The organism is Snodgrassella sp. W8132, from assembly GCF_016100865.1.
GTDB lineage: Bacteria > Pseudomonadota > Gammaproteobacteria > Burkholderiales > Neisseriaceae > Snodgrassella > Snodgrassella alvi.
This window is the reverse complement of sequence record NZ_JACFRQ010000001.1, coordinates 242,055-298,972: the sequence shown is the minus strand read 5'-3', so window position 1 is coordinate 298,972 and position 56,918 is coordinate 242,055. Positions and strand designations below refer to the sequence as shown.

The following is a 56,918-nucleotide window of genomic DNA, read 5'->3' as shown; positions in this document are numbered from 1 at the left end:
CACTGTACCTACCGGACAGCCTAATTCCTGAGCGATTTCTTCATAGGTCAGACCATTTATCTCTGATAAAATAATCGGCTGACGCAGATTGGCCGGCAATTGATTAATTGCTTCATCAACAGCATCAATCAGCTCACGATTAAGTAATAAATCCTCCGGAGTCTGATAATCTGACAAATGTTCCAGTACATCAGTTTCATCTCCGTCCTCATCCATAATCTCAGTAATCATTTGCGGTTCACGTCCGTAAACAGCTGCCATAGACTTAGCCGTATTCATACCGATACAGCAAAGCCACGTATAAAACTGACTTCCGGCACGAAATTGCGGCATAGCTTTATAAGCTTTAAGAAATGTTTCCTGTACCACATCCAGCGTTGTTTGCTCATCATGAGTAAAACGACGCAGAAAGTGTTTTAAACGACGCTGATACTTTCTGACCAGCAAACTAAAAATCTGAGCATCACCCTGCTGAGCCCTTCGCACCAACACCTGCTCTTCCACCTGCCGGGTAGAATCATCATGCATTTTGTTATCCTCTAGTCATTATTGTTGTTGCATCAATCAGCAGCTGAATCTGCGATAAATCTAGTATCAGCCTTAAAGTTTTACAGCCTTAGAGGCAAGTCCTCCATAATTGGCATCCATCCGTCAGTTATACCTCTGTCAATACTAACAGCAACATTAATAACAGCGATACACTGATTGTCTGAGTCACATAAAACCGGCCAGACAGCACGCATAAAAGGAGGGATCTTCCTTTCTTGTAATAATTTTCTAACTTTTTTTCTCCCTCCTCTCAGAACAATAGTATCTTCATTATCTGCCTGACGCACTCTCCACGCAGCATCAGTTTCCGCCAAACCAAAAGGATGCCGGTTCCATTGCAGATAACGGGCAGTAACCAGTTTCTGACTGGACACCGGTAACAATCCATACCAGTGCCACTGCCCGCTTACATCATACTTATCAATCCATAATCTGGAATCATAATAGACCACACGCGCATGCGGTAAAGCCCATTGTGCTCCATTTTTGCTTTCCATCAACTGTCGTGCAAATTCTGTTAGAGCCGCAGACGTAGACATTCCCAAACAATGCTTTTGCGCAAATAAACGCAATTGCTGCCGACGGCGTGATTCACTTAAATTACGCCATAACGGTATTTGAAATCCTTTTTGCTGCGCATGCAGCATAGTCCAGTCAGCTTCAGCTATTTCATTTAATAAGGACAGTTCATCCTGTAAACGTTCTACAGCCGCTTCTATCTGGCTATCCAGATGTGGCAGATGTTTGCGCCAGTATGGCAAACCGTCCAGACGCAGCCAGTTGCGTAAATAGGCACAATTACTATTACTGTCATCTTCAATATGTCCAAGTCCTGCGGCATCTGCATATGCCTTGAGCTGTTGCCGGGAAAAATGCAATAGCGGACGCCAGATAACAGTATTTTCAGTTAATGAACGTATCGCCGGCATAGCTGAAAGCGAACGTAAACCGCCACCGCGCAGAGCCCCCAAAAAAAAGGTTTCAATTTGGTCATTTCTGTGATGCGCCAGTACTACCGCATCAGCTTCACTATCAGCATAAACCTGATAACGTGCTTTACGCGCAGCGGCTTCCAATCCCTCTCCGGCCGCACGCACATCTACCCTGACAAGTTGCAGCGGAACTGACCACAATGCGCATAATTGCTCACAAAATGCAGCCCACTCATCCGCATATCTGCTTAAACCATGATGCACATGAATTGCAGATATCTGTATCGGCAGACTATCACGCAACTGAGTCAGCGCGTGTAACAATACCACTGAATCCAACCCGCCGCTGAGACCTACTGCCAAAATACAACGGTCAGCCATAGAGGCTGACCATTGTTGTGCAATACTCTCACATAATTTACTTACCGCTGAACTGACCATAGCTCATCAGACGATCAAAACGCCGACTTAGCAATGTCGACAACTGTTTGCCTTTAGCATCTTGCAGCTGACGGGTTAGCACCGATTTTACCCGTTGCATAATTTCCGGATAATTACGATGTGCTCCTCCCAGAGGTTCCTCAATCACAGTATCAATTAATTTCAAATCATGCAGGCGTTTGGCAGTAATCCCCAGAGCCTGAGCAGCTTCTGGAGCTTTTTCAGCCGTTTTCCATAGAATAGATGCACAGCCTTCAGGTGAAATCACTGAATAAGTCGAAAACTGCAGCATATTGATGTAATCACCTACAGCGATTGCCAGAGCCCCGCCGGAACCGCCTTCACCAATCACTGTACAGATAACCGGTACACGCAGCCGTGCCAGCTCGTATAAATTACGGCCGATGGCTTCAGACTGTCCTCTTTCTTCCGCTCCGATGCCCGGATAAGCTCCCGGTGTATCAATAAAGGTTAGCAAAGGAATTTGAAATTTTTCTGCCAGCTTCATCAGACGCAGAGCTTTACGGTATCCTTCGGGCTTAGGCATCCCAAAATTACGGCGAATTTTTTCCTTGGTATCACGGCCTTTCTGATGACCAATAACCATTACGCTTTCACCATTAAAGCGTGCCAAACCGCCAACAATGGCGGCATCGTCAGCAAACGCACGATCCCCGTGCAATTCTTCAAAATCTGTACACAGAGCATCAATATAATCTAAGGTATACGGACGCTGTGCGTGACGGGATACCTGCGAAATTTGCACCGGCGTCAGTTTGGCAAAAAGATTTTTGGTTAAATCGTCGCTTTTCTTTTTCAGGCGCGCGATTTCTTCGGATATATCCACAGCTGATTCATCCTGTACAAAGCGCAATTCATCAATTTTCTGTACCAGTTCAGCTATAGGTTGTTCAAAATCCAAAAAAATCTGTTTCATTGTTAAAATATCCGCAAAAACATGTATCAGCTATGATACGCGAAGAAATGAAGCTATGCAGCCCTTATTAATAAAAACCTGATAGCACAAGTATAAATTATAATAATAACAATATGATTTATAAAATATAATTATAAAAAAACATCTCTACAGCCACTTGCGCATCCGAATCACATTTTAGCGTTTTCTATCAATTTAAACAGATATAGCAACAACTTAAACCACATGCCTCAGCAGCAATGCTAATTAAATAAACATTCGGTAACAAGCAGATTCGAAACACTATATACGCAACAAATATGCATTAACAGCTTGCCAAGACTAGGAATTACCCACTAAAATTAGCGATTTTCTGTTATCTTGGCAGAATAAAATTACTTCGATTTTTTCACTAAGGAATACACTATGGTAGTTATCCGTTTGGCTCGCGGTGGTTCTAAACACCGTCCTTTCTATAACATTGTCGTAGCAGACTCTCACAACCGTCGTGACGGCCGCTTTATCGAACGCGTTGGTTTTTACAATCCTGTTGCCAATGAGAAACAGGAACGCGTACGTCTGAGCGCAGACCGTCTGAACCACTGGATTGGTCAGGGCGCGCAATTAAGCGAAGCTGTTGCCAAGCTGGTTAAAGAACAAAAGGCTGCGGCCTGATTTAGCAGTAAAGCAAATGAATAGTACACAGCCACAATGGGTAGCAATGGGCTATATAAAAGGTGTGTTCGGAGTAAAAGGCTGGGTGAAAGTCCATTCTGATACTGAATATACCGATAGTCTGCTCGACTATCCGCAATGGCAGCTGAGTAAAGATGGCCAGATTAAAACTGTAAGCATAGCCGAAAGTAAAATCAGCGGCGATGAATTACAGGTAAGATTTGACGGCATAACCGATCGTGACAGCGCAGCATTACTGCGCGGCTTTACCATCGAAATAGACCGCGCCAGCTTTGCCGAAACCGATGACAATGAGTATTACTGGACAGACCTGATCGGAATGCAGGTACATAACCGTACACAGGAAAATCTGGGGACTGTCAGTTCATTAATGCAAACCGGTGCGCATGACGTACTGGTAGTAGATGGTGCTTTTGGCCGTAAACTGATTCCTTTTGTCTCACAGTACATTGATGAAGTTAACTTGCCTCAACAGCAAATTGTTGTTGACTGGGGCAGTGATTACTGATGCACATTCAGGCCATTACCCTGTTTCCGGAAATGTTTACCGCCCTTACCGGCAGTGGCGTAACCGGTCGTGCATTACAAAAAGGTATATGGGAATTTGCTACCATTAATCCGCGCCAGTTCGCTGATAACCCGTTGGGTTATATTGATGACCGGCCGTTTGGTGGTGGTCCGGGAATGATTATGATGGCTCCGCCCTTACAGGCAGCCATTGATACAGCCAGACAGACTTGTCCCGAAGGACGACTGATTTATATGAGTCCGCAGGGCAAGCCACTGAATCACGCACAGACAGCAAATCTGGCCAGAGAAAAAGCTTTGATTGTACTGTGCGGCCGCTATGAAGGTATTGATGAACGCATCCTGACCAGCAACGAAGTAACCGAAATCAGTATTGGTGATTTTGTGGTTTCCGGCGGTGAATTGCCGGCAATGATGTTAATGGATGCAGTAATCCGTTTGTTACCCGGCACACTTGGCGATACACGCTCAGCAGTAGAAGATTCTTTTGCCAATGGTTTACTTGATTGCCCACACTACACCCGTCCGGTAGAATTTCGTCAGCAGACAGTTCCCGACGTTCTACGTAGCGGTAATCATGCTTTAATCGCACAGTGGCGATTAACTCAGGCGCTCAGGCGCACACTGACACGCCGACCAGATTTACTGGCCGATCGTGAATTAACCCCAGAGGAATCCAGACTCTTGCAGACGATCAGACAAGAGGAACGGGATATCCCATTATAATAGGAAGCTTAATATGAACTTAATTCAACAATTAGAGCAAGAAGAAATCGCTCGCCTGAATAAAGAAATTCCGGCTTTTGCACCAGGTGATACCGTGGTTGTTTCTGTACGTGTTACTGAAGGTAGCCGTACCCGTTTACAGGCCTATGAAGGCATTGTAATCGCCCGTCGTAACCGTGGTCTGAACAGTAACTTCATCGTTCGTAAAATTTCCAGCGGTGAAGGTGTAGAACGTACATTCCAGTTATATTCTCCAGCCGTTGAAAAAATCGAAGTTAAACGTCGTGGTGATGTACGTCGTGCCAAACTGTACTACCTGCGTGGCTTAACCGGTAAAGCAGCCCGCATCCGTGAAAAACTGCCGGCTCGTAAAGCCTAAGCAGTATTTACAATTATTATTAGCTGCCTGCGGCAGAGCTAATACTCAGGCCGAATCATCAGATTCGGCCTTTTTCTTTATGCTTTCGGTCAAACCGGCAAAACAGAAAATGTCAGAGCTTTTAAATAGCATGAAATAATCAATATATACTTATTGAAATAGTGTTATATAAAAAATACTGAATAGATAATTGAATTTTTAAAAATTAATTTCTCTGGCAGAAATAATCCAAATCTGTGAATGCCAGCCACGCCTATCCTCTCCTCTGCTCACAAACTCTAATAATTTACACAGCGGCAAAAGGTGAAAAATGTTAAAATTATCCGGTTTTTGGTTTACTCCACCCTAATTTAACTTGCTTTGTCTTACCCAAAGGAAACACACCAAATGAGCCAGTCCCTGAGTTATCGTGATGCCGGTGTTGATATTAATGCTGGTGATTCTTTGGTTGAAAGAATTAAACCATTTGCTAAGCGTACCATGCGGCCTGAAGTATTAGGTGATTTGGGCGGATTTGGTGCTCTGGTTGAAATCAGCCAGAAATATCGCCACCCGGTACTGGTTTCTGGTACCGATGGTGTAGGTACCAAACTGAAACTGGCCTTTGAATGGGATCAGCACGACACCGTAGGCATTGATCTGGTAGCCATGAGTGTCAATGATATTCTGGTACAAGGGGCAGAACCATTATTCTTTCTGGATTATTTTGCCTGTGGCAAACTAGATGTTGAACGTGCCGCCGCTGTTATTAAAGGCATTGCAGCCGGTTGCGAACAGTCCGGATGTGCACTGATTGGTGGTGAAACTGCAGAAATGCCGGGCATGTATCCCGATGGCGAATATGATCTGGCCGGCTTTGCAGTTGGCGTTGTAGAAAAAGAACAGGTAATTAACGGACGCAGCATCGTTGCAGGTGATGTTGTATTAGGTCTGGCTTCAAACGGCATTCACTCCAATGGCTACTCACTGGTTCGTAAAATTATCGAACGTGCCCAGCCGGAGCTTGACGCTGAATTTAATCAGGGCAAGACATTGCGCCAGGCAATCATTACCCCTACCCGGCTTTATGTAAAACCTATTCTGGCGGCACTAAAACAATTTACCATCAAAGGTATGGCTCATATTACCGGTGGTGGTATCAGTGAAAATGTACCCCGCATTCTTCCTGAAAACACAGTAGCTGCCATTGATTCTCAATCATGGCCGTTACCCAAACTTTTTCAATGGCTGCAACAAGCTGGAAATGTAGAAATTCAGGAAATGTACCGCACTTTTAATTGCGGTATTGGTATGGTTTTGGTGGTGAATGCAGAAGATGCAGATGCGATACAGAAATTTTTGCAGCAACAAGGCGAAACTGTTTATCAGATTGGTCGTATTCGTTCTCGTCAAGGGGACGAACATCAAACCCAGATAAATTAAAGGATAATTTTGATAACTGATTTAAATTTATAAATTTTCAGGTTAAGAATATTTTTTTTAGTAATACTATAAACTTATAAACACAGGCAGCCACGTCTGGCTGCCTATTTACTATGTTATAATAAATATTATAAATGATATATTAACGCCTGCAAATTTTCTTAGAAGCGCTGTAACTGCCATCATTACATACAAATTTTGTACCGGCACAATGGGAAATACCCCCTTTTTTACCAGAACATGGTTCACGACCTCTGGCATTAGCTGGGTTAAATACACTAAACATAAAAATAGCAGCACTAAAAGCTAAAACCCAATTTTTCATTGCTTCTCCTGTTATTTATCTTTAATAAGTAAATTTATTATAATTAAATATTAAAATTAAATGCAATTTATGCATATATTAATATTTGATTTTAATCAAACATGTATATATTAAATATTAAAATCTATTTATGAAGATTGATTATTAAGAAAATAATAGAATCAGTTAGTTGAAATAATAATAGCTTATATTTTTTAAAAACTGTAATAATTAAATATAGCCTTTTGCCAACATCAGATAATTGCTGGCAAAAGGCATATCATCGTTTAATTCGTCAATAATGCCGGAAATAGCCTTTCAATCCATTGACGCAGTAAAATCAGTTTGCCATGAAAAAAATGGCCGGAACCGGGTACAACCAATACAGGCAAGTCCTGCCCTTCAGCCCAGTTCAGACTGTTCTGCAACGGTACCACTTCATCCTTTTCACCATGAATCAGTAATGTAGTAGCCGGATTATAGGCACTGGGTGCATCAATAGTGTACATACCTATAGCCGGACCCATCAGCAATAAGGCATCCGGTCTTGCAGTGAGCGCGCTGAACAAGGCCACATAGCCACCAAAAGAAAAACCGGATAATACCAGTTTACTAACTTCCGGATGCTGAGCACGGGCAAAGTCAACCACGGCAAGGCAGTCCGCCACTTCACCGCGACCATAATCATGCTCTCCTTCGCTATTACCCACGCCACGCAAATTAGGCAGATAACAGTGAAAACCCATTCCTGTAAGTGCTTTTGCTGCTGTCTGTACCACTTTATTGGTATTCAGCCCACCTTGTAAAGGATTGGGATGATTAATTACAGCCACACCACATGCGGTACCCTGCGCAGGTAAATAAATAGTTTCAAGCCGTCCTGCCGGCCCGTTAATCCAGATGTTCGGTTGTTGCTTCAGCATCAGATTTACTCATTACATTCAGGTTTATCCATTAACAATCGGGTAACAACACGATCGTTTGCCAGTTCTTCATCCAATATTTCCTGCAGGTCACTTTCGTCTACATAGGTATACCAGCGCCCCTGCGGATAAAGCACCATAACCGGCCCTTCATCACACCGGCCAAGACAGCCGGCACTACTGATACGCAGCTTACCTACTCCCATCAGCCCCATGGCCTTAGCATGGCCTTTGAGATAATCAACTGCATCAGCACCAACATCATCGTCTCCACAGCTCTGGCGACACGGATTATCTCGGCGATTGGTGCAGACAAAAAGATGTTTAGCATAATAACTCACGGGTTTTCCTTTATTCTTTGTTTCTGCTCACACCGGCAATAGTCATTTTGCCAGTATGAAATATTTAATCATTAAATGTCAGCACACGATTACTGTATGATTGCTGAGCTTTAATTGAAGCCAGCATAGCGGGCAAATCCAGATTAAATTCAATCGCACGCTGTGCAGCCCGTTTTTTCAGTTTATCCCAGTCACGTACTGAAGGCGGCTGCTGAAAGGCCAGTACGGCAATATTGCCATGAGTTTCAGCAGGCACCATTAGTACTCTGTTGTCAAATACACTACGCAACCGGCGTACAAAAGTCTGAAACCGTTTGTCACCCTGCCACCAGTTAGTAACAAAGATACCATGCTCACTCAGTGCCTGACGGCAATCCTCAAAAAAAGGTTCAGCAACCAGACTGTCAATAATCTGCTCACCATCAAAGCCATCAACCAGAATGATATCTGTATTTCCCCGTAATATCTTGATGTATTCGGCACCGTCGTCTTCAATAATTTCAAATTTTTCGCCCTCAAATGGCAGCTCAAACATACTGCGGGCAATACTGATAACCTGAGGGTTGATATCGACAGCAGTCTGACAGGTATCAGGCAGGTAAGCATCTATCCAGCGTGCAAATGAGCCACCTCCCAAACCTATCTGGGTAATATGCCGGGGTATACTGTCGGCAAACAATAACCATGCCATCATAGCCCGGCTATACGATAACACCAGTTCTGCCGGATCATCGACATTCATAGAACTCTGTATAGTAGATGTACCCAGATGGAGAGAGCGTATATTGCCTGATTCGGATATGCCTACTTCGGGTAACTCATAGCGCGCAGGACGTAAACGACGATAGGGATGTTGTGGCATAGTAATTTCCGTCATCAGATAACAATAAAGTAGCAATTGGCCGGATGGCTAATATGCAGTCTGATAATATTCAATATCAGATTAGCAGTAAACCGTTTAAAAATAATATTAGCCTCACTGATAAGACTGGAATAAACAGCAAATATAGTGAGGCCAGTTGGTTGTGTATTATATAGTTATAACAAATCTTATGTCTTATCTGGAATCAGCATCATTAATATGATTAATTTTAATAAATTTAATATTTCTTAAAATAAAAAGGTTTATATAAAACATCACCACAATTATTTAAATAAAACACATTATTCCAATTTTTGGATAGTGTTTTTTTATTTCCGGCGATAAAATAATTAGTGCTTAGATAAAAATTACCTACTCCCCAAGAATTAATATTTATCTTTTCAGGAATTTTAGCTTCTTCCACAAATGTCCCTATATCACTTTTAGTAGAATCTAAAATATAATTTTTACTGATCATTGACCATTCAGACTTACTTAAAATACTACAACAGTTATTACCATATATCTCAGCACCACTATTACTTTGAATTAAAATTAAATTTTCCAATTTAAAATCATCATTGATAAAATTCTGATCTAATGTTACATAGCTCTGTGCTTTATCAGTATTAATAAGTTCCTCAATTTTTTCCATGTAACTCTCTCCTTCTTCTACTTCTATATGTTTTTTAAGCTCCTCATTGTTTAAATTCAAAGGAATTCGCCATACTCTGCAATTATTCTGACTTTTACAATCACCAGAAGTCCATCTTTTCACTCCATTGGCATCCAAAACATCATTATTCCAAAATAAACTATTCTCAAATATCATCCGCTCAGTTAAGCTTTTCATTGCCTTATGCCAAAGCTCTTTTTTGGTGTAATACCTTCTGTCCCGCCAGCAGTACCCTTCTCTATTCTTTTTCTCAAACTCTTTCTGTGAAATATTAAAAGGTATGGAATTCTTTTTTAATATGTCATACCAGAAGCGATAAGGAGATCTTTCATAGAATAGTTTTTTTATTCCGAATCCTCCTGCAATAATTAATATTATGAATAAAAAACTTATTATATATTTTGTTTTTTTGGGGTTAACTTTTGCTTCAGTCCATATTTTATCTATTACCCAAACAAGACAAAATATTAATATCAAATCGATTAAAACTATGCCAACAATGATTAATATAATTACAAGCATACTAGTATCTTTCTAAAATATTATGTCTTGTTAGCTGCTAAACGGTTATTGAATCAATTTTCTGATACTGTAATCTATAAATCCGGTGTTTCCATTTGTATTGCTGAATCACAAACTATCTATCATGAGATTTGTAATACCCAAAGAGTAATTTAATAACTATCTGTGTAGTAAGATTGAACAAGTACAGATACAGAATAAGGTCAATGGACTGATTAGTGCTATTATCAGCAAAATCACAAGCAAAGCACAATCAGATAATGGTGCTCTAAATCAGCAATAAAAGCAGGCAAACCATCCCCACTACTCAACAATCCTGTCGGAAAGAGTATGAGCTGATATACATAGGATGATACTGGCAGGACCGCTTGCCTGCCATTCATAATATTTTTGCTTCGGCAATCAGATGCAGGGCTTCTTCATATTTAGCCAGTGTTTTGGCAATTATGTCTGCCGGTATATGTGGTGCCGGTGGTTGTTTATTCCAACCGGACTCTACCAGCCAGTCACGGATAAACTGTTTATCGAATGAAGGCGGATTGCTACCAACCTGATAGCTGTCTACAGACCAAAAACGGCTGGAATCCGGGGTAAGCACTTCATCCATAAGCGTTAAAACACCATTCTCATCCAAACCGAATTCAAATTTGGTATCGGCAATAATGATGCCTTTACTGCGAGCATAATCCGCGGCTTCTGAATATAGCTTAATCGCCTTAGCACTTACCTGCTCTGTCAGTTCTTCTCCCAGCAGAGAAGCACATTGTGACAAACTGATATTTTCATCATGGTCGCCTACAGCGGCTTTACTCGAAGGAGTAAAAATTACCTCAGGTAACTGTTCAGCTTCCCGCAATCCGGCTGGTAATTTAATTCCGCAAACAGCTCCGGTTTGCTGGTAATCACGCCAGCCACTGCCAGAAAGATAACCGCGAACAATAGCTTCTATTTTCAACGGGCTTAATTTTTTTACCACAACTGCCCGTTTGGCAATTTTCTCAGCCTGCTGGCGTGGCAGCACATCATAAACTGTTTCACCAGTAAAATGGTTAGGCATAATATGTTGCAGTTTTTTAAACCAGAAATTGGATATCTGGGTAAGAATTTCGCCTTTTCCTGTTATAGGTTCAGGTAAAATTACATCAAAAGCCGATAAGCGGTCTGTAGCTACCATCAGCATGCGTTTCTCGTCAATTGCATATAAATCGCGTACTTTACCCGAATATATTTTTTCCAGCGCCAGCTCAGTCATCATCTACCTCTATTCAAGCGGTTAATCGCCAATATAATATACCTGTGCAAATCAATAACCTTGTGCTAAGGTAATCATTGTGTAACAAATGTTAGCAGCCAATGATTATTTTAACCGATATTGCAATACAACAGACAGTCTGTTTGCCGTACTGCAAGGGTTAAGCCGGTTGCTGATGTTAAATCGTAGATAAATTCCACGCCAATTGGAAGGAGAATTGCCATGGCTGATTTTGATTCACAAAAAAAAGATTTAATGAAAGAAGTACGTTCTGTACTGGATGAAGTTGAAGATTTATATGAAAACGCCGGCGACAACGGGTCTGATCAGGCTAAAGCATTGAAAGATCAGTTTCGTAAAAAACTAAGCAATACCAAATCCAAACTGTGCGATATCGAAAGTACACTGGCAGAAAAAGCCCGTGCTACAGCTGAACGCACTGATGAGCTGGTACATGAACAACCATACTATGCTATGGGTGTTGCTGCCGCAGTCGGCTTTCTTGCCGGTGTGTTGCTGGGACGTTGCAGACACTAAACAACTTACGGCATAAGTTCATTCAGGCAATCTGGTCTGACGATCGGTTGCCTGAATATAATTTACTTTTTAACGGATAATATACCATGAGTATAGGCAATCTTGGTCGTGACCTGCGCCAGCTGAAAATCTGGCTGACTTATGGCACTGAGTTATTGTGGATTCGCTTACGTATGCTGCGCCTGGATGCGATTGCCCAGCTGCAAAGTATTATTGTACTGATGGTACTTGTTGTACTTGCCGGAGTAATGTTTTTTCTGGGATTTATCAGTTTATTATTCGGTCTGAATACTGTACTTTCCCCTCAGGCTAAAGTATGGGTATTTTTTGGTCTTGCCATTCTGTTTTTACTTTTGATTCTGCTTCTGACTATATTGATTATTAAATTGTTATGCAAGCAAAGCCAGTTTATGACAAAAACACTGGATGCAATGAGTGAAGATCTAAGCTATCTCAGACACACCGGCAAGCATGAAGCCAATGGAGAACACAGACGACCATGAGTAAATCTGATAAGCTGAATATCGCACAACAACGCGAATTGCTGGACATACAGGCACAAGGTACGAGATTAAAATTACTCGCAGAGCAGCTCAGGAATGGCGATAATACCCATAAATCACGTTTATGGCAGCGCTCGCTGAATATTGTGGATAAAATTCCGGCAGGAGGTTTGGCACTTAAGCTGGCAAACAAACCCAAACGCTGGCGCAACAAGCTGCTGGTGGGTGCAGTAATAACCGCGGCTACTCTGATAGCCAATAAAATTAGCCGCAATATACGTTAAAATACAATAGATAATAAAGATAAAGCCTCTTACCAGCAAATAAGAGGCTTTTATTTATAAAACCTGAATAAACTTAAATTCCACGCAGCAAATCATTAACACTGGTTTTAGCACGGGTTTTGGCATCTACCTTTTTGACAATTACTGCACAATACAGGCTATGGCTGCCATCTTTTGCCGGTAGACTGCCTGAAACCACAACAGAACCGGCTGGTACCCGACCATAAGTGATTTCACCGCTTTCACGGTCATAAATTTTAGTAGACTGACCAATAAATACACCCATCGAAATTACACTGCCCTCTTCGACAATTACCCCTTCAACAATTTCAGAACGGGCGCCGATAAAACAGTTATCTTCAATAATTGTTGGTGCTGCCTGTAAAGGTTCCAGTACACCACCTATGCCTACCCCGCCACTCAGGTGAACATGTTTACCAATCTGAGCACAGGAACCTACCGTTGCCCATGTATCAACCATCGTACCTTCATCAACAAATGCACCAATATTAACAAATGAAGGCATCAGTACTACATTTTTACCAATATGACTGCCGGCACGTACTACTGCACCCGGAACTGCACGGAAGCCTGCCTGCTGAAAATCTGCGCCAGTCCAGTTGGCAAATTTAGTAGGTACTTTATCAAAATAGCGATTGACTGCATCATCTGCCAGTACATTGTCACTAATCCGGAAAGACAGCAATACTGCTTTTTTGGCCCATTCATTTACCAGCCACTGATTACCCTGTTTTTCAGCCACACGCAGATGTCCGCTGTCCAGTTGCTGTAAAGTTTCAGCTACAGCTTCCTTTACTTCGGCAGTTACAGAAGCCGGAGTAATTTCAGCGCGGTTTTCAAAAGCAGTTTCAATTACTTGTTGTAAAGACATACAATATTCCTATAATCAATAATTCAGTTCCGGATTATCAAGGGTATAACACCATTATCTGCCAGTATCTGTGGTTTGAAAGAGTCTGGCTGTGTCAGTGAACGCGGATTAAACTTATGCAGACAAGCTGCAAATTCCGCATAAGGAATTTTACGGGCACCGAAGCTGGCTAAGTAGTCAGTGTAAACCTGACAATCTATCAGCGGTACGCCTTGTTGCTGCAAATAATGCACGGCATGCACAAAAGCTATTTTGGAAGCATCCGAAGCATGAGCAAACATGGATTCACCATAGAATATCTGCCCAATCAGCACGCCGTATAAGCCTCCAGCCAGAATCGTATTGCCACCTTTATCCCGATACCAGCATTCAAATGAACAAGCATACTGCTGCTGATGTAACGAGTAGTAAGCCTGCTGCATTTCTGCGCTCAGCCATGTACCGTTCTGCCCGGGGCGCGGCGTTTGGGCGCAGTTGGCAATCACTTGCCGGAAAGCATAGTTCATGGTCACGGCATAAGGCTTATTGCGCAGATTTTTCGCCAGAGAACGACTGACTTTCAGCTCTGCCGGAAATAGTACCATCCGCTGCGCAAAAGACCACCACATAATAGGCTCATCAGGTGAATACCAAGGGAAAATACCCTGCCGGTATGCAGCCAGTATTCGGGCAGGAGATAAATCGCCGCCAACAGCCACCAATCCGTCACGTTGTTGCTGTGCAGTTTCAATATCCGGAAAATCCAGATTATACCTGCTCAGAACCGGAACACGTAAGCGGTATTCAGGCTGATTCATACTTGAATATCCTGCCCTTTATTTCAGTTTCAGAGATATTTATTGTCAAACTGCTGGCACTCAGTGCATACACCATACATATATAAGGCATGGTCAACAATACGGTAGCCGTTATCATCAGCAATCTTCTTTTGCAGCTTTTCAATTTCTTCACTGCAAAATTCAGTTACCTTACCGCATTTAATACATACAAGATGATCATGATGACCGCCGCGATTTAATTCATATACAGCTTTACCGGTTTCAAAATGATGGCGTAACAGAATATTAGCCTGTTCAAACTGGGTAAGCACACGATAAATGGTGGCCACACCGATTTCCACGCCTTCATCAAGCAGGCGCCGGTATACATCTTCTGCACTCATATGCAGTTCAGGCTGGGCTTCAAATAGCTCCAGAATCTTCAGTCTGGGGCCAGTAACCTTTAAACCGTTATCTTTTAATTGAGCTACATTGCTATTCATGATGCTTATTTCACCACTAAGTAATAATACTCGCTATAATACGCACTTTTAAGGCAATTGCCCACTGGGTGTCATACAATGTCGCCATCGCCATTGCTAACTGTTTCGTCCCGGATCAGAGGTATCAGTATGAAAAAAATATACTGCCTGCTGGCAGTGGCCGTTCTAGGCCTGAGCGCATGCTCCACAGCAAAACTGACACAAATTCCGTCGTACAAACTGAAAATTATTCAGGGTAACGAGCTCGACCAGAATGTTGTGAACTCTTTACAGCCCGGTATGAGCCGTGAACAAGTACAAATGCTGCTTGGCACTCCTTTACTCCGTGATCCGTTTCATGCCAACCGCTGGGATTATCTGTTTGTTATAACCCGTGCCAATGAAATTCAGGAAGAGAAGAAGCTGACTCTTTACTTTGATGCCAACGGAAAACTGATACATGCCGAAGGTGATGCTTTAACTGCTCAGCCTGTACCTGTAACGGAGTAAAACATGTCTACATCACGTTTAAGAATTGCTGTAGCCGGTGCCAACGGGCGTATGGGCAGAGCCCTTATTCAAAGCATCAGTCAGCGCCAGGATTGTGTTCTGAGCGGTGCCCTGGAACACGATGCTTCCCCTGCTATCGGTCTTGATGCCGGGTTTGCTATCGGTCTTGAGCTGGGCGTTAGTATTTGTCACGACCCGGAAAAAGTACTGGATAATACCGATGTATTGATAGATTTCAGCAAACCGGAATCCACACTGAATAATCTGGCTATCTGTGAACGGCTTGGTGTCAATGATGTTATCGGCACGACCGGTTTCGATGAAACAGGTAAACAACGCATTGCCTCAGCCGCTGAAAAAATTGGCATTGTATTTGCCCCTAATTTCAGTGTGGGTGTCAACCTGACCTTTGCTCTGCTTAATACCGCTGCCCGGGTATTAAATGAAGGCTACGATATTGAAATTATCGAAGCTCATCATCGCCATAAAGTTGATGCTCCTTCCGGTACTGCTCTGCGCATGGGAGAAGTAATTGCCGATGCACTAGGTCGTGATTTAAAAACCTGTGCCGTTTACGGGCGCGAAGGACATACCGGAGCGCGTGACCCGCAGACAATCGGCTTTTCAACTATCCGCGCCGGTGACATTGTCGGCGAACACACGGCATTGTTTGCAACTGATGGTGAACGTGTTGAAATCAGCCATAAAGCCTCCAGCCGTGCTACTTTCGCTAATGGTGCTGTCCGGGCGGCAGTGTGGCTGCGTCAGCACCCACATGGTCTGTTTGATATGCAGGATGTACTTGGTCTGAAATAAAGCAATCTGACTAACACAGTAAACAGGGTTAGCTATTAATCTGGCTAACCCTGTTTATTTTAGACATTTTAAAACTAAAAACGGTATAGAATTAATTATATTTTCAATAACATAACAACCATAAAAAAAGCCATTGACAGAAACAATGGCTTAAAAATTTTGCAATACATACTTCATTACTTATGCAGCCATAGCCATACATTTATCCGCGCAGGCATTACAAGCTTCAGCGCAGCGCTGGCAGTGATCCATCTTAAAACGACCACATTCCTGAGCACAGGCACGGCATACTTCAGCACAGAGCTGACATACCTGCACGATAAAAGCACTGTTCATGCACATAAAATTAACAGCCAGTGTGCACATTGCCGCACATTGCATATCCAGATGAATACACTTAGCCATCATTTTGACATCTTCTTCCTGCAGACAGGCAGTAGAACAATATTGGCATAAAGCAATACAGCGGTTACAGGCTTCTATACATTCTTTAAACTTTTGGGCATCCATGGTTGATATCCTATTCAGCAATATTTTGATTTAACAAGAGAAATCAAAATCAGTCTATAAAACCATAGCGCATATTGCAATCCATTTACAGGTAAATAAAATTATGATTTAGATAGATTAATTTAAGTTTTATCCGAATCTGTATTTCATATGCCAAATAACAGGTGAAAATTGTTTATTCACGTAAGTAAGCAAAATATAATAGAAAAATAATTTCAGAATATAAATTTTTATTTTCTGATTAGCCATTCATAAAGCAGATTGATTACTTTCAAAGTAAAATATTAAAACCGTTTCAATGATTAACTTTATGTTTGATCATAAAAATCCAGTAATCCAGATTCGCCCCCTCTTTACATTATCAATAAATATCTATATTAATCAGTAATATATTGAAATAATACAATATAACTCCATATTAATAATCTATTATTTTGAAGGAGTTTATTATGGCCAGCGGCTGGGCATCAGATGATGCGGTAAATAAGCAGATTGAAAGCACAATAGAAGATGCCATCAATCATGTACGCCAGCAAATAGATACCGCAGATGAAAGCGCAGAATTTTGTGAAGAATGTGGCGAAACAATTCCTGTCGGGCGTCGTCAGGCTATTCAGGGCGTTCGTTTTTGTGTTCACTGTCAGGCCGAACGGGATAAGGAAATGCAGAAAACATTCAGTTTATATAACCGGCGTGGCAGCAAAGACAGTCAGTTACGCTAAATTCAGTATAAATAACACAATGAAAATACATTTGCCAATTTTGTATATTTGATTGAACAAAATAAATAGCAATGGATATTAAAAGTAAAAATAAAGCAGTTTGTCTGTTTTAATCCTCTTACAGAGTTTTTTACCGGTGATGATCTGTTTCTGTATTAATACCGCCATATAAATTGAGTCAGACAATAGCACCGCATTTCAATGCCGGAATTATCAGTACCAATCAGATTTTTCTGCAGTACCATTCTACTTTACCAATGATTTCAAAATTTTCCTCAGGATTATTCAGATCAATAGTAAATGCTTCGTATTCTTTATTAGCAGAAGTAACCAGTAATTGATTATTCGGTTTCAGCTGTGTACGCTTAACCTGTATATTATTTCCTATACGCAATACATACAGACCATCACCACCTTCTTTTTTATCATGATTAATCAGTACATGATCTCCGTGATTAAGTATTCCGGACATACTGTCATCTTTGATAATAAAGGTACTCAGTTTTTGCGGATCTACATTCAAGTTATTTTTCAGCCAGATACGATTAAATGCAAATGTGCATAAAGCATTACTCTCACTGGCATTGACTTCATATGAATTCTGCAAAGAATACTCTGGAATAAATGCATAATCTCCGGCATATATTTCATTTGAGCGGCCGGCATAATCACAACTGCTTTCACTGAGGTGAGCACCGGTATTCACAGATAAAGGATTGGACAGCGTTGCATAGCAATCTTTATGATTATTTTCTCTGTCCTTTTCAAATTTAGGTCCTTGACCTTTTGCTAACCATAATAGACTTACCTGTGCAGCATCAGCTATTTTAATTAAATTTTCGGCACCTGGTTCCGCACCATCTTTTACCCATTTAGATGCAGTCGGATAAGCAACCCCTACTCTTCTTGCTAATTCAGAAACACTTTTCAGAATATCTACTACTTCCTGCATTCTAGAGGCAAAGCCGACGTTAAAATTTTCCATATGGGAATTACCTTCAAATAAAAAATATGTAAGGTCAAATTTAAAATATATTTGCAAACAATAATTTACAATTTTAAAATTATAAAAAAGCAACATTTTGGTACATTCTTTAAATTAAAACTTGCAAAATATAACTTTTACTATATAATTTAGTATGTAAATATATTAGGATCATTAACTAATTACTTTAATATAATTAAATTTAACGTTAAATTTTTAACGTTAATGCTATACTATTAACTTACAGTATTGCATTTAATATTAAATAACGTACATTGGCTAAACATTCACTTTGCTTGCTTGGCACTGAATGAATAATACCATTTTGTCATGAGCAAGGAAATGCCAGAAAATGGGTGACTTCGTGTTTTTGTACTTTTTTTGTATAAAAAAATTGATCAAATAAAATAAAATATCACATTTTCTGAAACAATTGTTTAACCTAAAGCAATATTTTTCAAGTCATTATATGTGAATTTTTTGTTAAACATATAGTATTTTACTATTATTTCAAAATAAATACTCTTAAAATAAACCTCCATAAAAACCCTTTAAAACTTAATTTTTGATTAATTTTTAAATAAATTTCAATCAGTAAATTTATATTTATATTTCTAGTTATATATTTCCAATACTAAAATTTTTTTTATATACAAATAAAACTTTCAAAATTTTTTTGGAAAATTAATTTGTAAACAAAAACAGCAAATTCATTTATTTTTCATTGATTTTAATTATACTATTAAATTTTTTTATTATAACTAAAAAGTATATATAAAGTTAACACTTCATTTTTTATATTAATTTTTTAATGTGTAACTATAAATCAAGTTACAACCTACAAATGCATAGATAAATAATAGTGAAATCAAACGATTAACTCATTATCAGTATAAATTTGAAGATTCAGATAAGCGGAAATTTTTTATTCAGCGTTCTGTTTAATCAACACGCTTTGTATTTAATAATAATTAAATTAGATACGAGAAGACAGGCGAAGCTTTCAAATAGCAGAGAATTAATTTAGGTGACTTACAGATTGGCTTTGCTGGATTTAATGATAATACTGATGCAATCCATCTGTAGCAGAATAGGATCTAAGACAATTTATCTTCAATGTTATAGACGGTTTGAGTACAGTTTATTACCATAGCTATTTTATTATTAGTAACTTTGCTTATTTAAAGTCACTGACAGAATATTTCTAAGACTAAATTGCTCAGGCAACTATTTTATTTTTCAGTGACTATTCGTTTATATTTATTTTAGCAGTATCAGGACTGGCGATGCCAGGTACCGGACTGTCCACCCTCTTTGTGTTGCAGACAGATATTGCTGATAATCATACTGCGATCTACTGCCTTGAGCATATCATAAATAGTAAGCAGTCCGACACTGGCAGCAGTTAATGCTTCCATTTCAACTCCGGTCTGCCCCGTATTTTCTGTTTGTACACAAATAGTAATACTGCGTTTTTCATCATCAAGACTGAAATCAACATTAACCCGGGTAAGTGCTATCGGATGGCATAAAGGTATTAAATTACTGGTTTGTTTAGATGCCTGTATTGCGGCAATCCGTGCAATACCGAGTACATCCCCTTTTTTACTGTCACCATTGCGTATTTTATTAAATGCAGTTTCATTGACACTGATAATACCGGTTGCAATGGCAATGCGCTTACTGTGCGGTTTGGCTCCCACATCTACCATATGAGCTTCGCCACGGTTATTGAAATGAGTTAACTCGTCTGAATTCATCTTGCTTCACTGACAGGCTAAAGGGTCTATATTACAATAATTGTCTTTGTAATGCTGGATGAGCTCTGAAAATGGATACACTGTCTTTATTAAAAATTGGTCTGGTTTCTATCAGTGACCGGGCTTCTACTGGCGTCTACATGGATCAGGGTTTACCTGAACTGAAAAAATGGTTACAGCGTGCGGTATTGAATCCTCTGGAATTTGTTGAGCACCTGATTCCCGATGAACAGCCACTGATTGAAAGTATTCTGACTCAGCTTGCCGATGAAGATGCCTGCCCTCTGATTCTGACTACCGGCGGCACTGGCCCCTATTTACGCGATGTAACTCCGGAAGCAACGCTGGCAGTAGCCGATCGGGTAATTCCGGGCTTTGGTGAATTAATGCGGCAAATTAGTCTGCATTTCACTCCTACTGCTATTTTATCGCGTCAGGTAGGGGTACTGCGTGGCAATAGTCTTATTCTGAATTTACCCGGTAAACCATCTGCAATTGCAGAAACGCTGGGGGGCGTAAAAGATGAACAGGGAAAAACCCTGATACCGGGTATTTTTGCTTCAATACCTATTGCAGTAGATGCCGTTGGCGGTCCGCTTATCCGTACAGATTCCGATTTTTGTCCGGTAGTATTACCCAAGCGCTGATTGAATAATGCCTGATGTTCACAGACCAATTAATTTGGCAATGGATTTGATTGGCGGAAAATGGGAAGGTGTGATTCTTTATTCAATAAATAACATTCTGTAATTTTTAGCAGATAGGATAATATCCAGATTTATTTTGAATTTCTTAAGATTTGTATTGATCGAGCTTTAATAAAAAACAGTCTGGTAAATGACCAGACTGTTTTTTCACTGTTAAATATTTTTATCCACTTCATCCAGCGTAGCTTTGGCATCACCAAAACACATTCTGACATTTTCTTCATAAAACAGTGGATTATCTACACCTGCATAACCGGATTGCATGGAACGTTTAAATACAATCACGTTTTTAGCTTCCCAGACATGCAATACCGGCATACCGGCAATAGGACTATTCGGGTCAGTTACTGCTGCCGGATTGACTGTATCATTGGCACCAATCACCAGTACTACATCAGTATCGCTGAAATCATCATTGATTTCGTCCATTTCCAGTACAATATCATAAGGTACTTTTGCTTCAGCCAGTAATACATTCATATGTCCGGGCAGACGTCCGGCTACTGGATGAATCCCGAAGCGGACATTAATACCTTGCTGGCGCAGTTTGGCAGTAATACTGGCCACTGCATTTTGTGCATGAGCCACCGCCATACCGTATCCCGGCGTAATAATAACGCTATGTGCATTTTTCAGTGTATCTGCTACCTGCTCCGGTTTGATTTCCTGAACTTCGCCGGCTGGTACATTGTCACTGTTTGCGGCTACCGGCGCTGCGCCGAAACCACCGCCAATTACAGACAGAAATTTGCGATTCATCGCCTGACACATGATATATGACAAAATCGCACCGGACGAACCGACTAATGCACCGGTAACAATCAGTAAATCGTTATCAAGCATAAAACCGGCAGCGGCGGCAGCCCAGCCTGAATAAGAATTCAGCATGGAAATGACTACCGGCATATCAGCTCCGCCAATCGAAGCGACCAGATGATAACCGAATACCAGTGCAATCAGAGTCATGACAATCAGGGCAAAACCGGAACCGCCAACACCTACGAACCACAGCATCAGTAAAAATGACAATACCAGTGCGCCCAGATTGAGCAGGTGCCGGTGTGGCAATTGCAGGGGGCTGCTGGCAATCTTACCATTCAGTTTTCCCCATGCTACTAATGAACCACTAAAGGTTACTGCACCAATAAATACCCCCAGAAATACTTCAACCAGATGGATGGTGAACATGTCTGAGTCTACATCATGAGGGTCGATATAGCTGTTGAAACCCACCAGTACGGCAGCTAATCCGACAAAGCTGTGCAGCATAGCAATCAGCTCCGGCATCTGGGTCATTTCCACTTTCTTAGCCTGTTGCAGACCCACTGCCCCACCAATAACCATGGCAATAATCACCCAGCCCAGACCGTGCGCATTTTCACTGAAAACCGTAGCAATCAGCGCAATAGCCATACCTGCTATGCCCAGATAACAGCCACGTCTGGCACTTTCCTGCTGTGAGAGTCCGGCCAGACTCAGAATAAACAATACTGCAGCAACGATGTATGCAGCAGTTACGATACCTTGAGACATACCGTTTCCCCCTTATTTACGAAACATATTGAGCATACGGCGGGTAACAGCAAAGCCACCGAAGATATTAACGCTGACTATCGCTACTGCAATAAAGGCCAGCAACGATACGAAACCATGTCCCTGCCCGATTTGCAGCAATGCACCTACTACAATAATGCCCGATATGGCATTAGTTACCGACATTAACGGGGTATGCAGGGCGTGGTTAACGTTCCATACGACAAAGTAACCCACTACACAGGCAAGTACAAATACCATGAAGTGATTCAGAAAAGCCACCGGAGCAACCGCACCTATCCATAACATCAGTATGACTGCAATTGCTGCCCAGATGATTTTTTTGTTTGCTGAAGCCGGCTGTGCTGTCGCAACAGGAGCCGGAGCTGCGGCTTTCGGTTCTGCTTTTGGCGCGGCGGATACCTGAATCGGTGGTGGCGGATACATGCTGTTGCCTTCATGAGTAACAGTCATGTTACGGATAATCACATCTTCGAAGTTTAATGCCAGTTCACCATCCTTATTCGGTGTAAGCAGGCGTGCCAGATTAACCAGATTTGTACCATAAAGCTGTGAAGACTGGCCGGCCAGACGGTTAGCCATATCGGTATAACCAATTATTTTCACCCCATTGGCTGTAGTAATAATTTTACCGGGTTCGGTATATTCGCAGTTACCGCCGGTAGCAGCGGCCAGATCCACAATTACTGAGCCTTCACGCATACTGTCTACCATCTCCCGGGTAATCAGTTTGGGAGCAGGTTTTCCCGGAATCGCAGCAGTTGTAATGATAATGTCAACTTGTCTGGCCTGTTCGGCAAACAGTTTCATTTCTGCTTCAATATAAGCAGCACTCATGGTTTTAGCATAGCCGTCGCCACTACTACTTTCTTCTTCCTGATAGTCCAGTTGCAGAAAGTTACCACCCATGGATTCAATCTGGTCAGCAACTTCAGGGCGGGTATCGAATGCATTAACCACGGCACCAAGCTGACGGGCTGTACCAATAGCGGCCAGACCGGCCACCCCTGCACCTATAACAAGCACTTCTGCCGGAGGAACTTTACCGGCAGCAGTAATCTGACCGGTAAAGAAACGGCCAAAGTTTTCAGCAGCTTCAATTACCGCCCGATAGCCACTGATATTAGCCATTGACGACAATGCATCCATTGCCTGTGCACGTGAAATCCGCGGTACCATGTCCATTGCCAGCACAGTAATTTTTTTCGCCTGTAACTGCTGTACCAGCTCTGGCTGCTGCGCCGGCATGATAAAGCTGACCAGTATCGTGCCGGACTGCATGGCGGCAATTTCTTCTTTATTCGGTGCATTTACCTTAAATATTAGCGGACACTGCCAGACAGTGCCTGCATCGGCCACTGTTGCGCCTGCTTCCTGATACAAACCGTCAGACAAGCTGGCGGCCTTACCAGCATCATGCTCAATAACAACTTCATGCCCCAATTTAATTAGCTGGGTAACGGTTTTCGGCGTAGCCGCTACTCTGGTTTCACCGGCAAGAGATTCGCGTGGAATACCTATCTTCATTCTTATTCCTTTCCGAGGAAGGTGCCGTAAAATAGTTTTAACTGTAAATATTTGTCTGCTCTGATATATTTGCTCTGAGTTAATCAGTATAGACTGCCTGCCTAACCCATAACTATCAGAAGATAATATTTTTTGTTGTTTACAACCACTATATTATCGAAAACACAGCAATAAAACCTTTATTCAGGTCATTATTTGTGTCTTATTTAAAAAATTTAACAATTACATTTACATATAATATGTCTTTATCAATAATGTTTATTATCAGGATAGGCTATTATCTGTTTTCAATAAAAAAGCCAGCCATTAGTAATAACGGCTGGCTATAATGTGACAAGAACAAAATTTAATTCATGCTGTTCAGCGGCCGGATAACTTCATCAATCTGACGATTCAGACTTTCCAGCCCATTGCCGGATAAATACCACAAGTCAGCACTAAGATTAACGATTTGCGTACCTGCATTCTGCATAACTTTATTATCAAAATAATCGCTGCGCATCGGTGTATTGCCTATTGCTTTACTGCGGTCAACAACGTAAATAATATCCGGATGATATTGAGCAATAAACTGATTATCAACCATTATACGTGCCGGCCGGCCATTTTCAGCTTTATCCGGTACAGGCAGATCATTGGCATTTACAGCTCGTTTTACATGTAATTCATCGAATATCAGCGCAGCATAGCTACCCTGATTCATCAGCATCACATTTCCATCATTATGTAATACCACGATGGCTTTTTTACCGGATTGCTGCGCGAGCTGACGGGCTGCATCCATTTTTAAATCCAGTGCATTCAACTGCTCCTGCGCCAGTACTTCTTTGCCGGCAATTTTCCCCAGCAATCTGATCTGATTCTTAACCGCAGAATAATAATTTTCACCGGCATTAACTGAATAATTGAGTGTAGGTGCAATGGCACTTAAATCTTTATAGAAATTATTCTGCCTTCCGCTCATGATTATCAGATCCGGACTGGCAGCTTTAATACCGGCAATATCCGGCTCCTTCATTTTGCCTGAATCCTGTACCTGTGCATGATGATATTGTTGCAGATAAGCCGGAATATTACTTACCGGCGCAGCAATAACGCGGTTGCCGGCACCTAGTGCATCCAGTGTATCTAAAGCACCGAAATCCATCACAACAATTTTTTGCGGTTGCACTGGTATCTTAATTTCTTCGCCAGCCTGAGTAAGGTTAATTGACGGTGCAGTGCTTTGACAGGCACTTAACCCCATCATCAGAGCCGATGCCACAGCCAATGTTATTATTTTTTTCATAACTGAATTACCCCTTGAATTTTAAATTATTAAATAATGATAATAATTATCATTATTTAATATAAATGTCCAGCTTTGCAATACAATCCAGCTTAATATAAATTTAATAAGCGGATATTATAACTTGCCGGACAGTATGAATTTAGTGTGCGCCCAGTTTCAGACCAATAATACCGGCAATAATCAGTGTCAGGCTAATCAGACGCATGGCACCAGCCGGTTCTTTAAAAGCAATGATACCAACAATGGTTGCCCCCACAGCACCAATACCAGTCCAGACTGCATAAGCTGTACCTACCGGCAATGAACGCATGGACTGTGCCAGCAGAAGAAAGCTGCCAACCAGAGCAGCTAATGTAATGATACTCGGGGTGAATTTAGTAAAATTCTGTGAATACTTAAGACCAATTGCCCAGACTATTTCAAGTATGCCGGCCAGCAATAATGACACCCAGGCCATAATGATTCCTGTTAAGGCTGATGCAGGCCGTCCTGCGTGAGAATCTACCGGTCGGGTCGTCCCGAACGGATGCATAAATAAGCATATGAATAATGGCATCATAATAAGCAGTCTGAATCAGCGTCAAGCAATCAAAACTCCATTGGAACAAAAACAGATGGCTATAGACCATCTGTCAGGATATTGATACTGGTCGCAGTTCAGTCTGCCACAGTTATAATCAATATAATGCCGCGAACTTATTTCTTCTTCTGAATGAATTCAATTTTATAGCCATCAGGATCTTCCACAAATGCGATGACAGTAGTGCCATGCTGCATGGGTCCGGCCTCACGGGTTACACGACAGCCCTTAGCGCGCACAGCATCACAGGCAGCATAAGCATCATCTACCTCAATAGCAATATGTCCGTATCCTGTACCTAGATCATAAGTATGCGTATCCCAGTTATAGGTTAATTCCAGTACGGTACTGTCAGATTCTTCACCATAGCCGACAAAAGCCAGAGTAAAACGTCCGCCGGGAAAATCTTCCCGCCGCAGCAGTTTCATACCGAGCACATCCTGATAAAACGCCAGTGATTTATCCAGATCACCTACTCGCAGCATAGTATGCAACATTCTCATGTTATGTTCCTTATATCTTATTCTGTTTTTGTTTTTGCTAGATTACCCAGCAGCATGGCATCGCCATAACTGAAAAAGCGGTATCCGGCACCAATGGCATGCTGGTAAATGGCACGAATTTCATCATAACCGCTAAATGCGCTTACCAGCATGAGTAAAGTTGATTTAGGCAGGTGAAAATTGGTAATCATGCGGTCAATTACCTTAAACTTATAGCCCGGCGTAATAAAAATATTGGTATCGCCCTGGCCTGCCTGTAATTTTCCGCTGCGTGCTGCAGACTCCAGTGCGCGAACTGCTGTTGTGCCTACCGCCCAGATTTTATTTCCTCGCGCTTGTGCCGCTTCAATCTCTGCTACAACTTCCTCACTCACGTCATACCATTCACTATGCATATGATGTTCAGCAATATTTTCTACCCGCACCGGCTGAAAGGTGCCTGCACCCACATGTAAAGTTACTTCGGCCAGGTGTACGCCCTTATCTCGCAATTGTTGCAAAATAGTATCGGTAAAGTGCAAACCGGCGGTAGGGGCAGCTACTGCTCCTTCATATTTAGCATAAATCGTCTGATAGCGCTCATCATCGTCATGATCAGCCGAACGGGTAATGTATGGTGGCAATGGCAAATGGCCGTGAGCTTCCAGTAGCTCCCATACAGTTTTGTCGCCGGAAAAATGCAGTACAAATAACTCACCTTGTCGTGCCTGCATCTGTGCATGCAATCCGCCTTCGAAAATCAGTTCTGTACCCGGTTTGGGTGATTTAGATGAACGCACATGCGCCAGAGCAGTATGATTATCCAGCACTCGTTCAATCAGTGCTTCAATCTGACCGCCACTGGCTTTACGGCCAAAAAGGCGGGCTTTCATTACACGGGTATTGTTAAATACCAGAACATCACCGGCTGCCACATAATCTGCCAGCCGGATAAATTCACTATCTACCGGAGATTGCCCGGGCAAAGCTACCAGCAGACGACTACTGCCGCGCTCAGCCGGAGGATGCTGAGCAATCAGTTCCGGTGGCAAATCAAAATCAAAATCATTAATATGCATGTATATGTGCCCGAAAAAGGCAAAAGACGTATTATAAGCCGGCTTGCACAGACTGCGAAGCAGTAGCATATTACCCTTATCAGCCACAGTTTAAATAACCGGCTTATCAGTTTATTAAGCACGCAAAATAAGGCTGCTAGACTGTTATACGGGAAAACAGTTGTAGTTTATATAGTGAATTTTTACGAAAATACTGGACATTTGCGCGCATTTTCGGCAAAAATGGCGCAATTTTGCGATAAACAATTAATTTATGAGTGCCTCAATTCTGGTTTTAAACGGCCCCAATCTGAATCTTTTAGGGTTACGGGAGCCGCATATATATGGCCATACAACACTGGCAGACATTAATCAGAAACTGCTTGTACAGGCACAGGCAGCCGGTCTAACGCTAGAAACACTGCAAAGCAATGCCGAACATGTTCTGACAGAACGCATTCAGGCTGCATTAACTGATGATACCCGATTTATTATTATTAACCCGGGTGCATTTACTCATACCAGCATAGCCATTCGTGATGCTTTTGCAGCTGCCGGAAAACCATTTATTGAGATACACATTTCAAATGTACATGCACGCGAAGCTTTCCGGCGCCATTCCTATCTGTCCGATATTGCCATGGGGGTAATCTGTGGTCTGGGCGTATATGGTTACGAGGCAGCGTTACACCGTGCAATTGAATACATTCAAGAGACAGATCGCCAACACTAATACCTATTGCGATCAGGTCCAATCACACAAGGGTTCATAATATGGATTTACGTAAACTTAAAAAACTCATTGATCTGGTAGAAGAGTCAGGCATTGCTGAAATCGAAGTGACCGAAGGTGAGGAAAAGGTACGAATTACCCGCACTACTGCTGCTCAGCCAGTATATTCTGCACCAGTACAGCAACAGCCGGCTGTTATGGCTGCACCAGCAGCTGCTCCGGCAGAAGCTGCTCCGGCAGCAGCAGTACCGGCAGCCGGTCCTGATCTGAGCAAAGCGATGAAATCACCGATGGTCGGAACTTTTTACCGGGCAGCAAGTCCGACTTCTGCACCATTTGTTGAAGTGGGACAAACCGTTAATACCGGCGATACTCTGTGTATCATCGAAGCCATGAAACTGATGAATGAAATTGAAGCTGATCACAGTGGCGTGGTCAAAGAAATTCTCGTATCCAACGGGCAGCCTGTGGAGTTTGGTGAACCGCTGTTTATTATTGAGTAATCTTAATATCAGTCATAACTCCCCTTTTTTACAAGGTACTGCCTCATGTTAAAAAAAGTTCTTATTGCCAATCGTGGCGAAATTGCGCTGCGCATTCTGCGCGCCTGCCATGAAATGGGTATTGCAACCGTGGCTGTGCATTCAGAAGCCGACAGTGATGCTCTGCACGTTAAGCTGGCTGATGAATCTGTTTGTATTGGTCCGGCCAGTTCCGCCCAAAGTTACCTGAATATCCCTGCTCTGATTTCCGCTGCTGAAGTTACCGATGCTGATGCCATTCACCCCGGTTATGGATTTCTGGCAGAAAATGATGGTTTTGCAGAACAGGTGGAGCAGTCCGGTTTCGTTTTTATCGGTCCGCGTCCGGAAACCATACGTCAGATGGGCGACAAAGTTTCTGCGAAAAAGGCGATGCAGGCTGCCGGTGTTCCCTGTGTACCCGGTTCAGATGGTGCATTACCGGAAGATCCGCAGGAAATTGAAAAAATCGGTGCTGCGGTAGGCTATCCGGTCATTATTAAAGCATCAGGCGGCGGCGGCGGTCGCGGTATGCGCGTAGTTGAAAAGGCTGAGGATTTACTGGCCGCAGTAGAAATGACCCGTACTGAAGCCGGTGCTGCTTTTGGTAATCCTGCCGTGTATATGGAGCGTTATCTGCAGAAACCGCGCCATATTGAAATTCAGGTACTGTGTGATGAACATGGCAATGCCATTTATCTGGGTGAGCGTGACTGCTCTATGCAGCGCCGCCATCAGAAAGTCATTGAAGAAGCACCGGCGCCATTTATCACTGCGGAAGAACGCGAACGTATTGGTAGCGCGTGTGTGGCTGCATGTCAGCGCATCGGCTACCGTGGTGCAGGTACATTTGAATTTCTGTATGAAGATGGTGAGTTCTTCTTCATTGAAATGAATACCCGTGTACAGGTTGAGCATGCTATTACTGAGCTGATTACCGGTGTGGATATTGTGCAGGAGCAAATCCGTGTAGCTTCCGGTCTGCCTCTATCCTACACTCAGGCAGATATCCGTTTACAAGGACATGCTTTTGAATGCCGGATTAATGCCGAAGACCCGTATACTTTTGTTCCCAGCCCCGGCCTGATTACCAGCTGCCATCAGCCCGGTGGTAACGGTGTGCGCATTGACAGCCATATTTATCAGGGCTATACCGTACCTCCTTATTACGATAGCATGATTGGTAAGGTTTGTACCCACGGGCGTGATCGTAATGAAGCTATCGCCAAAATGCGTGTTGCCCTGCAGGAGCTGGCCATCACCGGTATTAAAACCAATACCAACCTGCACCGTGATATTTTTGCTGATCCGGGTTTCATTCATGGTGGTGAAAGTATTCATTATCTTGAACAATGGTTACAAAAACACAAAGAATCACAAAAATAATTTACAATAAGCATACATTGCGCTTTTGTTTGCAGGCAGCCGCGGTGGCTGCCTGAAGTTTTATAAAACATCCAGTTACGGTAAAAAAGCCATGCACTACCAACAAGTTGTTATTACAGTTACACAAGATCAGGTGGATAAGCTCTCCGATGTACTGATTGAAAACGGCGCATTAAGTACAGCTATTGAAGATGCCAATGCCGGCAATGATAATGAACAGCCGATTTTTGGCGAACCTGATATGCCCACTGAACAGGTGTGGCAGCAAAGTAACATTGTGGCACTGTTTGATGAAAATACTGATATTGATTCCGTTGTCTCTACAGCGGCACAGGAATGTGCGATTGCCAAACCACAGTACTATCTTGAAACCATTCCTGAGCAGGACTGGGTACGGCTGACCCAGTCTCAGTTCGACCCGATTCAGATTTCTTCGCGCTTATGGATTACGCCATCATGGCATAACCAGCCAACTGAACCGGGGGTCATCAATCTGCAACTGGATCCGGGACTGGCTTTCGGTACCGGGAGTCACCCCACTACCCGGCTGTGTCTGCAATGGCTGGATAAGCATGTGCGCAGCGGTGAAACTCTGCTGGATTATGGCTGTGGTTCAGGTATTCTGACGATTGCCGCACTGAAACTGGGTGTCGGCCGTGCCTGTGGTGTAGACATTGATCCGCAGGCAATCCGTGCCAGTCAGGATAATGCTGCACAAAATCAGGTCAGTGCTGAATTTTATCTTCCGGATAATTTGCCAGCCGGTCAGAAATTTGACATCGTTGTTGCAAATATTCTGGCTAATCCGTTACGCATGCTGGCTCAAATGCTGGCAGAACGTACCCGTACCGGCGGTGAAATTGTCCTGTCAGGTATTCTGGCAGAACAAACAGAAGAGCTCAGTGGAATATATCGTCAGTGGTTTGATTTGAACTCACCTAAAACACTGGACGGGTGGGTATGTATTAGTGGCCGTAAAAGAGCATAATTGTCCGGTTCTGCTATTTATCTGAAAATACCGGCATGACATGCTAATGCGATAACACGGCTATCTGCTTCTGACAGTACTTAATTGCCTCCTTTTTAACTATTTGGTTTGCTGAAAAATCATGTCTAAAACAATTACTGTTATTTGTCCTAAATGCCATGCAGAAAATATCGTAGCAACACCGCCACGTGACGGAGGACGTGTTGTGTGTGAACAATGCCGGCACAGATTTACTGTTGTATCCAAAATCCGTACGAATAAAAATGTCACCCCGCCGGCCGGAAGCAAAAATAATACGGCTGCTTCCGGACAACAGGTACCCAGTGCCAGTGAAGTAATGGATTTACTGCAAAATGCTCTGAATTTAAATCAGACCAACAGCAGAAATGCCCAGAGTCAGATATTTACCAGTGCACCAACACCAAAAAATACTGCGGTTATTGATAAAAGACCGAATCTGAATACTTTATTAAATCAAGTAGCCAATAAAGTTGAAATCCGCGTGCCAACGGTAATCGAACCGGAACCGGAACATTCGTCTGCGCCGCAGCCGCAGCTAGCCAGCAGTGAATTACTGCGCAACCCGCCACCTGTAGCAGAGCCGGTAAAAGAAGCTCCGCCAATAGTCAATACACCAGTCCATGTGCCTGAAGAAAACACCACCAGCATCTCCATGAACAGTAATGTGAATAACCTGAATAATCTTGTTTTTACCTTACTGCCTAATGACAATCCAAATCAGGCAGATGTACCATTACTGCTTAATGATGCAATCGAAAAAACCGATGCCATCCATGCCAAAACCGAATTTTTACATCATCAGCAGGATAAACTGTCCAAAGAATTTAACTGGACTCTGGCAACCATTGTTGCGTTAACTGTACTGATGATGCAGTTATTTTATTTAATGGCAGTAAAATGAACATTCATGCAGGTAATCAAGAAACTTTTAAGAGTAATCAGTTTGTTCACGACTTTCGTCAGGCCTCACCCTATATCCACCATCTGAATGGTAAAACGCTTGTTTTAGCAATCAGTAGCCATGTTCTGGTAAGCGACAAACTCGCAGCACTGGCCGCCGATATACTTTTATTAACCAGCCTCGGTATGAGGCTGGTTCTTATTCACGGGTGCAGCCAGTATATTCAGGCCATAGCCGGCAGTGATACTGCAATCAGCATAGATGAAAATCCGGTTACGGATAATGCTGCTCTGGAGTTAGTCAAACAGGCCAGCGGAATTGCACGCTTCAATCTGGAAGCAGCTCTATCTATGATACCTACACAGGTTATGGAGCACAGCACTCCGAACCTGCGTATTGCTGCCGGCAATTTCCTGCGCGCCAAGCCGCTGGGCGTAATTAACGGAACAGATATGGGCTACAGCGGCTGTGTCCGTAAAGTAGATTCGGCCGCTATCGAAGAGCGTCTGGCTCACAATCAGCTGGTATTAATCAGCCCGATCGGACATTCGCTTAGCGGTCAGTCATATCGTTTGCAGGTAAATGAAGTTGCCCAAGCTGTAGCAGAAGCCATCAGCGCAGAAAAACTCATCTTTCTGGGCACACAGCAGGGTTTACTGGATGAACGGCAACAGACCATCAGTGAACTGAACTGTGTTGAAATTGCCAGTCTGCTGGCACAAAACACCGGAAGCAGACGCCAGACAGAGCTGTTACAAACAGCAGCACATGTACTTGAACACGGTGTTCAGCGGGTGCATGTACTGTCCGGTCTGCAGGATGGCAGCCTGTTACAGGAATTATTTACCCGTGAAGGCAGCGGCACAGCCATGGCTAAAGCGCCCTTTATGCGTATCCGGCCGGCTGCCAATAAAGATATCGGTGATATCCTGCAACTGATTGCGCCACTGGAAGCCGCCGGTATTTTATTACCGCGTGACAGTGAGTACATGGAAAACCATATTCATGAATTTTCTGTGCTGGAGCAGGATTGTTATGTCTATGGCTGTGTCGCTTTACATGTTTATCCTGAAGCAAATGCCGGTGAGCTGGCCTGTCTGATTGTTTCACCGAATGCCCGCGCCCGCGGCTACGGAGAACTGCTGCTGACTCATGTTATTAAACAGGCACAGCAATTACAGCTAAAAGAACTGTTTGCTCTGAGCACACATACCGGCGACTGGTTTGTTGAACGCGGATTTATCAGTGCTCATCTGGAACAGTTACCATCAGAGCGGCAGCAACAGTACACCAGTAACAAACGCCAGTCGAAAATATTTTGCCGCCAGCTTTAAACCAACTCCTGCAAAATATTTTACAATCTGTATTTTTCCCTGAATGACACGAAGGAAAACACATGAGCCATATGGTGCATTGCGTTAAACTGGGCAAAGAAGCGCCCGGATTAAAATTTCCGCCATTTCCCAATGAACTGGGTAAACGCATATACGATAATGTATCACAGGAAGCCTGGGATGGCTGGTTACGTTATCAAACCATGATTATTAATGAAAACCGCCTTAGTCTGGCCGACCCCCGCGCCCGTCAGTACATTACTCAGCAAATGGAAAATTATTTCTTCGGCGAGGGTGCCGACCAAATCAGTGGTTATACACCGCCTCAGGAATAAAAACTAATGGCTGTTCGATTTCACAGAGACGAACAGCCTTTTATTTTCCCGACATTTTTGCACTGTTTTATGGTTATCCAGCTTATTAAAAGTGATTTGTTTCGTTATAGCGGCCGTACAGACTGGTCTAGTTTTATTCGTCATTATCTGTTTAACCGGGGTTTCCGCTTTACTTTCTGGCTCAGGCTGGCCTCCGTACCGGGAATATGGCGCAAACTTGCCTATCCCATGTATGCATGGCAAAAACGCCGCAGCGGCATCATTATCAGCCCGCGCACAGCAGTGGGTTATGGTTTGTACATTGGTCATGGCGGCCCGCTGATTATCAATAGCAGTGCCCGACTGGGTAACAATGTCAATCTTTCTCCCTACACAGTAATTGGCGCTAACAACGGACCCGCAGCCTGTATCGGTAATAACGTCTACATCGGACCCAACTGTAATCTGATTGAAAATGTACAGATTGGTGACAATGCCACTATTGGCGCCGGCAGTGTTGTGACTAAAAATATTCCGGCAAATGCCACTGCTGCCGGCAATTACGCTAAAGTACTGAACTACCAGAACCCGGGACAATATATCCACAACCGCTGGCCGCCAGAAAATACAAATGAAGCTTGACCTGCCAGCAAAACAGTGCCAATGTTAGTAACATTAACACCAGACTGACAAATTCTTACCCTTAATGACAGTTACAGGTATAGCCAATGTCCGAAATTCAGCCACATCTACTTTGCCGTGAACTTAGCCTGCTGGCTTTCAATCGTCGCGTTCTGGCACAGGCGCAGGATACACAGGTACCCTTACTCGAACGTTTACGGTTTTTATGTATCGTTTCTTCCAATCTGGATGAATTTTTTGAAGTACGGATGGCATGGCTGCGGCGTACCCGTGAACTTTCGCCACATATTCCTCTGGCCAATGGCGAACTGCCGGATACAGTCATTGCCAATGTAACCGAAGAAGCTCACGCCATTATTGCCGAGCAATACAGATTGTTTAACGATGAGCTGATTCCGGCACTGCGTAGTGAAGGCATATCTTTTTATCCGCGCAGTGAATGGAGTGAGGCACAACGCCAGTGGGTGGCTGATTACTTCCGGCATGAATTGTTACCTATTCTGACCCCTATCGGACTCGATCCTTCGCACCCTTTTCCGCGCTTACTGAATAAATCACTGAATTTTGCAGTAGAACTGGAAGGTAAAGATGCTTTTGGGCGTACCGGCGGCATGGCCATCGTTCAGGCTCCGCGTATTTTGCCAAGAGTACTGAAAATGCCTAAGGAATTATGTGACGGGCATGATGGTTTTGTATTTCTGTCGTCAATCCTGCATGCTCATGTGCATACACTCTTCACTGGAATGAGCGTTAAAGGCTGCTATCAGTTTCGCCTTACCCGCGACAGCGACTTAAGTGTTGATGAAGAAGATCTGGAAAATCTGCGCACGGCAATTGCCGGTGAATTACAGGGAAGACAATATGGAGATGGTGTCCGGCTGGAAGTAGCCGATAATTGTCCAGCACACGTTTACGATTTCCTGCTTAGTCATTTTCATCTGGGGCGCGACGAATTGTACCGGGTAAACGGTCCGGTAAATCTGGTACGACTAATGGCCGTACCGGATATGGTTGAACGCAATGATTTAAAATTTCCGCCATTTATTCCCGGCACACCGGCCATTCTGAATAAAAATCGCGATATGTTTAGCATTATCAGCCAGCGCGATATTTTACTCTATCATCCCTATCAGTCTTTCGAACCTACAGTTCGTCTGATTCAGCAGGCAGCTGATGACCCTCAGGTTATTGCAATAAAAATGACCATTTACCGCACTGGCAGTAACTCTGACCTGGTAAAAGCACTGATGAAAGCAGCACTGACAGGCAAACAGGTTACTGTGGTGGTTGAGCTGATGGCCCGTTTTGATGAAGAAACTAATCTAAACTGGGCAGGTCAGCTCGAAGCTGCCGGCGCCCATGTCGTATACGGAGTCTTCGGTTATAAAGTTCATGCCAAAATGGCACTGATAGTCCGTCGTGAAGACGGAAGGCTGAAACGCTACGCTCATGTCAGTACAGGTAATTATCATCAGGGCACCAGCCGTATTTATACTGATCTGGGTCTGATGACCTGCAATCAGGATATCAGCGTGGATGTTAATACCGTATTTATGGAAATCACCGGTCTGGGACAACCCAATAATCTGCATAAAATAGCACAAAGCCCATTTACTCTGCACAAAATGCTTCTCAACAGCATTAATAACGAAATTGAGCAGGCAAAAGCCGGCAAAACAGCTCGTATTATTGCTAAAATGAACGCACTAGTTGAGCCTTCTATTGTCGATGCCCTATATACAGCCAGCCAGGCCGGTGTACAAATTGAGCTGATAGTACGCGGAATATGTGTGCTGCGACCGGGTGTTAAAGGCTTATCAGAAAATATCCGGGTACGTTCTATAGTCGGCCGGCTGCTGGAACATGCGCGAGTATTTTATTTTGAAAATGGCGGTGATTCTAAACTATGGATATCCAGCGCCGACTGGATGGGACGAAATCTTTTCCGTCGTGTAGAAATTTGCACACCGATTGAAACACCTGAGCTAAAACAACGTATAATCAAGGAAACTCTGATGCTTGCGCTGGCTGATAATCAGTGTGCATGGCTAATGCAGCCGGATGGCCAGTATGAGCGCATTAAACCAGCAGAGAAAGAGTCAGTAACCAATATGCAGAATATGCTTATTGAGCGTTATCGCCAGTAATAATACTGGTTTCAAACCTAAAACTACCGAATGGCCGGTCAGAATGCTGAATTAATTGTGTAGTAAGCAGTTGTAGCCAGTGCCATGGCAAAAAAAGCAAGGTTATCCATCCGGATACCTTGCTTTTCGTTTGCTTAAATAAAAATTACTGATGTCCGGTACTACCAAAACCGCCTTCTCCGCGGCTGGTTTGCGTAAATTCATCAACCACGGTAAAAGCTGCCTGCATAACCGGCACAATAATCATCTGAGCAATCCGTGCCAGAGGTTCAATCACATACGCTTCCTGACTGCGATTCCACAACGATACTTTTAATTCTCCCTGATAATCCGAATCAATTAAACCAACCAGATTACCCAGTACAATTCCATGTTTATGCCCTAAACCGGAACGCGGCAATATCAGAGCTGCATATCCCGGATCAGCCAGATGTATGGCCAGTCCGGTCGGTAGCAGAAAACTTTCTCCCGGCTGCAAAGTAACCGGTGCTTCAATACAGGCACGTAAATCCAGCCCGGCCGAACCAATCGTCGCATATTCAGGTAATTGTTCTGCCATTGACGGATGTAATATTTTAATTTGTACAGATAACTCAGAAGCACTCATAAAAACCAGTCTTTAAATAATAGATCATTAAAAATATCAGGACAGCAAGCCCTTATAACACATCAGTAACAGTCTTTTGCTGTCACGGCAATAATTGTGCCAGCCGTTCAACAATAGCCGCGGCCGTATCCGCTTTACTCATTTGCGGCAAAGCCATTTCCTGCTCGTCATCAAGTAAAATTACCTGATTGGTCGTTTTACCCATAGCCTGACTCACATCATTGGCTACCAGTAACGGTACACCTTTTTTCAGCCGTTTAACACGCGCATGTTCCAGAACATGCTCACTTTCTGCAGCAAAGCCGACACAGAAAGGAGCATCCGGCCGGCTGGCTACGGTTGCCAGTATATCGGCATTTTCAGTCAGTTCGATTACAGGAACAGCCTGCCCCGGCTGTTTTTTCAGTTTTTGCACACTGCGGTTTTTTACTTTGTAATCAGCCACTGCTGCTACAGAAATAAACACATCCTGCTGTGGCAATAAACGCTCGACTGCATTCAGCATAGAATCTGCGCTGACAGCCTGTTCAGAATAAGCCAGCCCTGCTGCCATTGAGGTATTAATCTGTCCGTATACCAAAGATACACTTGCTCCGGCCGCACGACAGGCACGCGCCAGAGCCATACCCATCTGTCCGCTGGAAATATTGGTAATACCGCGTACCGGATCAATGGCTTCAAAGGTTGCCCCTGTCGTAATCAGTACCCGTTTACCAGCCAGCACCGGCAGTGTCCAGACATCTGCCAGCAATTCCGCCAGTTCAGCCGCTTCCAGCATGCGTCCGCTGCCAGTTTCGCCGCAGGCCTGCTCACCAACTGCCGGTCCGAGTATTTTTATCTGATCCTGACGTAATAAAGCCAGATTGCGCTGATTAGCCGGATTATTCCACATCTGTACATTCATTGCCGGCGCAACAGCCAGCGGACAGGTACGGGCTGCTATCAGAGTTGTCAGCAGATTATCAGCCATTCCGTGCGCAATTTTCGCCAGCGTATTGGCAGAAGCCGGCGCAATCAGCATCACATCTGCCTGACGACTCAGATTGATATGAGCCATCCCGTTGCCGCCGGCAGCATCATGGGTATCCAGCAATACCGGTTCTCCGCTCAGTGCCTGAAAAGTAGTGGGACTGACAAAATCAGTAGCTGCCTGTGTCATCACAACATTAACCTGATGTCCTGCTTTTTTAAGCAGCCGCACCAGTTCACAACATTTATATGCGGCAATACCACCACAAATACCCAGCAACACCTTTTTCTTCATTACTTTTACATCCATCGTCATGACCGGCCGTAAACAGATATCTACCGAATTTTCATTTAACCCAGTCAGAAAAAAAATAAAACAAACTATTTGATTATAAGGAAAATTTTTTGCATAATCCATTTATACTCATATTCACATTTTATAATTGAAATCAGTACAATCTCATTATCAGATACAACCGCTGAGTAGATCAGGTTTAAATGAATATAGCAGCCAATAATTACATGATACACTAGGCAATATTCAGCCTGCCAGACAGCATGTTCTCTGTCAGACCGTACTTTAGCTCAATCCTAACAAAATTTTATTCAATTTAAAAAGTACCGCTAAATCCCTGTTTACATACAAAGTTATACTCTAAGTGGAGAATTTAAACGTATTAACACTTAAATTTCATTGCCCCATACTAAATGCTTGCATACAATGCGTCCCCTAAAGCAGGAGCAGAATCGTTTTTGCACCGTTCTTTAAACATTACAGTAAACATCCATATGCCGAGCATTGGCTGGAACGATTTTTCTGGAGTAACCTTTAATTATGAGCGAAAACGCAACCACCAGACCCGGTGCCGATCCAGCACATTACTTACAGATTAAAGACATCGTCAAAACCTATGGCGATAATTACGCTGTAGACCATATTAATCTGACCATCAAAAAAAACGAAATATTCGCCTTGCTCGGCAGCTCCGGCAGCGGTAAATCGACTTTATTACGCATGCTTGCCGGTATGGAAACACCAACTCAGGGACAGATTATCCTTGATGGTGAAGATATTACTAAATTACAACCCTACGACCGCCCTATCAATATGATGTTTCAGAGCTATGCCCTGTTTCCGCATATGACGGTCGAACAAAACATCGCTTTCGGACTAAAGCAGGACAAACTGCCCAAAGATGAAATCAGTGCGCGGGTGGAAGAAATGCTGCGTCTGGTACAAATGAGCAAATACGCCAAACGCAAACCACACCAGCTTTCCGGTGGTCAGCAGCAACGCGTTGCGCTGGCACGCAGTCTGGCAAAACGCCCTAAATTGCTGTTACTGGATGAGCCTCTGGGTGCTTTGGACAAAAAACTGCGTCAGCAAACCCAGCTTGAACTGGTGAATACTCTCGAAAAAGTAGGTGCTACCTGTATTATGGTTACCCATGATCAGGAAGAAGCCATGACAATGGCTTCACGTATTGCCATCATGTCGGACGGACAGTTGCAACAGGTTGGCACACCTTCTGATATTTACGACTATCCGAATAGCCGCTTTACAGCTGAATTCATGGGCGAAACCAATATTCTGGAAGGCAAAGTGACTGAAGACGGTGCCGACCATACCATTATTCACTGCCCAGAAATGCAGCAACTGGTTTATCTTGGTCACGGTATCAGCGGACCGGAAGATCAGAAAATCTGGCTGTCTATTCGTCCTGAAGATATCAACATCTATCGCGAGCAACCTCAGCAGGAATATAACTGGTCAGCCGGAATTGTCAAAGAAATTGCTTATCTGGGCAGTTTTGGTATTTTTCATATCCAGCTGCCTTCCGGCAAAATTATTAAAAGTCAGGTGTTATCCTCATACTGGGAACAATACAACATTCCGATGCCCACCTGGGAAGAAAAAGTTTACATCAGCTGGCCGGATAATCAGGCCAGCCCTCTGACCCATTAATTGGCGCGGGAGCTTAAACATGAACTGGTTTAACCGCCTCAAAGGCTTACGCCCGACACAGGGACTGGTTGTCGGCATTCCTTATATCTGGCTGCTGGTACTTTTCCTTATCCCGTTTTTTATCGTACTTAAAATCAGCTTTGCCGAACAGGATATTGCTATCCCGCCCTATACTCCGCTGTATCATGTAGATGCTGAAATGGGACGGGTAAATATTCTGGTCAGCTACCAGAATTATGCCGATATTTTCAATGATTTCTGGCATTCTCTCGGACAAATGTTTATTGGCAATCTAGGCGATAATATTTACCTGCTGACTTACTGGTTATCTATTAAAACCGCTTTCACTACGACACTTATCTGTTTGCTGGCAGGTTATCCGATAGCCTATGCTATCGCCCGGGCACCGGAAAAAATCCGTAACGGTCTGCTGCTTACCATTATGCTGCCTTTCTGGACATCATTTCTGCTGCGTGTATATGCATGGATGAGCCTGCTCGGCCATAACGGTATTATTAATACTTATCTGATCAAATGGGGACTCATCAACAACCCGATGAATATGCTATACAACTCATTCTCACTGAATCTGGTTATGGTATATACCTATCTGCCCTTTATGATTCTGCCTCTGTATACTCAGCTGGTAAAACTGGACAACCGCCTGCTGGAAGCCGCTGCCGATCTCGGTGCCGGTCCTATTAAAGCGTTTGTTTCCATTACTCTGCCACTATCCAAAGCCGGGATTATCTCCGGTTCGATGCTGGTCTTTATTCCGGCAGTTGGTGAGTTTGTGATACCCGAACTGATAGGCGGACCAAAAAATCTGATGATTGGTAAAGTACTGTGGCAGGCTTTCTTCGATCAGAATAACTGGCCGCTGGCGTCAGCAGTTGCTGTTATTATGGTGCTGTTACTGGTGATTCCGATTACCTTGTTCCATCGTTATGAAAACCGGGAAATTGAAGAAGGAGCCAGCCATGCATAAAAACATATCATCCTGGTTTCTCAGAGTAATGCTGTTTCTGGGGCTGGCATTTCTGTATATACCCTTGGTTGTCCTGATTATCTACTCATTCAACAATTCGCGACTGGTCACTGTCTGGGGAGGTTTTTCCACTCAGTGGTACAGTAAATTATTACAGAATGAACAGATACTTGATGCTGCGTGGCTTTCAGTACGCATTGCTCTGTGCTCGGCGGCAGCCGCAGTCATTCTGGGAACACTTGCCGGCTATGCACTAGCCCGCATCAAACGTTTCCGTGGTAATACCTTGTTTGCCGGTATGGTTTCTGCACCAATGGTTATGCCGGACATCATTACCGGTTTGTCCATGCTGCTGTTAATTATTCAGGTACAGATATTGCTGCAAAACAGTGTTTTTAGCTTTCTGTATTTTGAACGCGGCTTTTTTACTATCTGGCTTGGTCATACCACCCTGTGTATGGCCTATGTAACTGTTATTATCCGCTCACGTTTGTCTGAGCTTAATCAGTCACTGGAAGAAGCAGCCAAGGATCTTGGTGCGAGGCCATTAAAGGTATTTTTTCTGATTACACTGCCTTCAATTGCTCCGGCTATTGCATCCGGCTTTCTGCTGTCCATTACGCTGTCGCTGGATGATTTAGTCATTACATCATTCCTGTCCGGTCCGGGTTCTTCCACTTTACCAATGATTATATTTTCAAAAATCAAACTGGGGCTGGATCCGCAAATGAATGTACTGGCCACCATCATCATTGCACTGGTAGGTACATTGGTTATAGGTATTAATTACTTCATGATGCGGCAAAATACCCGACGTGAACGGGAAATGGCAGAAGCCTATCGACAGAGCCAGTTACTTGAGGCTAACAAATAAAAATGCATACATGGCAGCTATCTGATTTCGGTTAGCTGCCAATTTTTCATCTTCCTAATCAGTTTAATCATGTAACTATGTCTACCCACATACCGCCTGATACAGAACGCATTGACAGCTACTATACAGCCAGCTGTAATGACCACAGCCACTATCCAAGTTTAACAGGTACTGTTGAAGTTGAAACCTGCATCATTGGTGGCGGACTGAGCGGAATCGGTACTGCATTGCCATTGGCACAACAGCAGCATAGTGTAGCACTTATAGAAGCCGCCCGAATCGGTTATGGCGCCTCCGGCCGTAACGGCGGTCAGGTCATTTATGGTTACGCTGCAGAAATGAGCAATATGGCCGGCATGATCGGACTGAAAAATGCACAAACACTCTGGCAGTGGAGCCGTGAAGCTGTCACTCTGATTGAACAACAGATTCAAACCTACCAAATCAGCTGTGACTGGCAACGCGGTTACGCTCATGCAGCCATCCGACCACGCCAGCTGCGTACCTTAACTGAATGGGTGAAAGAAGCTGCCGAACACTATCATTTTCATGATTATGAAGTATGGAATTCCAATCAGCTGCAACAGCAACTGGCCAGTGAACGCTATACCGGCGCGATTTTTGACCATCAGGCCGGACATTTACATCCACTAAACTACTTACTTGGACTGGCTCGTGCAGCTGCCCGTGCCGGAGCATTACTGTTTGAACATTCCCCTATGCTTTCACTGGAAACATGGCAGCACGGATACCGGATTACCACACCAAACGGGAATATCATTGCCAAAAACCTCGTGATTGCTGTCAATGCCTTTACCCGCAGCCTCCGGCAGACACCTATTAAAGCGCTCGAAGCCAAAATCCTGCCAGTAGGTACGTACATGATTGCCACCCAGCCGCTTGGGGAACGTGCTCAGCAACTCATCAAAAATAACATGGCAGTATGTGATACCCGTTTTGTACTTGATTATTATCGCCTGAGTGCAGACAAACGCCTGTTATTCGGAGGTAAAGTCAATTATTCCGGTCGTGAACCCGGCCGGCAGCAACTCATTCAGAGTATGCGCCGTGATATGCTTAAAGTATTTCCACAGCTGGCTGATGCAGAAATTGATTATGCCTGGGGTGGTCTGGTTGATATCAGCATGAACCGCCTGCCCCATTTCGGGCGTCTTAACCCGCAACTCTATTTTTTACAAGGATTTTCAGGACATGGCGTGGCTGCTGCCGGTATGGGCGGGCAGATTATTGCTGAGGCAATCAGCGGCGATGACAGCCGCCTGTGCATGTTTGAAAAAATTATACATCACAACTTTCCCGGTGGCAGTTTACTGCGCCTTCCCATACAATGGGTAGGAACAGGTTATTACCGTCTAAAAGATTTATTACCTTAATTTTAAGAGTTATAAACTTAACTATAGTACAATCAATACCCGTTTTTGAATTCAAGCAACAGGCTTCATGACCGCTTCCGACTCTTCTGCCTTTTATCAGCATGCATTACAACAGTGCCTGCTCATACAAACCGGCCTGATGCAAAGCCATATACTGACTAACGGCGAAAAAGTATGGGTACGGCAAGCTGGTGCACGCAATAGTGCCTGGCGCTATCACTTATTAAAAATAGCTCAGAAAATAAGTGGTATTCACATGCTGCAACCTGTACCCAATTTGGGCGGAATACCTGCACTGCAAACCGAAGCATCCCGTCTGCGGGCTCTGGCCTCAGCAGGAGTGCGGGTTCCTGCCATTCTGGCGCAACAACCGGATGCACTGATGATTAGTCATATTGGCGATCACAATCTGGAAAAAGAATGGAAACACTGTAAGCATCAGCCTGAACTTCTGTTGCAACGCTGGCAGCTTGGTCTTAACGCCATCGAAGATGTACATAAACGCAAGCAATACCTGAGTGAAACTTTTGCGCGCAATATGATTTACATTAATCAGGACAGCATAGGCTTTATCGATTTCGAAGATGATCCTTTATCCGCGATGACATTAACGCAATGCCATTCCCGCGACTGGCTATGCTATCTGCACTCAGGTGCACGTTTAATGCAGGAATTCGGCGTAACTGTTCCGGCTAAAGAATTATGGCATAGCGTACTGCATAATCAACCTGATGAAGTAAGCAGTATTGTCAACAAAAGCTTACATAAAATCCGCTGGATGCGTCATCTAAAGGCTAAATTTTATGGTAAAGACACACTTAAGCTTGCCGCGATGGCCGGATACGCCTGAAATAAGCCCGGCTAACGCACAATCATGATCGATATTGCAAACTCAGGTATATAAAATAATTTTTCTCATCAAGCAAAAAAGCTGTAGCAACAATAACATGCTACAGCTTTTTTAAGCATTAACTGAATTCAGCTTGCAGCCCGCTGACAATGCATCACCATTTTCTGCAACATCCATGGTTCCAATAACTGAATATGCTTGTGCTCAACTTTTATCCAGCCTTCATGCTGAAATTTAGACAAAGTACGGCTTACTGTTTCCAGCTTTAGCCCCAGATAGCTGCCAATTTCTTCACGTGACATACGCAGAATAAAATCATTTGCAGCAAAACCACGAAAACTCAGACGATGAGATAAATTCACCAGAAACGCAGCCAGACGCTCTTCTGCACGCATATTACCCAGCATCAGCATCAGCTCCTGAGTACGCAGAATTTCCTGACTCATCAGACGATAAAAATGTATTTGTAATGAAGGCAAAATATTACCGGCATCTTCCATATTAGTGAATGGTAGCTCACATACCTCACTATCTTCCAGAGCTACTGCATCACAGCCATGAACATTATGACAAATACCGTCCAGCCCCAATAACTCACCTGACATAAAAAAACCAGTTACCTGATCTCGTCCGTCCCGGCTATTAACCATGGTTTTAAAAAAACCGGTTCGTATGGCAAATATTGCATCAAACGGTTCACCGGCACGAAACAGATACTCCCCTTTTTTTAAACGACGACTCTGACGAATAATCGCTCCTAAATCGGTTAGTTCCCGCTCTTTAAGCATTACCGGCATACAGAGAATATGCAAAGAACATTTTTCGCATAATTTCTGTACTATTTCACCCTGTTTATACAATCTAATCATAATATATTTAATAATTACTGATTACACTTTGCCCAGAACATCATATAACAAACATATTGATATAAATCAATTTTTTAAAAACTATCCAATATAGTATTGTTATAGACAAAGTGAATTGAATTTCCTTCAGACCCTGATTTAATAAAAAAATTGGCTTATTATGTTTTCACTGCTTTACTTTACTGCCGGATGTATTCTACCATAAATAGTTATCACTCCTATCTATTTCACCAGATCAACACAAGAATAACCATCATTATCCAATGAACACACCACGCATCAACATAGAATTCGACCGTACCCTTATTGCTTCCTTACCGTCTTCCGGCCCGCGTTATACTTCCTACCCTACAGCAGACCGTTTTAATACTTCATTCACCGCAACTCAGTTACAAACTGCTTTACAGCAAAATATTGGTGACAAACCAGTCTCCCTGTACGTACATGTGCCTTTCTGTAATACCATCTGTTACTATTGCGGCTGTAATAAAATTATTACCAAAGATACCAGCCGTGCCGATATATATATCCGGTATCTGGATAAAGAACTGGCACTGCTGGCACAAAACTGGCAGGGTAAACCGCTACTGGCACAATTACATTTCGGCGGAGGTACACCAACCTTTCTGAATGATGACCAGCTCAGTCACATCTTTGCCAGTATCAGTCGCTACTTTACCCTGTCAGAGCAGGGTGAATATTCGATTGAAATCGATCCGCGTAAAGTAACAGCTGAAACTGTAGCTCATCTGGGCAGACTCGGTTTTAACCGGATGAGCGTCGGTATTCAGGATTTCAATCCGGCGGTACAACAGGCCGTTAACCGCATCCAGAGCGAAGCTGAAACCCGGACAGTTATTGAGGCAGCCAGAGCTAATGGTTTTCACTCTGTCAGTGTCGACTTAATCTATGGCTTACCGCACCAGACTGAAGCCTCTATGCGCTGCACACTGGATCACGTACTGACTCTGCAGCCGGATCGCATTGCCATGTATCACTATGCACATCTGCCACATCTGTTCAAACCACAGCGGCGTATTGACACATCAGCCGTACCCGACAGCAGTGTTAAACTGGATATTCTGCAAAATACCGTTCAATATCTGTTACAGCAGGGCTATATCTTCATCGGCATGGATCATTTTGCCAAACCTGATGACGAACTGGCCATTGCCTTATCTGAAGGCCGTCTGCAACGCAATTTTCAGGGTTACTCAACCCATGCAGACTGTGACTTAATCGCCATCGGCGTATCCAGCATCGGCAAAATCAACAATATCTACAGCCAGAATGAAAAAGAACTGTCTGCCTACTATCAGGCTCTGGATGAAAACCGCCTGCCGGTTATGCGCGGCTACCAGCTTAATGCAGACGACTTACTGCGCCGGCGTGTAATTCAGGATTTAATGTGCCGCTTCCAGCTTAATTACACTGATTATAGCCATGCCATGCAGCAACCTTTTCAAACATACTTTGCTGCTGAGCAGACTGATTTACAGCATCTGCAACAGCTTGGCTTGCTCAATCTTAGTGATCAGAATTTACAGGTTACACCCAAAGGGAGGCTGCTGATTCGCAATATCGCCATGGTATTTGACTACTATTTGCGCCAGAAGCGCACCGAAGCCCAGTATTCGCGTACATTATAATAATCAAACCGCAACAGTTACCATCGTTTTATCAGCAAGATAAATAACGTTGCCAAAATTAATAAATACTGCAACTGTCCGCCATCGCCATTTACTTAACTGCAAACCAATTTTACTGTTTTAAAATTAAACCAGTTCCCACGGTAAATTACGCCGTTTATGAACTGGTTTTAACTTTTTCTCATTACGCAATTGCTGAGCAGTCCAACGTAAATCATATTGCCAGGTATAAAGCATACTTCCGGATGTTTTCAACTCCTGCTCATATTTATTTACTGACATCCTTAGCCAGCCAGCTCCGCCTAAGTACTTCAGTGCTTCAATCACTCTCTGGTAACCACTGATTAATCCTCCTTATAATTATTCTGGTCATTTATGTCTGAACGATATATAAATTACTCAGTAACCTGAAAAAAGAACAGTCTGGCATCATTGAAATGTTTACTACACCTGATAAGCTGAATCAGTTTTTACATTACGCAAGCACTAGTACACTGCCTACTATACTTAATCAGCGCCAGGATGCATTACAGCATCTGCCCGTTAATTTTCGCTGCGCTGCGGTACTAATACCTGTTGACTGGAATCATGGTAACGCGCAAATCTGGCTTACTCAGCGCAGTCAGCAGCTACGCCAGCACCGCGGGCAAATCGCTTTTCCCGGTGGGAAACTGGAAAATAATGAAAGCAGCATCAGTGCAGCATTTCGCGAAAGCGAAGAAGAAACCGGACTGATTCGTAATCAGTGGCAGCTGGTCGGAACCTTACCTCAATGCTATCTGCCCAGCGGTTTCAAAGTTGTTCCTGTTCTGGCCTGGACCAATTCATCTCTGCACTGGCAGCTCAACTCGTCAGAAGTTAGCGAAATATTCCCTATACCCTTATCTGTTGTTCTGGATAGCGGGCTATACCAGCATAGTATTACTCAATATCAGCAACTTAAGCTTAAGGTATATCATTTACATTATCAGAACCGGCATATCTGGGGAGCTACTGCATGCATGCTATTACACCTGGCTCAATGCTATCAGGTATGGAGCAGGCAAAACCATCAACACTAATCCAGTAAATCAATACGTACTATTTCTCCGCATAACTGTCTTACCTGCTCCAGACAATTTGCCGGTTTCAGGGCCTGAAAAGCATAAGTAAGCTGTGCCTGAAAACTTCCGGCAGCTATTTCTTCGCCATCTCCAGCCACACCACTGGGCATATCAAGCGCCACCTTAAACACATCTGCCTGAGAGACTACGGCAAAACAACGTTCAATAGCCTGAGGTAACTCACCATGGAAACCAGTACCATAAACAGCATCCACAACCAGATGCACAGACGGCAGCACAGTATGCAATTGCGAAACATCAATACAATCTACAGTAACCGGCAGACATTTCCGGTTGGCTTCTGCAAGAGCTGATAATTGCTGTCCCTGTAAAAACAAAATCGTTACCGGCCAGCCATGTAAAGACAATACTCGGGCCAGTACCAGCCCGTCGCCTGCATTATTCCCTTTACCACACAGTATCAGTGTATGCTGCGGGGAACGAAACCGACATAATAAATCCTTGGCTGCACGGCTTCCTGCATGTTCCATCATTCGGGCATAACTCAAACCTTTTCGATTCTGTGTATCCTCCCATGCTTTCATCTGTGCCACAGTCCAGACCGGTGTATTCATATCTTGTCCTTTAGCAGGAAAAACAGATTATTATCACAATTGGGTATTCCGGCGTTCAATCTGTACACCCACTTCCTTAATACCAGCAAGAATACCCGGCTTCACCACTTTCACCCGAACCCATAACGCCCCGTAACGGTTCAATATAAACTGCGCCACATACTCTGCCAGTGCTTCCAGTAACAAAAATTCCTGTTCAGCAAGTACCTCACGCAAATCATCAGCCACTCTGGCATAGTGAATCGTATCGTCAATATTATCGCTTTGCGCTGCCTGCTGAAAATCTGTACCAATATCCACATCCAGCAACAGTGTTTGCTGTTGTTGCCGCTCCCACTGATATACCCCAATCAGCGTCTGCGCAGTCATACCGTGTAAAAAGATAGTATCCATGTCCAACCTACTGAGCTAAAATGCAAACCCTCAGATTGTAGACTAAAGAAACCGCTTTATGGTCAATTACCTTGCAATTATCGGTGCCTATTTACTGGGCTCTCTGTCTTTTGCCGTTATTGTTTCACGCTGTATGGGTATGCCCGACCCGCACAGCTATGGTTCCGGCAATCCCGGTGCTACCAATGTTTTGCGTACAGGCAAAAAAAGTGCCGCTGCTCTTACACTGCTAGGCGATGCACTCAAAGGCTGGCTGGCCGTCTGGCTGGCAAAACATTATCAGACGGTCTGGCAACTGGACAGCAATACCATTGCCATAATTGCCGTAGTGGTTCTCATTGGCCACATGTGGCCGGTATTTTTCAAATTTAAAGGTGGTAAAGGCGTAGCTACTGCACTGGGTGTACTCCTGGCTTTATCATGGCCTACTGCACTTATTTGTGCAGCAGTATGGCTGATTATGGCCTTTGGTTTCAAAGTATCTTCACTGGCCGCATTAATAGCTACTCTGATCAGCCCGTTTGCTGCCTGGTGGTTTATGCCTCAGTTAAGCTGGGTAATTGCTGTTATAGTGATTGATATACTGGTTCTTTACCGGCATAAAAGCAATATCAAAAATCTGTTCAGCGGTCGTGAAGGTAAAATCGGCGAAACTAAATAATAAATTAACATAGCGGCCATAAATAAAAAAAGACAGTTTTCTCAACTGTCTTTTTCTTTATTTCAGGCGTATTACTTCAAATTTTGTTTTTGCTGCTTACGATTGCGCCTGCGCTGACGAATTTCAGCAATTTTACGTTTAAAAAACTGGATACGCTGACGCTTTTTCCACCAGTAATAGACTAGTGCCAGTGCACCAACGCCAATCACAACATACACAACTGCCTGGAACTGATGCACCTTATGCATCAGCCAGTCAATATTTTCCGCACCATATTCACCCAGATACACCCACACGGGTACTGAAATCATTGCAGCCAAACCATCCATCAGCAAAAATTTCAGTATAGAAACTTTCCCGCTGATACCGGCGGTAATATAAATCGGGGTACGCAAACCGGGCAGAAAACGGGCAATAAATAATACCCAGCTACCATATTTGTCAAATTTATCCTGTACCTGAGCATAGCGCCTGGGCGTCATTACCCGCTGAACAAAACGAAATTTCAGAATACGATGCCCAAATACGCGTCCGGCACTAAACATCATACCATCACCTACCAGAACACCGGCCATACCTACCATAAACATGGTATGAATATGCGCATGTCCCAGTCCGGCAATAACACCACCGGCAACCAGCGTTACATCTTCCGGTATCGGCACACCAAAGCCGCAGGCAACCAATACCAGAAATACCGCTGCATAGCCATACTCAGTAAAAAAAGCTTCCAGCAATGCAAACATAAAATGCCCGTTCTTTTTTATTCCTGTCAGACAGATTTATTCTGCCAAACCTGTCTTAATTGCATTGGCAATTTTTTCAGCTGCCTGACGCGCAACTTCAGTCTGACGAGCTTCTACCATAACCCGCACCACCGGCTCTGTTCCTGACGGGCGAAGTACCACACGTCCATTATCTCCGAGCTGTTTCATCACCTCATCAGCTACCGGCGCCGCAATACTCTGCCAGTCCTGATCAGGCTCAATATGAACATTAATCATAGTTTGCGGAAAAGGCTGCCAGTCAGTAAGTATACTGGCTAAATCCTGCTGTAAAACCTGTAAGGCTGCAAAGACCTGTAAAGCTGCAATAATTCCATCACCGGTATTATGCTTATCCAGACAAACTATATGACCGGAAGCTTCTCCCCCCAGTGACCACTGATGCTGATGCAGCTGTTCCAGAACATAACGGTCGCCTACTTTAGCGCGGACAAAATCAATGCCCAGCCGCTTAAACGCCAGCTCCATAGCAAGATTGGTCATAACCGTCCCCACTACACCGCCATCCAGACAACCTGCTGCAGCACGAGCTTTGGCAATTACATAAATCAGCGCATCCCCATCATAGACTTTGCCGAATTTATCTACCATCATCAGCCTGTCGCCGTCACCGTCCAGCGCAATACCATAATCGGCTTCATTCTGTAATACTGCTGCCTGTAGTGACTTAGTATATGTTGCCCCGATTTTCTGATTGATATTATAACCATCCGGCTGATCGCCGATGCAGACCACATCTGCACCCAGCTCATGAAATACCTTAGGAGCCACAGCATAGGCCGCACCATTTGCCGTATCTACTACCAGCTTCAAACCGCGCAAATTCAAATGATTCGGAAAAGTAGATTTACAAAACTCAATATAACGGTCAACAGCACCATTTATGCGCCGTGCACGACCAAGCTCGCTGGAGGGGACAGTTTTTACCGGCTTTTCCAGCTCTGCTTCAATTTCCAGCTCCAGAATATCACTTAACTTGACTCCGCCCTCTGCAAAAAATTTAATACCATTATCATGATAAGCATTATGTGAAGCAGATATCATCACCCCGCAATCCAAACGCAGTGCACGAGTTAAATAAGCCACACCCGGTGTAGGTAATGGTCCGGTAAGCAGTACATTTACCCCTGCTGCTGTAAAGCCGGCTTCCATTGCTGCTTCCAGCATATAACCGGAAATTCTTGTATCTTTACCAATCAGCACAGTAGGCTGATGATCAGTTCCATGTTGTACCAGTACATGTCCGGCAGCATACGCTAATTTCAGTACAAATTCGGGGGTTACCGGAAACTTACCAACTTCACCACGCACCCCGTCAGTACCAAAATATTTTTTTGCCATCACCTGCTCCGACCGATTAATTCAAGACTATTATTGTAGAACAGGCATAGCTGTTCAGTCAGTAAATAAAATGTTATTTGAAAACTATCCGGTTCACAATAAATCTGAACCCGATTAAACTCTACTCAGATTACATAATAAAAACGCAGCCCGCGTCTGCTGACAATCTGCAACCTATCTTGTTAAATACTTCCGCCCAAGGCCGCCCATACCTGTAAACCCTGACGTGTTTCACGTACATCATGTACCCGTATAATTGCTGCACCACGTGCCACTGCTGCTACTGCAGCCACCACACTTCCGGCAACCCGTTGTCTTGGTTCAGTTTCATCAGTCAGTAAACCAATCATCGTTTTACGTGATACCCCAATTAGTGCCGGACAACCGGCGGCCGCATGCCAGTCTGCAAAATGCTGCATTAATGCGATATTATGCTGAAGACTCTTACCAAAACCAAAACCCGGATCTATTGTCAGACGCAAACGGTCAATCCCAGCCTGTTCACACACAGATACCCGTTGCTGCAAATACTGACCAACTTCAGTAACCACATCCTGATATTCAGGATTATGCTGCATATTTTCCGGCTGTCCCTGCATATGCATCAGACACACACCAATATTCTGCTGCTGCGCTAGTAAATCCACTGCACCGGCATCTTCCAGTGCCTGAATATCATTTATTCCGTCAACCAGTTGCTGCTCAAGTAACTGACGCATTACCCATGTGCGGCGTGTATCAACAGTTAATGGTACATTCCAGGTAACCAACTCTGTTAATACCGGCTCAATACGCTTCCACTCATCCTGAGGTGAAACAAAATCAGATCCGGGACGGGAGCTCTCTCCGCCAATATCCAGAATATCCGCCCCATCCTTTAATAACTGTTCCGCATGCTTTAATGCCAGAGTCAGAGAAGTACTGTAACTTCCGCCATCTGAAAATGAATCCGGCGTTAAATTGACGATTCCCATAATTTTCGGCTGAGCCAAATCAATTTGAAAACGCCCGCACTGCCAGTAATTTTGACTAGAATTATCCATACTTAAATCATAATCTCTTAACATTTATCAAATAATCATACAGTCTGTATTTGTGGTTAAACCAATAATACTAGCAATAAATTCTGCTCAGCCAGATAAAGTTATTTCTCTTCGCATCTCAATTTTTTTATCCGCAAAGTACAAATTCAGACTCACTGAAAATAACAAAAATATAAAATCTATTAAAAAATCATTGTAAATCAAAGAATATTAAAATAAACAAAGATATATATTGAACTACAACCAGAATTGCTGTCAGAACTAAGACAGAATACCTTGATGTAAAATAAATTGATAAATCTCAAGATTTAAATATCCTGTCATTATCTGAGTTATATAAATAACCCAGACTCCAATATAACCATCATAATTGCTCTGATTTGACATTTATAACTGATAATAATGGAGAAATATTCAATTTATAAATTCACCTATTTTAAAGCCAGCCAGATTAATAAATGAAAGAATATTTGTCTCATGGGAAATATTGATTTACTACTTTCATGAATTGAACCGTTTAGCTGAATTTTTAACACCAGCTTTTGCCAGTATTTTATCATTTACATAATACAGAATCTTCCTGACTTAAATTACCATGCTTTTCAACAATTCATATGAACCAAAATAGCATATACCTATATACCAGAATAACTATTTTCAGTATTACTATATTATATTTTGTGCCTCTTATTTTCAGATAAAACATAGAAAAAACGGCAGCTATTGCTGCCGTTAAAAATCATATAACTACATCAATTAGTCCTGTGATTTCTGTTCAGGTGCAGATGCTTTAGATTCAGTATGATCTGCATCCTCAGCCACAGCATCAGCTTTAATTTCGGATTGAGTTGCTCCATCCGCTTTAGCACCTGTTTCGGTTTCAGCTACCGCATCAGTCTTAGCTTCAGTTTCAGTCTCAGCTAACGGCTGCTCAGTATCGCCATCCTTAACTATATTTTCACTGAAATCTTTTGGCGGACTAGGCTGCTTACCGGCCATAATTTCCAGCACCTGATCACGGTCAATGGTTTCCCATTCAATCAGAGCCTTAGCCATGGTATGCATCTTATCGCGATTCTCATCCAGAATTTTATAGGCAATTTCATACTGCTCATCAAGGATACGACGTACTTCAGCATCTACTTCCTGCATGGTTTTTTCAGAAATATTTTTCGATTGCGTTACAGAGCGCCCGAGAAACACTTCATTTTCATTTTCACCATATACTACAGGTCCCATTTTTTTGGACATACCATAACGGGTTACCATATCACGCGCAATCTGAGTAGCACGTTCAAAGTCATTAGAAGCACCAGTAGACACACGACCAATAAACAACTGTTCAGCTATTCGACCACCAAACAGAATTGAAATCTCATTAAGCATCTGATCTTCATACATACTGATGCGGTCACGTTCCGGCAGCTGCCAGGTCAGACCAAGTGCACGCCCGCGGGGCATAATCGTTACTTTATGTACCGGATCTGTAAAATCCAGTGTCTCAGCAACAACAGCGTGACCTGATTCATGATAAGCAGTGGCTTTTTTCTCATCCTCATGCATAACCATGGAGCGACGTTCAGGACCCATGTAAATCTTATCTTTAGCATCTTCAAAGTCACTCATGTCTACTTTGGTCTTATTCCGACGACCTGCAAACAGAGCAGCCTCATTTACCAGATTGGCTAAATCAGCGCCGGAAAAACCCGGAGTACCACGTGCCAGCACAGGTAAATCCACTGATTTATCCAGAGGCACTTTAGCAGCATGTACTTTCAGAATCTGTTCACGTCCGCGGATATCCGGTAACGGTACCACTACCTGACGGTCAAAACGGCCTGGTCGCATCAGAGCAGGATCAAGCACATCCGGACGGTTTGTTGCCGCAATCACAATAACTGTTGTATTGCTTTCAAAACCATCCATCTCCACAAGCAACTGATTCAGTGTTTGCTCACGTTCATCATTACCGCCACCCAAACCGGCACCACGCTGGCGGCCTACCGCATCAATTTCATCGATAAAAATCAGACAGGGAGCATTCTTTTTTGCCTGCTCAAACATATCGCGAACACGCGATGCACCCACACCCACAAACATCTCTACAAAATCAGAACCGGAAATACTGAAAAACGGCACCTGAGCTTCGCCGGCAATTGCTTTAGCCAGTAATGTTTTACCTGTACCCGGTCTGCCACACATCAGAATACCGCGCGGTACGCGCCCGCCAAGCGTCTGATAACGCTGTGGTGCCCGCAGATAATCCACAATTTCCTGCACTTCTTCCTTAGCCTCATCACAACCAGCTACATCAGCAAAGGTTGTTTTATTAGACTCTTTATCCAGTAATCGGGCACGGCTTTTACCAAAAGAAAAGGCACCACCCTTGCCTCCGCCGCCTTGTGTGGAGCGCATGAAATAAAAAAATACACCAATCAGCAACAGTATAGGTAATATGCTGATAAACATATTAGTCAAAATACCCGGTTTTTCTTCCGGAATCACATTAACCCGAATATTTTTCGCTATCAGATTACTAACAAAATTATTTTCCAGCGGTGTCGGTGCGTTGGTAATGAAAGAAGATTTATCATGACGCTGGCCCTTCAGCTGCAGACCATTAATCACCGAACCTTCAATATTTACACTGGCAATCTCACCCTTGTTAACCTGCTGAATAAACTGAGAGTATTCAATTTGCTGTTTACTCTCTTTTTTCTCAGTAATGGCATTGAATGCGGCCATTAATACTAACGCCAGCACCAGCCAGACCAAAAGATTCTTTACGGTATTCCGCACTGTCAGAAACTCCTAAGGAGGTTAATTAATTGTTGTTCAGAATAGTTAATATAGCCAATATCTTCACATGGCATTGGCTATAACTACTATTTTTTACCGCGACCAAGCAAATAAATTTCGCTCGAGCGGTCACGGGATGCTTTCGGCTTGCGAACCATTACCTGAGCAAAACAATCCTTCATAGCCTGCTGAAACTCTTGCAGACCTGCTCCCTGAAACACCTTCACCAGAAAATCACCACCCGGTTTGAGATGTGCCTGAGCAAACTCCAGACCCAATTCTGCCAGATAAAAACTGCGTGCCTGATCAGTAATGTTATTGCCAGACATATTGGGTGCCATATCACAAATTACAAGATCCAGTTCACAACCATCCAGCAAAGTTTCAAACTTTGCCAGCACGTCATTCTCGCGAAAATCACCCTGAATAAAACGTACACCCGTCACTGGTTCCATAGGCAGAATATCCAGTGCAAATACCTGTCCTGCCGCACCAGCTAGCCTGGCCGCAACCTGCGACCAGCTACCCGGAGCACTGCCAAGGTCAGCCACTACCGCACCCGGTCGTATCAGATGATCCTTATCATTGATTTCCAGCAACTTATAGGCTGCGCGTGCACGGTAGCCTTCTTTCTGAGCCAGATGAACATAATGATCGTTAACATGCTCGTTGAGCCATGCACTGGAAGATTTAGAGCGAACACCCATGATGCAAATTCTTGAAAAAATCACCACATTGTATCGTGAAATTGATGCAGAATACAGCATTTCCCCTTATATAAAAGATAAATTCATCAGCATAAATAATTTTATCCACCGGCTATACTCAGCAATTAATCAGACCTGTTCCTCAGGTTTTATTCCAAATCTTTTTTTGTAGTGTAAATTACTCATCTGAATAGATTGACATAGTGAAACACCAGCGCACATATCTGATAAATTGTTTCATTAGCTGCACCAGAATAAAAGCCATAAGAGCGCTCAGCAGCAGATAACCGGGGATTTCAATTCTGGTACTCAATGGCATAATAGTATCGGACGTAGCAACATATGTTGCCCATGTATTTCTATCATCATCCAGGTCAATAGTTTCAATCTCAATCAATTGAAGATGTGGCTCCTCTTTAAGTACCTTATAACTGAAGGAATAATTACCATCTGATGATTTATCCTGCCCACTGGGAAATTTGGCCAGAAATGACGTATTTTCCGGTTTAAAATCTTTATTAGTACTATAATTTACCTGAGTAAAAGTGCCATCAGGCCTAAATACCGCAACTTCAAAAGGAAAATGAGATTGGTTTTTGATACTGCTCTTAGCGTACAGATGCGACACTAAAGGCAGACAAACCATGCACAACCCAAACCCTACAGCTAATCTGAAAATAAAGGTATCCAGAACTCTCAGTATGCCGAGACACAAAATCTGCGAAAATTTCATAATTATTATGATCTAATGGAAAAATACTAAATTTCTCTAACTAATCGGAATAAAATAAATATTACCAACAATAAACAAATATCACAGAAATTAAATATACCTGAATGTTTTATAAATTACTATTTTAATTAAAATAAGAAATACCTTATTAATATACTGATTTTGAATTTTTATTTTCAATACAAATATACAAGACCT

Annotated in this window: 62 protein-coding genes (1 of these 62 only partly in view); 29 read left to right on the top strand and 33 right to left on the bottom strand. The window is 43.2% G+C overall.

Features of this window, described 5'->3' with window-relative positions:
• From H3U82_RS01440 to H3U82_RS01430, 3 genes are all read right to left on the bottom strand, one after another.
• A protein-coding gene (locus H3U82_RS01440) for a sigma-70 family RNA polymerase sigma factor (protein ID WP_025331150.1) crosses the window boundary here: on the bottom strand, positions 1-528 show its 5' portion. The gene continues 69 nt to the left of window position 1, outside the view; only the first 528 of its 597 coding nucleotides appear in the window; the start codon lies at positions 526-528; the stop codon falls past the left edge of the window.
• Positions 529-608: 80 nt separating this feature from the next.
• Positions 609-1,922, bottom strand: a complete 1,314-nt coding sequence (gene tilS / locus H3U82_RS01435; protein WP_198208829.1) for a tRNA lysidine(34) synthetase TilS — start codon at positions 1,920-1,922, stop codon at positions 609-611.
• On the bottom strand, positions 1,900-2,859 hold the full coding sequence (locus H3U82_RS01430) for an acetyl-CoA carboxylase carboxyltransferase subunit alpha (RefSeq protein WP_025331152.1): 960 nt from the start codon (positions 2,857-2,859) through the stop codon (positions 1,900-1,902). Before H3U82_RS01430 ends, tilS begins: the two co-directional genes overlap by 23 nt.
• Positions 2,860-3,264: 405 nt before the next feature.
• On the opposite strand from H3U82_RS01430, the gene rpsP reads away from it, so the two are divergent.
• The 5 genes from rpsP to purM all read left to right on the top strand — a co-directional run bounded on the left by rpsP (position 3,265) and on the right by purM (position 6,589).
• Complete coding sequence (gene rpsP / locus H3U82_RS01425) at positions 3,265-3,513, top strand: 30S ribosomal protein S16 (RefSeq protein ID WP_025331153.1); 249 nt, start codon at positions 3,265-3,267, stop codon at positions 3,511-3,513.
• A gap of 16 nt (positions 3,514-3,529) precedes the next feature.
• Positions 3,530-4,042: a ribosome maturation factor RimM gene (gene rimM / locus H3U82_RS01420; protein WP_078475139.1), complete on the top strand. Its 513-nt coding sequence runs from the start codon at positions 3,530-3,532 to the stop codon at positions 4,040-4,042.
• A complete protein-coding gene (gene trmD / locus H3U82_RS01415; protein ID WP_025331155.1) occupies positions 4,042-4,788 on the top strand; it encodes a tRNA (guanosine(37)-N1)-methyltransferase TrmD in 747 nt (248 codons plus the stop codon). Before rimM ends, trmD begins: the two co-directional genes overlap by 1 nt.
• A 13-nt stretch (positions 4,789-4,801) precedes the next feature.
• Complete coding sequence (rplS, locus tag H3U82_RS01410) at positions 4,802-5,167, top strand: 50S ribosomal protein L19 (RefSeq protein ID WP_025331156.1); 366 nt, start codon at positions 4,802-4,804, stop codon at positions 5,165-5,167.
• Between the two features lie 387 nt (positions 5,168-5,554).
• Positions 5,555-6,589 carry a phosphoribosylformylglycinamidine cyclo-ligase gene (gene purM / locus H3U82_RS01405; RefSeq protein ID WP_198208822.1) on the top strand — a complete coding sequence of 345 codons (1,035 nt, stop codon included), beginning with the start codon at positions 5,555-5,557 and terminating at the stop codon, positions 6,587-6,589.
• Between the two features lie 142 nt (positions 6,590-6,731).
• Here purM and H3U82_RS01400 read toward each other — a convergent pair whose 3' ends face one another.
• The 6 genes from H3U82_RS01400 to H3U82_RS01375 form a co-directional block, all read right to left on the bottom strand.
• A complete protein-coding gene (locus H3U82_RS01400; RefSeq protein WP_025331158.1) occupies positions 6,732-6,914 on the bottom strand; it encodes a hypothetical protein in 183 nt (60 codons plus the stop codon).
• Between the two features lie 266 nt (positions 6,915-7,180).
• Positions 7,181-7,816, bottom strand: a complete 636-nt coding sequence (locus H3U82_RS01395) for an alpha/beta hydrolase (protein WP_198208820.1) — start codon at positions 7,814-7,816, stop codon at positions 7,181-7,183.
• A 5-nt stretch (positions 7,817-7,821) separates the two neighbouring features.
• Positions 7,822-8,157 carry a ferredoxin gene (locus tag H3U82_RS01390; RefSeq protein ID WP_198186290.1) on the bottom strand — a complete coding sequence of 112 codons (336 nt, stop codon included), beginning with the start codon at positions 8,155-8,157 and terminating at the stop codon, positions 7,822-7,824.
• 64 nt (positions 8,158-8,221) lie between these two features.
• Positions 8,222-9,019 carry a polyamine aminopropyltransferase gene (locus tag H3U82_RS01385; RefSeq protein WP_198208818.1) on the bottom strand — a complete coding sequence of 266 codons (798 nt, stop codon included), beginning with the start codon at positions 9,017-9,019 and terminating at the stop codon, positions 8,222-8,224.
• Between the two features lie 238 nt (positions 9,020-9,257).
• Complete coding sequence (locus tag H3U82_RS01380) at positions 9,258-10,217, bottom strand: hypothetical protein (protein ID WP_198208816.1); 960 nt, start codon at positions 10,215-10,217, stop codon at positions 9,258-9,260.
• A 379-nt stretch (positions 10,218-10,596) separates the two neighbouring features.
• Entirely contained in the window at positions 10,597-11,469 is an 873-nt protein-coding gene (locus H3U82_RS01375) for a phosphoribosylaminoimidazolesuccinocarboxamide synthase (RefSeq protein ID WP_198209946.1), read from the bottom strand.
• Positions 11,470-11,691: 222 nt separating this feature from the next.
• Between H3U82_RS01375 and H3U82_RS01370 the strand changes: the two genes are divergently transcribed.
• The 3 genes from H3U82_RS01370 (at position 11,692) to H3U82_RS01360 (ending at position 12,793) form a co-directional block, all read left to right on the top strand.
• On the top strand, positions 11,692-12,006 hold the full coding sequence (locus H3U82_RS01370; RefSeq protein WP_025331163.1) for a YqjD family protein: 315 nt from the start codon (positions 11,692-11,694) through the stop codon (positions 12,004-12,006).
• An 86-nt stretch (positions 12,007-12,092) separates the two neighbouring features.
• Complete coding sequence (locus tag H3U82_RS01365) at positions 12,093-12,509, top strand: phage holin family protein (protein WP_198208814.1); 417 nt, start codon at positions 12,093-12,095, stop codon at positions 12,507-12,509.
• A complete protein-coding gene (locus tag H3U82_RS01360) occupies positions 12,506-12,793 on the top strand; it encodes a hypothetical protein (protein ID WP_084553029.1) in 288 nt (95 codons plus the stop codon). Before H3U82_RS01365 ends, H3U82_RS01360 begins: the two co-directional genes overlap by 4 nt.
• Before the next feature lie 73 nt (positions 12,794-12,866).
• Here the strand turns inward: H3U82_RS01360 and dapD are convergent, their stop codons facing one another.
• Genes dapD through fur form a run of 3 tightly spaced genes read right to left on the bottom strand, consistent with a single transcriptional unit; the run spans position 12,867 to position 14,946 of the window.
• Positions 12,867-13,685, bottom strand: a complete 819-nt coding sequence (dapD, locus tag H3U82_RS01355) for a 2,3,4,5-tetrahydropyridine-2,6-dicarboxylate N-succinyltransferase (protein WP_037475846.1) — start codon at positions 13,683-13,685, stop codon at positions 12,867-12,869.
• 23 nt (positions 13,686-13,708) lie between these two features.
• A complete protein-coding gene (aat, locus tag H3U82_RS01350; RefSeq protein WP_198208812.1) occupies positions 13,709-14,482 on the bottom strand; it encodes a leucyl/phenylalanyl-tRNA--protein transferase in 774 nt (257 codons plus the stop codon).
• Positions 14,483-14,511: 29 nt separating this feature from the next.
• Entirely contained in the window at positions 14,512-14,946 is a 435-nt protein-coding gene (gene fur, locus H3U82_RS01345; RefSeq protein WP_025331168.1) for a ferric iron uptake transcriptional regulator, read from the bottom strand.
• Between the two features lie 129 nt (positions 14,947-15,075).
• Between fur and H3U82_RS01340 the strand changes: the two genes are divergently transcribed.
• Positions 15,076-15,435, top strand: coding sequence for an outer membrane protein assembly factor BamE (locus H3U82_RS01340; protein WP_025331169.1), 360 nt, complete (start codon positions 15,076-15,078; stop codon positions 15,433-15,435).
• 3 nt (positions 15,436-15,438) lie between these two features.
• Positions 15,439-16,251 (top strand): 4-hydroxy-tetrahydrodipicolinate reductase, encoded by an 813-nt coding sequence (gene dapB / locus H3U82_RS01335; RefSeq protein ID WP_025331170.1) that lies wholly within the window; start codon positions 15,439-15,441, stop codon positions 16,249-16,251.
• A gap of 180 nt (positions 16,252-16,431) precedes the next feature.
• Here dapB and H3U82_RS01330 read toward each other — a convergent pair whose 3' ends face one another.
• Positions 16,432-16,761, bottom strand: coding sequence for a four-helix bundle copper-binding protein (locus H3U82_RS01330; protein ID WP_198208810.1), 330 nt, complete (start codon positions 16,759-16,761; stop codon positions 16,432-16,434).
• A 449-nt stretch (positions 16,762-17,210) separates the two neighbouring features.
• On the opposite strand from H3U82_RS01330, the gene H3U82_RS01325 reads away from it, so the two are divergent.
• Positions 17,211-17,483, top strand: a complete 273-nt coding sequence (locus H3U82_RS01325) for a DksA/TraR family C4-type zinc finger protein (RefSeq protein ID WP_084565404.1) — start codon at positions 17,211-17,213, stop codon at positions 17,481-17,483.
• Positions 17,484-17,706: 223 nt separating this feature from the next.
• On the opposite strand, the gene H3U82_RS01320 is transcribed toward H3U82_RS01325, so the two are convergent.
• Both H3U82_RS01320 and moaC read right to left on the bottom strand, forming a co-directional pair.
• Positions 17,707-18,468, bottom strand: coding sequence for a helix-turn-helix transcriptional regulator (locus tag H3U82_RS01320; protein WP_198208808.1), 762 nt, complete (start codon positions 18,466-18,468; stop codon positions 17,707-17,709).
• Between the two features lie 1,274 nt (positions 18,469-19,742).
• Positions 19,743-20,228, bottom strand: a complete 486-nt coding sequence (gene moaC / locus H3U82_RS01315; protein WP_025331174.1) for a cyclic pyranopterin monophosphate synthase MoaC — start codon at positions 20,226-20,228, stop codon at positions 19,743-19,745.
• Between the two features lie 71 nt (positions 20,229-20,299).
• On the opposite strand from moaC, the gene mog reads away from it, so the two are divergent.
• The gene (mog, locus tag H3U82_RS01310) at positions 20,300-20,875 is read left to right on the top strand and encodes a molybdopterin adenylyltransferase (RefSeq protein ID WP_084586123.1); all 576 of its coding nucleotides are present in this window, start codon (positions 20,300-20,302) and stop codon (positions 20,873-20,875) included.
• 213 nt (positions 20,876-21,088) lie between these two features.
• On the opposite strand, the gene pntB is transcribed toward mog, so the two are convergent.
• The 6 genes from pntB to queA all read right to left on the bottom strand — a co-directional run bounded on the left by pntB (position 21,089) and on the right by queA (position 27,448).
• The gene (gene pntB, locus H3U82_RS01305; RefSeq protein ID WP_084553034.1) at positions 21,089-22,468 is read right to left on the bottom strand and encodes a Re/Si-specific NAD(P)(+) transhydrogenase subunit beta; all 1,380 of its coding nucleotides are present in this window, start codon (positions 22,466-22,468) and stop codon (positions 21,089-21,091) included.
• Positions 22,469-22,480: 12 nt separating this feature from the next.
• Positions 22,481-24,016, bottom strand: a complete 1,536-nt coding sequence (locus H3U82_RS01300; RefSeq protein ID WP_198208806.1) for a Re/Si-specific NAD(P)(+) transhydrogenase subunit alpha — start codon at positions 24,014-24,016, stop codon at positions 22,481-22,483.
• Positions 24,017-24,362: 346 nt separating this feature from the next.
• A complete protein-coding gene (locus H3U82_RS01295; protein WP_198208803.1) occupies positions 24,363-25,304 on the bottom strand; it encodes a siderophore ABC transporter substrate-binding protein in 942 nt (313 codons plus the stop codon).
• A gap of 142 nt (positions 25,305-25,446) precedes the next feature.
• Positions 25,447-25,764 (bottom strand): quaternary ammonium compound efflux SMR transporter SugE, encoded by a 318-nt coding sequence (gene sugE, locus H3U82_RS01290; protein WP_025331179.1) that lies wholly within the window; start codon positions 25,762-25,764, stop codon positions 25,447-25,449.
• A gap of 239 nt (positions 25,765-26,003) precedes the next feature.
• Positions 26,004-26,390: a lactoylglutathione lyase gene (gene gloA / locus H3U82_RS01285; protein ID WP_078475657.1), complete on the bottom strand. Its 387-nt coding sequence runs from the start codon at positions 26,388-26,390 to the stop codon at positions 26,004-26,006.
• A gap of 17 nt (positions 26,391-26,407) precedes the next feature.
• Positions 26,408-27,448 (bottom strand): tRNA preQ1(34) S-adenosylmethionine ribosyltransferase-isomerase QueA, encoded by a 1,041-nt coding sequence (gene queA, locus H3U82_RS01280; protein WP_198208801.1) that lies wholly within the window; start codon positions 27,446-27,448, stop codon positions 26,408-26,410.
• Positions 27,449-27,701: 253 nt separating this feature from the next.
• On the opposite strand from queA, the gene aroQ reads away from it, so the two are divergent.
• From aroQ to ppk1, 9 genes are all read left to right on the top strand, one after another.
• Positions 27,702-28,160, top strand: coding sequence for a type II 3-dehydroquinate dehydratase (gene aroQ, locus H3U82_RS01275; RefSeq protein WP_198208799.1), 459 nt, complete (start codon positions 27,702-27,704; stop codon positions 28,158-28,160).
• A 41-nt stretch (positions 28,161-28,201) separates the two neighbouring features.
• Positions 28,202-28,663 carry an acetyl-CoA carboxylase biotin carboxyl carrier protein gene (gene accB / locus H3U82_RS01270; RefSeq protein ID WP_198208797.1) on the top strand — a complete coding sequence of 154 codons (462 nt, stop codon included), beginning with the start codon at positions 28,202-28,204 and terminating at the stop codon, positions 28,661-28,663.
• Between the two features lie 45 nt (positions 28,664-28,708).
• Complete coding sequence (gene accC / locus H3U82_RS01265) at positions 28,709-30,067, top strand: acetyl-CoA carboxylase biotin carboxylase subunit (RefSeq protein WP_025331184.1); 1,359 nt, start codon at positions 28,709-28,711, stop codon at positions 30,065-30,067.
• A gap of 91 nt (positions 30,068-30,158) precedes the next feature.
• Entirely contained in the window at positions 30,159-31,055 is an 897-nt protein-coding gene (gene prmA, locus H3U82_RS01260; protein WP_198208795.1) for a 50S ribosomal protein L11 methyltransferase, read from the top strand.
• Positions 31,056-31,176: 121 nt separating this feature from the next.
• Positions 31,177-31,977, top strand: coding sequence for a hypothetical protein (locus H3U82_RS01255; RefSeq protein WP_084547888.1), 801 nt, complete (start codon positions 31,177-31,179; stop codon positions 31,975-31,977).
• A complete protein-coding gene (gene argA / locus H3U82_RS01250) occupies positions 31,974-33,311 on the top strand; it encodes an amino-acid N-acetyltransferase (protein ID WP_198208793.1) in 1,338 nt (445 codons plus the stop codon). The genes H3U82_RS01255 and argA overlap by 4 nt, the downstream gene beginning before the upstream one ends.
• Before the next feature lie 62 nt (positions 33,312-33,373).
• Positions 33,374-33,646: an oxidative damage protection protein gene (locus H3U82_RS01245; RefSeq protein WP_078475662.1), complete on the top strand. Its 273-nt coding sequence runs from the start codon at positions 33,374-33,376 to the stop codon at positions 33,644-33,646.
• A gap of 6 nt (positions 33,647-33,652) precedes the next feature.
• On the top strand, positions 33,653-34,267 hold the full coding sequence (locus H3U82_RS01240; protein WP_198208791.1) for a serine acetyltransferase: 615 nt from the start codon (positions 33,653-33,655) through the stop codon (positions 34,265-34,267).
• An 86-nt stretch (positions 34,268-34,353) separates the two neighbouring features.
• Positions 34,354-36,414 carry a polyphosphate kinase 1 gene (gene ppk1, locus H3U82_RS01235; RefSeq protein WP_084552044.1) on the top strand — a complete coding sequence of 687 codons (2,061 nt, stop codon included), beginning with the start codon at positions 34,354-34,356 and terminating at the stop codon, positions 36,412-36,414.
• Positions 36,415-36,559: 145 nt separating this feature from the next.
• Here the strand turns inward: ppk1 and dut are convergent, their stop codons facing one another.
• Both dut and coaBC read right to left on the bottom strand, forming a co-directional pair.
• Positions 36,560-37,021, bottom strand: coding sequence for a dUTP diphosphatase (gene dut, locus H3U82_RS01230; protein WP_025331191.1), 462 nt, complete (start codon positions 37,019-37,021; stop codon positions 36,560-36,562).
• Positions 37,022-37,103: 82 nt separating this feature from the next.
• A complete protein-coding gene (gene coaBC, locus H3U82_RS01225) occupies positions 37,104-38,300 on the bottom strand; it encodes a bifunctional phosphopantothenoylcysteine decarboxylase/phosphopantothenate--cysteine ligase CoaBC (protein ID WP_232336088.1) in 1,197 nt (398 codons plus the stop codon).
• Between the two features lie 525 nt (positions 38,301-38,825).
• Here coaBC and H3U82_RS01220 point away from each other — a divergent pair.
• The 5 genes from H3U82_RS01220 to H3U82_RS01200 all read left to right on the top strand — a co-directional run bounded on the left by H3U82_RS01220 (position 38,826) and on the right by H3U82_RS01200 (position 44,062).
• Positions 38,826-39,956: an ABC transporter ATP-binding protein gene (locus H3U82_RS01220; RefSeq protein WP_084552045.1), complete on the top strand. Its 1,131-nt coding sequence runs from the start codon at positions 38,826-38,828 to the stop codon at positions 39,954-39,956.
• A 19-nt stretch (positions 39,957-39,975) separates the two neighbouring features.
• On the top strand, positions 39,976-40,944 hold the full coding sequence (locus H3U82_RS01215) for an ABC transporter permease subunit (RefSeq protein ID WP_078475665.1): 969 nt from the start codon (positions 39,976-39,978) through the stop codon (positions 40,942-40,944).
• Positions 40,937-41,818: an ABC transporter permease subunit gene (locus H3U82_RS01210; RefSeq protein WP_025331195.1), complete on the top strand. Its 882-nt coding sequence runs from the start codon at positions 40,937-40,939 to the stop codon at positions 41,816-41,818. Before H3U82_RS01215 ends, H3U82_RS01210 begins: the two co-directional genes overlap by 8 nt.
• 77 nt (positions 41,819-41,895) lie before the next feature.
• On the top strand, positions 41,896-43,212 hold the full coding sequence (locus H3U82_RS01205) for an FAD-binding oxidoreductase (protein WP_198208789.1): 1,317 nt from the start codon (positions 41,896-41,898) through the stop codon (positions 43,210-43,212).
• Between the two features lie 67 nt (positions 43,213-43,279).
• Positions 43,280-44,062, top strand: a complete 783-nt coding sequence (locus H3U82_RS01200; protein ID WP_025331197.1) for a hypothetical protein — start codon at positions 43,280-43,282, stop codon at positions 44,060-44,062.
• 128 nt (positions 44,063-44,190) lie between these two features.
• On the opposite strand, the gene fnr is transcribed toward H3U82_RS01200, so the two are convergent.
• Positions 44,191-44,931 carry a fumarate/nitrate reduction transcriptional regulator Fnr gene (gene fnr, locus H3U82_RS01195; protein ID WP_025331198.1) on the bottom strand — a complete coding sequence of 247 codons (741 nt, stop codon included), beginning with the start codon at positions 44,929-44,931 and terminating at the stop codon, positions 44,191-44,193.
• 263 nt (positions 44,932-45,194) lie between these two features.
• On the opposite strand from fnr, the gene hemN reads away from it, so the two are divergent.
• Complete coding sequence (hemN, locus tag H3U82_RS01190) at positions 45,195-46,580, top strand: oxygen-independent coproporphyrinogen III oxidase (protein WP_025331199.1); 1,386 nt, start codon at positions 45,195-45,197, stop codon at positions 46,578-46,580.
• Positions 46,581-46,706: 126 nt separating this feature from the next.
• Here hemN and H3U82_RS01185 read toward each other — a convergent pair whose 3' ends face one another.
• Positions 46,707-46,862 (bottom strand): hypothetical protein, encoded by a 156-nt coding sequence (locus H3U82_RS01185; RefSeq protein ID WP_198208787.1) that lies wholly within the window; start codon positions 46,860-46,862, stop codon positions 46,707-46,709.
• Between the two features lie 155 nt (positions 46,863-47,017).
• Between H3U82_RS01185 and H3U82_RS01180 the strand changes: the two genes are divergently transcribed.
• The gene (locus H3U82_RS01180; RefSeq protein ID WP_198208785.1) at positions 47,018-47,641 is read left to right on the top strand and encodes a CoA pyrophosphatase; all 624 of its coding nucleotides are present in this window, start codon (positions 47,018-47,020) and stop codon (positions 47,639-47,641) included.
• On the opposite strand, the gene H3U82_RS01175 is transcribed toward H3U82_RS01180, so the two are convergent.
• Together H3U82_RS01175 and folB are read right to left on the bottom strand one after the other, a co-directional pair.
• On the bottom strand, positions 47,638-48,258 hold the full coding sequence (locus tag H3U82_RS01175) for an NAD(P)H-hydrate epimerase (protein WP_198208784.1): 621 nt from the start codon (positions 48,256-48,258) through the stop codon (positions 47,638-47,640). The genes H3U82_RS01180 and H3U82_RS01175 overlap by 4 nt on opposite strands.
• A 33-nt stretch (positions 48,259-48,291) precedes the next feature.
• Positions 48,292-48,651: a dihydroneopterin aldolase gene (gene folB, locus H3U82_RS01170; RefSeq protein ID WP_198208783.1), complete on the bottom strand. Its 360-nt coding sequence runs from the start codon at positions 48,649-48,651 to the stop codon at positions 48,292-48,294.
• A 58-nt stretch (positions 48,652-48,709) separates the two neighbouring features.
• Between folB and plsY the strand changes: the two genes are divergently transcribed.
• Positions 48,710-49,312: a glycerol-3-phosphate 1-O-acyltransferase PlsY gene (plsY, locus tag H3U82_RS01165; RefSeq protein ID WP_078475673.1), complete on the top strand. Its 603-nt coding sequence runs from the start codon at positions 48,710-48,712 to the stop codon at positions 49,310-49,312.
• Positions 49,313-49,383: 71 nt separating this feature from the next.
• On the opposite strand, the gene H3U82_RS01160 is transcribed toward plsY, so the two are convergent.
• The 6 genes from H3U82_RS01160 to H3U82_RS01135 form a co-directional block, all read right to left on the bottom strand.
• Entirely contained in the window at positions 49,384-50,058 is a 675-nt protein-coding gene (locus H3U82_RS01160) for a DedA family protein (protein WP_198208782.1), read from the bottom strand.
• Between the two features lie 36 nt (positions 50,059-50,094).
• On the bottom strand, positions 50,095-51,438 hold the full coding sequence (gene glmM, locus H3U82_RS01155) for a phosphoglucosamine mutase (protein WP_198208781.1): 1,344 nt from the start codon (positions 51,436-51,438) through the stop codon (positions 50,095-50,097).
• A 182-nt stretch (positions 51,439-51,620) separates the two neighbouring features.
• A complete protein-coding gene (gene folP / locus H3U82_RS01150; protein WP_078475790.1) occupies positions 51,621-52,481 on the bottom strand; it encodes a dihydropteroate synthase in 861 nt (286 codons plus the stop codon).
• Positions 52,482-53,237: 756 nt separating this feature from the next.
• Entirely contained in the window at positions 53,238-55,280 is a 2,043-nt protein-coding gene (ftsH, locus tag H3U82_RS01145; protein ID WP_041880462.1) for an ATP-dependent zinc metalloprotease FtsH, read from the bottom strand.
• A gap of 86 nt (positions 55,281-55,366) precedes the next feature.
• On the bottom strand, positions 55,367-55,987 hold the full coding sequence (locus H3U82_RS01140) for an RlmE family RNA methyltransferase (protein ID WP_041880460.1): 621 nt from the start codon (positions 55,985-55,987) through the stop codon (positions 55,367-55,369).
• 178 nt (positions 55,988-56,165) lie between these two features.
• A complete protein-coding gene (locus H3U82_RS01135) occupies positions 56,166-56,720 on the bottom strand; it encodes a hypothetical protein (RefSeq protein WP_174833839.1) in 555 nt (184 codons plus the stop codon).
• Positions 56,721-56,918: the final 198 nt, after the last annotated feature.

Excerpts from the sequence above, each read along its gene's own strand:
- H3U82_RS01430 (WP_025331152.1), bottom strand. The coding sequence starts at position 2,859 with ATGAAACAGATTTTTTTGGATTTTGAACAACCTATAGCTGAACTGGTA.
- trmD (WP_025331155.1), top strand. The coding sequence starts at position 4,042 with ATGCACATTCAGGCCATTACCCTGTTTCCGGAAATGTTTACCGCCCTT.
- aat (WP_198208812.1), bottom strand. The coding sequence starts at position 14,482 with ATGAATCAGCCTGAATACCGCTTACGTGTTCCGGTTCTGAGCAGGTAT.
- H3U82_RS01175 (WP_198208784.1), bottom strand. The coding sequence starts at position 48,258 with ATGAATACACCGGTCTGGACTGTGGCACAGATGAAAGCATGGGAGGAT.
- H3U82_RS01215 (WP_078475665.1), top strand. The coding sequence starts at position 39,976 with ATGAACTGGTTTAACCGCCTCAAAGGCTTACGCCCGACACAGGGACTG.
- H3U82_RS01140 (WP_041880460.1), bottom strand. The coding sequence starts at position 55,987 with ATGGGTGTTCGCTCTAAATCTTCCAGTGCATGGCTCAACGAGCATGTT.
- gloA (WP_078475657.1), bottom strand. The coding sequence starts at position 26,390 with ATGAGAATGTTGCATACTATGCTGCGAGTAGGTGATCTGGATAAATCA.
- H3U82_RS01340 (WP_025331169.1), top strand. The coding sequence starts at position 15,076 with ATGAAAAAAATATACTGCCTGCTGGCAGTGGCCGTTCTAGGCCTGAGC.
- folB (WP_198208783.1), bottom strand. The coding sequence starts at position 48,651 with ATGGATACTATCTTTTTACACGGTATGACTGCGCAGACGCTGATTGGG.
- H3U82_RS01400 (WP_025331158.1), bottom strand. The coding sequence starts at position 6,914 with ATGAAAAATTGGGTTTTAGCTTTTAGTGCTGCTATTTTTATGTTTAGT.
- fnr (WP_025331198.1), bottom strand. The coding sequence starts at position 44,931 with ATGATTAGATTGTATAAACAGGGTGAAATAGTACAGAAATTATGCGAA.
- ppk1 (WP_084552044.1), top strand. The coding sequence starts at position 34,354 with ATGTCCGAAATTCAGCCACATCTACTTTGCCGTGAACTTAGCCTGCTG.
- H3U82_RS01180 (WP_198208785.1), top strand. The coding sequence starts at position 47,018 with ATGTTTACTACACCTGATAAGCTGAATCAGTTTTTACATTACGCAAGC.
- purM (WP_198208822.1), top strand. The coding sequence starts at position 5,555 with ATGAGCCAGTCCCTGAGTTATCGTGATGCCGGTGTTGATATTAATGCT.
- coaBC (WP_232336088.1), bottom strand. The coding sequence starts at position 38,300 with ATGGATGTAAAAGTAATGAAGAAAAAGGTGTTGCTGGGTATTTGTGGT.
- pntB (WP_084553034.1), bottom strand. The coding sequence starts at position 22,468 with ATGTCTCAAGGTATCGTAACTGCTGCATACATCGTTGCTGCAGTATTG.
- H3U82_RS01160 (WP_198208782.1), bottom strand. The coding sequence starts at position 50,058 with ATGTTTGCATTGCTGGAAGCTTTTTTTACTGAGTATGGCTATGCAGCG.
- plsY (WP_078475673.1), top strand. The coding sequence starts at position 48,710 with ATGGTCAATTACCTTGCAATTATCGGTGCCTATTTACTGGGCTCTCTG.
- mog (WP_084586123.1), top strand. The coding sequence starts at position 20,300 with ATGGATACACTGTCTTTATTAAAAATTGGTCTGGTTTCTATCAGTGAC.
- argA (WP_198208793.1), top strand. The coding sequence starts at position 31,974 with ATGAACATTCATGCAGGTAATCAAGAAACTTTTAAGAGTAATCAGTTT.
- accB (WP_198208797.1), top strand. The coding sequence starts at position 28,202 with ATGGATTTACGTAAACTTAAAAAACTCATTGATCTGGTAGAAGAGTCA.
- rplS (WP_025331156.1), top strand. The coding sequence starts at position 4,802 with ATGAACTTAATTCAACAATTAGAGCAAGAAGAAATCGCTCGCCTGAAT.
- glmM (WP_198208781.1), bottom strand. The coding sequence starts at position 51,438 with ATGGCAAAAAAATATTTTGGTACTGACGGGGTGCGTGGTGAAGTTGGT.
- H3U82_RS01295 (WP_198208803.1), bottom strand. The coding sequence starts at position 25,304 with ATGAAAAAAATAATAACATTGGCTGTGGCATCGGCTCTGATGATGGGG.
- fur (WP_025331168.1), bottom strand. The coding sequence starts at position 14,946 with ATGAATAGCAATGTAGCTCAATTAAAAGATAACGGTTTAAAGGTTACT.
- accC (WP_025331184.1), top strand. The coding sequence starts at position 28,709 with ATGTTAAAAAAAGTTCTTATTGCCAATCGTGGCGAAATTGCGCTGCGC.
- H3U82_RS01330 (WP_198208810.1), bottom strand. The coding sequence starts at position 16,761 with ATGGATGCCCAAAAGTTTAAAGAATGTATAGAAGCCTGTAACCGCTGT.
- moaC (WP_025331174.1), bottom strand. The coding sequence starts at position 20,228 with ATGAATTCAGACGAGTTAACTCATTTCAATAACCGTGGCGAAGCTCAT.
- H3U82_RS01360 (WP_084553029.1), top strand. The coding sequence starts at position 12,506 with ATGAGTAAATCTGATAAGCTGAATATCGCACAACAACGCGAATTGCTG.
- H3U82_RS01240 (WP_198208791.1), top strand. The coding sequence starts at position 33,653 with ATGGCTGTTCGATTTCACAGAGACGAACAGCCTTTTATTTTCCCGACA.
- rpsP (WP_025331153.1), top strand. The coding sequence starts at position 3,265 with ATGGTAGTTATCCGTTTGGCTCGCGGTGGTTCTAAACACCGTCCTTTC.
- folP (WP_078475790.1), bottom strand. The coding sequence starts at position 52,481 with ATGGATAATTCTAGTCAAAATTACTGGCAGTGCGGGCGTTTTCAAATT.
- dut (WP_025331191.1), bottom strand. The coding sequence starts at position 37,021 with ATGAGTGCTTCTGAGTTATCTGTACAAATTAAAATATTACATCCGTCA.
- hemN (WP_025331199.1), top strand. The coding sequence starts at position 45,195 with ATGAACACACCACGCATCAACATAGAATTCGACCGTACCCTTATTGCT.
- H3U82_RS01325 (WP_084565404.1), top strand. The coding sequence starts at position 17,211 with ATGGCCAGCGGCTGGGCATCAGATGATGCGGTAAATAAGCAGATTGAA.
- H3U82_RS01300 (WP_198208806.1), bottom strand. The coding sequence starts at position 24,016 with ATGAAGATAGGTATTCCACGCGAATCTCTTGCCGGTGAAACCAGAGTA.
- H3U82_RS01255 (WP_084547888.1), top strand. The coding sequence starts at position 31,177 with ATGTCTAAAACAATTACTGTTATTTGTCCTAAATGCCATGCAGAAAAT.
- tilS (WP_198208829.1), bottom strand. The coding sequence starts at position 1,922 with ATGGTCAGTTCAGCGGTAAGTAAATTATGTGAGAGTATTGCACAACAA.
- H3U82_RS01385 (WP_198208818.1), bottom strand. The coding sequence starts at position 9,019 with ATGCCACAACATCCCTATCGTCGTTTACGTCCTGCGCGCTATGAGTTA.
- sugE (WP_025331179.1), bottom strand. The coding sequence starts at position 25,764 with ATGGCCTGGGTGTCATTATTGCTGGCCGGCATACTTGAAATAGTCTGG.
- H3U82_RS01205 (WP_198208789.1), top strand. The coding sequence starts at position 41,896 with ATGTCTACCCACATACCGCCTGATACAGAACGCATTGACAGCTACTAT.
- H3U82_RS01320 (WP_198208808.1), bottom strand. The coding sequence starts at position 18,468 with ATGGAAAATTTTAACGTCGGCTTTGCCTCTAGAATGCAGGAAGTAGTA.
- prmA (WP_198208795.1), top strand. The coding sequence starts at position 30,159 with ATGCACTACCAACAAGTTGTTATTACAGTTACACAAGATCAGGTGGAT.
- H3U82_RS01370 (WP_025331163.1), top strand. The coding sequence starts at position 11,692 with ATGGCTGATTTTGATTCACAAAAAAAAGATTTAATGAAAGAAGTACGT.
- H3U82_RS01380 (WP_198208816.1), bottom strand. The coding sequence starts at position 10,217 with ATGCTTGTAATTATATTAATCATTGTTGGCATAGTTTTAATCGATTTG.
- H3U82_RS01135 (WP_174833839.1), bottom strand. The coding sequence starts at position 56,720 with ATGAAATTTTCGCAGATTTTGTGTCTCGGCATACTGAGAGTTCTGGAT.
- H3U82_RS01200 (WP_025331197.1), top strand. The coding sequence starts at position 43,280 with ATGACCGCTTCCGACTCTTCTGCCTTTTATCAGCATGCATTACAACAG.
- H3U82_RS01220 (WP_084552045.1), top strand. The coding sequence starts at position 38,826 with ATGAGCGAAAACGCAACCACCAGACCCGGTGCCGATCCAGCACATTAC.
- H3U82_RS01210 (WP_025331195.1), top strand. The coding sequence starts at position 40,937 with ATGCATAAAAACATATCATCCTGGTTTCTCAGAGTAATGCTGTTTCTG.
- dapD (WP_037475846.1), bottom strand. The coding sequence starts at position 13,685 with ATGTCTTTACAACAAGTAATTGAAACTGCTTTTGAAAACCGCGCTGAA.
- queA (WP_198208801.1), bottom strand. The coding sequence starts at position 27,448 with ATGCATATTAATGATTTTGATTTTGATTTGCCACCGGAACTGATTGCT.
- H3U82_RS01245 (WP_078475662.1), top strand. The coding sequence starts at position 33,374 with ATGAGCCATATGGTGCATTGCGTTAAACTGGGCAAAGAAGCGCCCGGA.
- dapB (WP_025331170.1), top strand. The coding sequence starts at position 15,439 with ATGTCTACATCACGTTTAAGAATTGCTGTAGCCGGTGCCAACGGGCGT.
- rimM (WP_078475139.1), top strand. The coding sequence starts at position 3,530 with ATGAATAGTACACAGCCACAATGGGTAGCAATGGGCTATATAAAAGGT.
- H3U82_RS01365 (WP_198208814.1), top strand. The coding sequence starts at position 12,093 with ATGAGTATAGGCAATCTTGGTCGTGACCTGCGCCAGCTGAAAATCTGG.
- H3U82_RS01395 (WP_198208820.1), bottom strand. The coding sequence starts at position 7,816 with ATGCTGAAGCAACAACCGAACATCTGGATTAACGGGCCGGCAGGACGG.
- H3U82_RS01375 (WP_198209946.1), bottom strand. The coding sequence starts at position 11,469 with ATGACTGAGCTGGCGCTGGAAAAAATATATTCGGGTAAAGTACGCGAT.
- H3U82_RS01185 (WP_198208787.1), bottom strand. The coding sequence starts at position 46,862 with ATGTCAGTAAATAAATATGAGCAGGAGTTGAAAACATCCGGAAGTATG.
- aroQ (WP_198208799.1), top strand. The coding sequence starts at position 27,702 with ATGAGTGCCTCAATTCTGGTTTTAAACGGCCCCAATCTGAATCTTTTA.